Annotated in this window: 69 protein-coding genes (1 of these 69 only partly in view); 14 read left to right on the top strand and 55 right to left on the bottom strand. The window is 60.8% G+C overall.

The features are described 5' to 3' along the window. The 3 genes from B7O88_RS15925 to B7O88_RS15915 all read left to right on the top strand — a co-directional run. Positions 1–2581: the 3' portion of an ATP-binding protein gene (locus tag B7O88_RS15925; RefSeq protein ID WP_088277455.1), read on the top strand. Its footprint begins 1055 nt before the window's first position; only the last 2581 of its 3636 coding nucleotides appear in the window; its start codon lies off the left edge, out of view; it ends in the stop codon at positions 2579–2581. Positions 2582–2726: 145 nt separating this feature from the next. Beyond that, complete coding sequence (locus B7O88_RS15920; RefSeq protein ID WP_160003204.1) at positions 2727–4613, top strand: PAAR domain-containing protein; 1887 nt, start codon at positions 2727–2729, stop codon at positions 4611–4613. Continuing rightward, entirely contained in the window at positions 4610–5284 is a 675-nt protein-coding gene (locus B7O88_RS15915; protein ID WP_088277451.1) for a DUF2931 family protein, read from the top strand. Before B7O88_RS15920 ends, B7O88_RS15915 begins: the two co-directional genes overlap by 4 nt. Positions 5285–5293: 9 nt before the next feature. Here the strand turns inward: B7O88_RS15915 and B7O88_RS15910 are convergent, their stop codons facing one another. After that, on the bottom strand, positions 5294–6031 hold the full coding sequence (locus B7O88_RS15910) for an NYN domain-containing protein (protein ID WP_088277449.1): 738 nt from the start codon (positions 6029–6031) through the stop codon (positions 5294–5296). Between the two features lie 184 nt (positions 6032–6215). Between B7O88_RS15910 and B7O88_RS18015 the strand changes: the two genes are divergently transcribed. Then, positions 6216–6449 (top strand): hypothetical protein, encoded by a 234-nt coding sequence (locus B7O88_RS18015; RefSeq protein WP_216359016.1) that lies wholly within the window; start codon positions 6216–6218, stop codon positions 6447–6449. Between the two features lie 32 nt (positions 6450–6481). Continuing rightward, positions 6482–7486 carry an Abi family protein gene (locus tag B7O88_RS15905; protein WP_172409679.1) on the top strand — a complete coding sequence of 335 codons (1005 nt, stop codon included), beginning with the start codon at positions 6482–6484 and terminating at the stop codon, positions 7484–7486. A gap of 149 nt (positions 7487–7635) precedes the next feature. Here the strand turns inward: B7O88_RS15905 and B7O88_RS15900 are convergent, their stop codons facing one another. From B7O88_RS15900 to B7O88_RS15830, 15 genes are all read right to left on the bottom strand, one after another. After that, positions 7636–8454: a cobalamin-binding protein gene (locus B7O88_RS15900; protein WP_088277447.1), complete on the bottom strand. Its 819-nt coding sequence runs from the start codon at positions 8452–8454 to the stop codon at positions 7636–7638. Next, the gene (locus tag B7O88_RS15895) at positions 8455–8883 is read right to left on the bottom strand and encodes an MFS transporter (protein WP_088277445.1); all 429 of its coding nucleotides are present in this window, start codon (positions 8881–8883) and stop codon (positions 8455–8457) included. Further along, positions 8873–9502: a GTP cyclohydrolase II gene (ribA, locus tag B7O88_RS15890; RefSeq protein ID WP_088277443.1), complete on the bottom strand. Its 630-nt coding sequence runs from the start codon at positions 9500–9502 to the stop codon at positions 8873–8875. Before ribA ends, B7O88_RS15895 begins: the two co-directional genes overlap by 11 nt. A gap of 122 nt (positions 9503–9624) precedes the next feature. Beyond that, positions 9625–10281 carry a retropepsin-like aspartic protease family protein gene (locus B7O88_RS15885; protein ID WP_088277441.1) on the bottom strand — a complete coding sequence of 219 codons (657 nt, stop codon included), beginning with the start codon at positions 10279–10281 and terminating at the stop codon, positions 9625–9627. A 33-nt stretch (positions 10282–10314) separates the two neighbouring features. Continuing rightward, positions 10315–10809 (bottom strand): phosphatidylglycerophosphatase A family protein, encoded by a 495-nt coding sequence (locus B7O88_RS15880; RefSeq protein WP_088277439.1) that lies wholly within the window; start codon positions 10807–10809, stop codon positions 10315–10317. After that, positions 10802–11791, bottom strand: a complete 990-nt coding sequence (gene thiL, locus B7O88_RS15875; RefSeq protein WP_328587513.1) for a thiamine-phosphate kinase — start codon at positions 11789–11791, stop codon at positions 10802–10804. Before thiL ends, B7O88_RS15880 begins: the two co-directional genes overlap by 8 nt. 16 nt (positions 11792–11807) lie before the next feature. Beyond that, complete coding sequence (gene nusB / locus B7O88_RS15870) at positions 11808–12284, bottom strand: transcription antitermination factor NusB (protein ID WP_088277435.1); 477 nt, start codon at positions 12282–12284, stop codon at positions 11808–11810. Continuing rightward, entirely contained in the window at positions 12284–12760 is a 477-nt protein-coding gene (gene ribH, locus B7O88_RS15865; protein ID WP_088277433.1) for a 6,7-dimethyl-8-ribityllumazine synthase, read from the bottom strand. Before ribH ends, nusB begins: the two co-directional genes overlap by 1 nt. 94 nt (positions 12761–12854) lie before the next feature. After that, complete coding sequence (gene ribBA, locus B7O88_RS15860) at positions 12855–13949, bottom strand: bifunctional 3,4-dihydroxy-2-butanone-4-phosphate synthase/GTP cyclohydrolase II (RefSeq protein WP_088277431.1); 1095 nt, start codon at positions 13947–13949, stop codon at positions 12855–12857. A gap of 24 nt (positions 13950–13973) precedes the next feature. After that, a complete protein-coding gene (locus tag B7O88_RS15855; protein ID WP_088277429.1) occupies positions 13974–14636 on the bottom strand; it encodes a riboflavin synthase in 663 nt (220 codons plus the stop codon). A gap of 27 nt (positions 14637–14663) precedes the next feature. Then, positions 14664–15920, bottom strand: coding sequence for a sodium:proton antiporter NhaD (gene nhaD / locus B7O88_RS15850; RefSeq protein ID WP_088277428.1), 1257 nt, complete (start codon positions 15918–15920; stop codon positions 14664–14666). 12 nt (positions 15921–15932) lie between these two features. Next, entirely contained in the window at positions 15933–17063 is a 1131-nt protein-coding gene (ribD, locus tag B7O88_RS15845; RefSeq protein WP_235005815.1) for a bifunctional diaminohydroxyphosphoribosylaminopyrimidine deaminase/5-amino-6-(5-phosphoribosylamino)uracil reductase RibD, read from the bottom strand. After that, a complete protein-coding gene (gene nrdR, locus B7O88_RS15840; protein WP_088277424.1) occupies positions 17056–17529 on the bottom strand; it encodes a transcriptional regulator NrdR in 474 nt (157 codons plus the stop codon). Before nrdR ends, ribD begins: the two co-directional genes overlap by 8 nt. A gap of 102 nt (positions 17530–17631) precedes the next feature. Beyond that, positions 17632–19116, bottom strand: a complete 1485-nt coding sequence (locus B7O88_RS15835) for an AMP-binding protein (RefSeq protein WP_088277422.1) — start codon at positions 19114–19116, stop codon at positions 17632–17634. After that, entirely contained in the window at positions 19113–20102 is a 990-nt protein-coding gene (locus B7O88_RS15830; protein ID WP_088277420.1) for an NAD(P)H-dependent flavin oxidoreductase, read from the bottom strand. Before B7O88_RS15830 ends, B7O88_RS15835 begins: the two co-directional genes overlap by 4 nt. 103 nt (positions 20103–20205) lie before the next feature. Between B7O88_RS15830 and B7O88_RS15825 the strand changes: the two genes are divergently transcribed. From B7O88_RS15825 to B7O88_RS15795, 7 genes are all read left to right on the top strand, one after another. Continuing rightward, complete coding sequence (locus B7O88_RS15825) at positions 20206–21153, top strand: LysR family transcriptional regulator (RefSeq protein ID WP_088277418.1); 948 nt, start codon at positions 20206–20208, stop codon at positions 21151–21153. Positions 21154–21169: 16 nt separating this feature from the next. Further along, the gene (locus B7O88_RS15820; protein WP_088277416.1) at positions 21170–21823 is read left to right on the top strand and encodes a class I SAM-dependent methyltransferase; all 654 of its coding nucleotides are present in this window, start codon (positions 21170–21172) and stop codon (positions 21821–21823) included. 58 nt (positions 21824–21881) lie between these two features. Continuing rightward, the gene (gene trxA, locus B7O88_RS15815; RefSeq protein ID WP_088277414.1) at positions 21882–22760 is read left to right on the top strand and encodes a thioredoxin; all 879 of its coding nucleotides are present in this window, start codon (positions 21882–21884) and stop codon (positions 22758–22760) included. Positions 22761–22873: 113 nt separating this feature from the next. Continuing rightward, on the top strand, positions 22874–23512 hold the full coding sequence (locus B7O88_RS15810) for a DUF2796 domain-containing protein (protein WP_088277413.1): 639 nt from the start codon (positions 22874–22876) through the stop codon (positions 23510–23512). Positions 23513–23519: 7 nt separating this feature from the next. Continuing rightward, entirely contained in the window at positions 23520–24230 is a 711-nt protein-coding gene (locus B7O88_RS15805) for an ABC transporter ATP-binding protein (protein ID WP_088277411.1), read from the top strand. Beyond that, entirely contained in the window at positions 24230–25492 is a 1263-nt protein-coding gene (locus tag B7O88_RS15800; protein WP_088277409.1) for an ABC transporter permease, read from the top strand. The genes B7O88_RS15805 and B7O88_RS15800 overlap by 1 nt, the downstream gene beginning before the upstream one ends. A 17-nt stretch (positions 25493–25509) precedes the next feature. After that, positions 25510–26013: a DUF3299 domain-containing protein gene (locus B7O88_RS15795; protein ID WP_088277407.1), complete on the top strand. Its 504-nt coding sequence runs from the start codon at positions 25510–25512 to the stop codon at positions 26011–26013. On the opposite strand, the gene B7O88_RS15790 is transcribed toward B7O88_RS15795, so the two are convergent. Genes B7O88_RS15790 through B7O88_RS15765 form a run of 6 tightly spaced genes read right to left on the bottom strand, consistent with a single transcriptional unit; the run spans position 26007 to position 30791 of the window. After that, positions 26007–27074, bottom strand: a complete 1068-nt coding sequence (locus B7O88_RS15790; protein ID WP_088277405.1) for a tetratricopeptide repeat protein — start codon at positions 27072–27074, stop codon at positions 26007–26009. The two genes, B7O88_RS15795 and B7O88_RS15790, sit on opposite strands and share 7 nt — an antisense overlap. After that, positions 27074–27760, bottom strand: coding sequence for an energy transducer TonB (locus B7O88_RS15785; protein ID WP_088277403.1), 687 nt, complete (start codon positions 27758–27760; stop codon positions 27074–27076). The genes B7O88_RS15790 and B7O88_RS15785 overlap by 1 nt, the downstream gene beginning before the upstream one ends. Beyond that, positions 27760–28170: an ExbD/TolR family protein gene (locus tag B7O88_RS15780; RefSeq protein ID WP_088277401.1), complete on the bottom strand. Its 411-nt coding sequence runs from the start codon at positions 28168–28170 to the stop codon at positions 27760–27762. Before B7O88_RS15780 ends, B7O88_RS15785 begins: the two co-directional genes overlap by 1 nt. An 11-nt stretch (positions 28171–28181) precedes the next feature. Further along, a complete protein-coding gene (locus B7O88_RS15775) occupies positions 28182–28697 on the bottom strand; it encodes a MotA/TolQ/ExbB proton channel family protein (RefSeq protein ID WP_235005814.1) in 516 nt (171 codons plus the stop codon). Further along, the gene (locus B7O88_RS15770; protein ID WP_088277399.1) at positions 28690–30030 is read right to left on the bottom strand and encodes a MotA/TolQ/ExbB proton channel family protein; all 1341 of its coding nucleotides are present in this window, start codon (positions 30028–30030) and stop codon (positions 28690–28692) included. Before B7O88_RS15770 ends, B7O88_RS15775 begins: the two co-directional genes overlap by 8 nt. Further along, positions 30027–30791: a DUF3450 domain-containing protein gene (locus B7O88_RS15765; RefSeq protein ID WP_160003202.1), complete on the bottom strand. Its 765-nt coding sequence runs from the start codon at positions 30789–30791 to the stop codon at positions 30027–30029. Before B7O88_RS15765 ends, B7O88_RS15770 begins: the two co-directional genes overlap by 4 nt. Before the next feature lie 206 nt (positions 30792–30997). Here B7O88_RS15765 and B7O88_RS15760 point away from each other — a divergent pair, with 206 nt between their 5' ends. Then, positions 30998–31666 carry an OmpW/AlkL family protein gene (locus tag B7O88_RS15760; protein WP_088277395.1) on the top strand — a complete coding sequence of 223 codons (669 nt, stop codon included), beginning with the start codon at positions 30998–31000 and terminating at the stop codon, positions 31664–31666. Positions 31667–31716: 50 nt separating this feature from the next. Here the strand turns inward: B7O88_RS15760 and B7O88_RS15755 are convergent, their stop codons facing one another. The 4 genes from B7O88_RS15755 to B7O88_RS15740 form a co-directional block, all read right to left on the bottom strand. Further along, the gene (locus B7O88_RS15755; RefSeq protein ID WP_088277393.1) at positions 31717–32598 is read right to left on the bottom strand and encodes a sugar nucleotide-binding protein; all 882 of its coding nucleotides are present in this window, start codon (positions 32596–32598) and stop codon (positions 31717–31719) included. Positions 32599–32678: 80 nt separating this feature from the next. Next, positions 32679–33356, bottom strand: a complete 678-nt coding sequence (locus B7O88_RS15750; RefSeq protein ID WP_088277391.1) for a histidine phosphatase family protein — start codon at positions 33354–33356, stop codon at positions 32679–32681. A 144-nt stretch (positions 33357–33500) separates the two neighbouring features. Beyond that, on the bottom strand, positions 33501–33986 hold the full coding sequence (gene ssb, locus B7O88_RS15745; protein WP_088277389.1) for a single-stranded DNA-binding protein: 486 nt from the start codon (positions 33984–33986) through the stop codon (positions 33501–33503). Positions 33987–34012: 26 nt separating this feature from the next. Next, complete coding sequence (locus tag B7O88_RS15740) at positions 34013–35383, bottom strand: MFS transporter (RefSeq protein ID WP_088277387.1); 1371 nt, start codon at positions 35381–35383, stop codon at positions 34013–34015. Between the two features lie 151 nt (positions 35384–35534). Between B7O88_RS15740 and uvrA the strand changes: the two genes are divergently transcribed. Next, a complete protein-coding gene (gene uvrA / locus B7O88_RS15735) occupies positions 35535–38366 on the top strand; it encodes an excinuclease ABC subunit UvrA (protein ID WP_088277385.1) in 2832 nt (943 codons plus the stop codon). A gap of 2 nt (positions 38367–38368) precedes the next feature. On the opposite strand, the gene B7O88_RS15730 is transcribed toward uvrA, so the two are convergent. The 29 genes from B7O88_RS15730 to rpsJ all read right to left on the bottom strand — a co-directional run bounded on the left by B7O88_RS15730 (position 38369) and on the right by rpsJ (position 54098). After that, complete coding sequence (locus B7O88_RS15730; protein WP_088277383.1) at positions 38369–40315, bottom strand: methyl-accepting chemotaxis protein; 1947 nt, start codon at positions 40313–40315, stop codon at positions 38369–38371. A 229-nt stretch (positions 40316–40544) separates the two neighbouring features. Next, the gene (rplQ, locus tag B7O88_RS15725; RefSeq protein WP_088277381.1) at positions 40545–40925 is read right to left on the bottom strand and encodes a 50S ribosomal protein L17; all 381 of its coding nucleotides are present in this window, start codon (positions 40923–40925) and stop codon (positions 40545–40547) included. Positions 40926–40951: 26 nt separating this feature from the next. Next, positions 40952–41953 carry a DNA-directed RNA polymerase subunit alpha gene (locus tag B7O88_RS15720; RefSeq protein WP_088277379.1) on the bottom strand — a complete coding sequence of 334 codons (1002 nt, stop codon included), beginning with the start codon at positions 41951–41953 and terminating at the stop codon, positions 40952–40954. Positions 41954–41980: 27 nt separating this feature from the next. Beyond that, positions 41981–42601, bottom strand: a complete 621-nt coding sequence (gene rpsD / locus B7O88_RS15715) for a 30S ribosomal protein S4 (protein ID WP_088277377.1) — start codon at positions 42599–42601, stop codon at positions 41981–41983. A 15-nt stretch (positions 42602–42616) separates the two neighbouring features. Beyond that, the gene (gene rpsK, locus B7O88_RS15710) at positions 42617–43006 is read right to left on the bottom strand and encodes a 30S ribosomal protein S11 (protein ID WP_083728622.1); all 390 of its coding nucleotides are present in this window, start codon (positions 43004–43006) and stop codon (positions 42617–42619) included. 20 nt (positions 43007–43026) lie between these two features. After that, complete coding sequence (gene rpsM, locus B7O88_RS15705) at positions 43027–43383, bottom strand: 30S ribosomal protein S13 (protein ID WP_088277375.1); 357 nt, start codon at positions 43381–43383, stop codon at positions 43027–43029. 160 nt (positions 43384–43543) lie between these two features. Further along, the gene (gene rpmJ, locus B7O88_RS15700; protein ID WP_088277373.1) at positions 43544–43660 is read right to left on the bottom strand and encodes a 50S ribosomal protein L36; all 117 of its coding nucleotides are present in this window, start codon (positions 43658–43660) and stop codon (positions 43544–43546) included. A 24-nt stretch (positions 43661–43684) separates the two neighbouring features. Beyond that, on the bottom strand, positions 43685–45013 hold the full coding sequence (gene secY, locus B7O88_RS15695) for a preprotein translocase subunit SecY (protein WP_088277371.1): 1329 nt from the start codon (positions 45011–45013) through the stop codon (positions 43685–43687). Beyond that, positions 45014–45448 carry a 50S ribosomal protein L15 gene (rplO, locus tag B7O88_RS15690; protein ID WP_088277369.1) on the bottom strand — a complete coding sequence of 145 codons (435 nt, stop codon included), beginning with the start codon at positions 45446–45448 and terminating at the stop codon, positions 45014–45016. A 3-nt stretch (positions 45449–45451) separates the two neighbouring features. Then, positions 45452–45634, bottom strand: coding sequence for a 50S ribosomal protein L30 (gene rpmD / locus B7O88_RS15685; protein ID WP_088277367.1), 183 nt, complete (start codon positions 45632–45634; stop codon positions 45452–45454). A 6-nt stretch (positions 45635–45640) separates the two neighbouring features. Beyond that, positions 45641–46144, bottom strand: a complete 504-nt coding sequence (gene rpsE / locus B7O88_RS15680) for a 30S ribosomal protein S5 (RefSeq protein ID WP_083728626.1) — start codon at positions 46142–46144, stop codon at positions 45641–45643. 10 nt (positions 46145–46154) lie between these two features. Then, a complete protein-coding gene (gene rplR, locus B7O88_RS15675; RefSeq protein ID WP_088277365.1) occupies positions 46155–46505 on the bottom strand; it encodes a 50S ribosomal protein L18 in 351 nt (116 codons plus the stop codon). 10 nt (positions 46506–46515) lie between these two features. After that, positions 46516–47046: a 50S ribosomal protein L6 gene (rplF, locus tag B7O88_RS15670; protein WP_088277363.1), complete on the bottom strand. Its 531-nt coding sequence runs from the start codon at positions 47044–47046 to the stop codon at positions 46516–46518. Positions 47047–47058: 12 nt separating this feature from the next. Beyond that, a complete protein-coding gene (rpsH, locus tag B7O88_RS15665; protein WP_088277361.1) occupies positions 47059–47451 on the bottom strand; it encodes a 30S ribosomal protein S8 in 393 nt (130 codons plus the stop codon). A 39-nt stretch (positions 47452–47490) separates the two neighbouring features. After that, positions 47491–47796, bottom strand: coding sequence for a 30S ribosomal protein S14 (gene rpsN / locus B7O88_RS15660; protein ID WP_088277359.1), 306 nt, complete (start codon positions 47794–47796; stop codon positions 47491–47493). 11 nt (positions 47797–47807) lie between these two features. After that, positions 47808–48344, bottom strand: a complete 537-nt coding sequence (gene rplE, locus B7O88_RS15655; RefSeq protein WP_088277357.1) for a 50S ribosomal protein L5 — start codon at positions 48342–48344, stop codon at positions 47808–47810. Between the two features lie 17 nt (positions 48345–48361). Next, positions 48362–48676 carry a 50S ribosomal protein L24 gene (rplX, locus tag B7O88_RS15650; RefSeq protein ID WP_088277355.1) on the bottom strand — a complete coding sequence of 105 codons (315 nt, stop codon included), beginning with the start codon at positions 48674–48676 and terminating at the stop codon, positions 48362–48364. Positions 48677–48687: 11 nt separating this feature from the next. Further along, positions 48688–49056 (bottom strand): 50S ribosomal protein L14, encoded by a 369-nt coding sequence (rplN, locus tag B7O88_RS15645; RefSeq protein ID WP_088277353.1) that lies wholly within the window; start codon positions 49054–49056, stop codon positions 48688–48690. Positions 49057–49098: 42 nt separating this feature from the next. Next, positions 49099–49362, bottom strand: a complete 264-nt coding sequence (gene rpsQ, locus B7O88_RS15640) for a 30S ribosomal protein S17 (protein ID WP_088277351.1) — start codon at positions 49360–49362, stop codon at positions 49099–49101. Positions 49363–49364: 2 nt separating this feature from the next. Next, positions 49365–49556 carry a 50S ribosomal protein L29 gene (gene rpmC / locus B7O88_RS15635; RefSeq protein ID WP_083728635.1) on the bottom strand — a complete coding sequence of 64 codons (192 nt, stop codon included), beginning with the start codon at positions 49554–49556 and terminating at the stop codon, positions 49365–49367. Further along, the gene (rplP, locus tag B7O88_RS15630) at positions 49556–49969 is read right to left on the bottom strand and encodes a 50S ribosomal protein L16 (RefSeq protein WP_088277349.1); all 414 of its coding nucleotides are present in this window, start codon (positions 49967–49969) and stop codon (positions 49556–49558) included. Before rplP ends, rpmC begins: the two co-directional genes overlap by 1 nt. A gap of 11 nt (positions 49970–49980) precedes the next feature. After that, positions 49981–50661, bottom strand: coding sequence for a 30S ribosomal protein S3 (gene rpsC / locus B7O88_RS15625; protein WP_088277347.1), 681 nt, complete (start codon positions 50659–50661; stop codon positions 49981–49983). An 11-nt stretch (positions 50662–50672) separates the two neighbouring features. After that, on the bottom strand, positions 50673–51005 hold the full coding sequence (rplV, locus tag B7O88_RS15620) for a 50S ribosomal protein L22 (protein WP_088277345.1): 333 nt from the start codon (positions 51003–51005) through the stop codon (positions 50673–50675). A gap of 11 nt (positions 51006–51016) precedes the next feature. Then, positions 51017–51292, bottom strand: a complete 276-nt coding sequence (gene rpsS, locus B7O88_RS15615) for a 30S ribosomal protein S19 (protein ID WP_088277343.1) — start codon at positions 51290–51292, stop codon at positions 51017–51019. A gap of 17 nt (positions 51293–51309) precedes the next feature. Continuing rightward, the gene (rplB, locus tag B7O88_RS15610; protein ID WP_088277341.1) at positions 51310–52134 is read right to left on the bottom strand and encodes a 50S ribosomal protein L2; all 825 of its coding nucleotides are present in this window, start codon (positions 52132–52134) and stop codon (positions 51310–51312) included. Between the two features lie 14 nt (positions 52135–52148). Beyond that, entirely contained in the window at positions 52149–52445 is a 297-nt protein-coding gene (gene rplW / locus B7O88_RS15605) for a 50S ribosomal protein L23 (protein WP_088277339.1), read from the bottom strand. Further along, complete coding sequence (gene rplD / locus B7O88_RS15600; RefSeq protein WP_088277337.1) at positions 52442–53044, bottom strand: 50S ribosomal protein L4; 603 nt, start codon at positions 53042–53044, stop codon at positions 52442–52444. Before rplD ends, rplW begins: the two co-directional genes overlap by 4 nt. A 12-nt stretch (positions 53045–53056) precedes the next feature. Further along, positions 53057–53695, bottom strand: coding sequence for a 50S ribosomal protein L3 (rplC, locus tag B7O88_RS15595; protein ID WP_088277336.1), 639 nt, complete (start codon positions 53693–53695; stop codon positions 53057–53059). Positions 53696–53786: 91 nt separating this feature from the next. Then, positions 53787–54098, bottom strand: coding sequence for a 30S ribosomal protein S10 (gene rpsJ, locus B7O88_RS15590; RefSeq protein WP_044501102.1), 312 nt, complete (start codon positions 54096–54098; stop codon positions 53787–53789). Between the last annotated feature and the right edge of the window lie 157 nt (positions 54099–54255).

The raw sequence follows: 54255 nt of genomic DNA, 5'->3' as shown, positions 1-54255 counted from the left end.
CCAGGGCATTCCGGCGCTGCAGAACAAGGATCAGCTCGAACAGCGCCAGCGCCAGCTCAGCGAGCAGCTGCGCAGCGCCGTGCCCGGTCTGCTGACCCAGGCCCATCAGCGCGACCGCAACCTGGTTGCGCTGCAATCCGCCGGCGCCCTGCTCGCCCAGCACAGCCTGAGCCAAGCGCTTCCGCAGCTGGCCAGCCGCGGCTGGCGCGAGGCCAGTGCCGCAGTGCTGGCCGCCGAGCGCGAACCGGTCGCCGACCTGAATCAACTGCTGGCCCGCGACTGGATCGACCTGACCCCGCTGGATGCCGGCCTGGATGCCATTCGCAGCCAGCAGCGTGCGCACAACCAGCTGGCTGAGCGCCTGCGCGAGCAAGACAGCGAAGGCGCCAGCCTGCTGCAGCGGGTCGACCGGCTGGTGCAGGAGCGCAGCAGCGCACTGAATACGCTGGATCGTCAGGTCAGCCAGATTCGCCACCAGATCAGCACCCTGCAGAGCAGCCGCGTGACCTACCCCGCGTATGTCGAGGAAGCGCTACTGGCGATCCGCAAGCAATGTCCACAGGCCGACCCGCGCGTACTCTGCGACCACGTCGAAGTACTCGACCCGGATTGGCAGATGGCGATCGAGGGCTACATCGGCGGCAGCCGCTACGCCATTCTGGTCGAGCCAGAATATGAAGCCGACGCCATCCGCATCGTGCGCCAGATGAACAGCCGCGAACGCAACCGTGCCCGGGTGATTCAGGGCAGCAAGGCCAAACAGGACGCCGAACGCATCAGCCTGCCAAACGACTCGATCCTGCAGGTCATGCGCTTCAGCCATCGCGTCGCCGAATACTACCTGCAGGCGTCCTACGCCACCGTGGCACGAGTGGAAGACGCCGGTGCCCTGCGCCAGACCCGCCGCGGCATCACCCGCGACGGCATGGGCTCGGGTAACTACGCGCTGTTCCGCTGCGACATCGACGACAGCCAGCTGGTATTCGGCGCCGCCGCCCGCGAACGCAACCTGCGCGCGCAGGAGCAGCGCCTGCACGATCTGGATCTGCAGCAGCATCAGCTGCGCCGCGAACTGGAAGCCCTGCGCGAGCTGGCCCGCCAGCTCGGTCAAATTGCGCCGCTGGAATACGCTGCCCGCGCCAGCGAGCTGCTCGATAGCCAGCGCCAGCTGCGCGAAGTCGAACAGCAACTGGAAGCGCTTGATCTGGGCGCGCACCACGATCTGGAATCCGAACAACAGCGCGTGACCCTGCGCCACCGCGAGCTGGAACTGCACGGCAAGGAACTGGACGTGCAGCTTGGCCGCCTGCAGGAGAAGCAGGTCAGCATCGGCCAGCGCATTACCCACTTCGCCGACCAGAGCGATGCCCTGCTCGACGCCCGCGACAAGGCCGAGCAGTATCTTCTGGATGCTGCCGCCAAGGTCCCGGGGCTCGACCCGCAGGCACGGCTGGAACAGCTCGACGCCATGCTGGAGCAGCGTGGTGGCCAGTTCGACTTTATCGCCGACGCCCAGGCGCTGACCAGCAGCCTGCACCGCCAGGTCGCCGACCTGCAGCGCGCCATCGAGTACTACAACGAGCAGGCCCAGCCCGCCGATCAGGTGCTCGCCGACACTCCGGCGGAGCTGCACAGCCTGGCGTTCTTCCGCCATGTCGGCGCGCTGCACCAGCAACTCGACAACCTGCACAACCGCCTGCGCAACAACGTGCTGCTGGCCAAGCAGGAGCAGCTCGCCAGCCTGCGCGACAGTTTCAACACCACCTTCGTCAGCGACCTGTGTCACGAGATTCATCAGGCCATCAATGACGGTCGCCGCACGCTGGAGCAGCTGAACAAGGAGCTGGAGCACCACCGCTTCGGCGCCGACCGCGAGCGCTTCCAGTTCGACTGGGACTGGCTACCCGAGTACAAGGCCTACTGGGAGTTCTTCCGCGAACTGATCCAGATGCCGAACCTGGGCGATGGCACCAGTCTGTTCGACGACACCCTTTCCGAGCGCTCGGCCGCGGTGCGCGATCAACTGCTCGCACTGCTGCTCGATGGCGACGAACAGCAGGCCCTGCGCGAGCTGGAGCGCATCAGCGACTACCGTCGCTACCGCCGCTACGACATTCTCAAGCACCCGGAAGGCAAGTCGCCGATCCGCCTGAGCGAATACGGCACCGGCTCCGGCGGCCAGCTGGAAACCCCGGCCTACATCATCCGCGCCGCGGCGGTAACCAGCGCCTTCCGCTTCAACGAGGGCGACAGCCACCTGCGCATGGTGATCGTCGACGAAGCCTTTATGCACATGGATGAAATCCGTTCGCGTGAAGTCATCGCCTACCTGACCGAAACCCTCGGCCTGCAGCTGATCTTCATCATGCCGACCAGCAAGGCCGGCCCCTTCCTGGAACTGGTCAGCAACCAGTTTGTGTTCAGCAAGGTGCCCAGCAGCCAGCCGGTCGGCGAGCTGAACACCCGCGTGCTGCTCGACCGACAGCAGCTCAACCGCGAACGCGTGGCCGAACTCTGGGCCCAACACCGCCGGGTGATCCGCCAGCAGGGCGCGCTGGAGTTTATGGAAGACGTGATCTGACCCGTGAATGCGTTGCCGGCCAGCCCGGCAACGCATTGCGCCGGCAGATGCCAAGCACCGCACATTCCCCCGCATCCTCAATTGTCCGACCCGCCAGCGCCCCGCAGGATCAGCGCAGGAACACCTGCAGCCAGAGGGAATTGGCATGTCCGGCAAACCCGCCGCCCGCCTCGGCGACCCCACACAATGCCCGCAGACCGGCCACGGCAGCCAGCGCCTCGTCAGCGGCGCCACGGACGTACTGTTTGACGGCAAGCCCGCAGCCCGCTTGGGCGACACCAGTAGCTGCGGCAGCCCGCTCAGCAGCCAGCTCATCAGCAACGTCCTGATCAACGGCCGCCCCGCCGCCGTACTCGGCAGCGTTGGCGCCCACGGCGACCGCATCACCTCCGGCTCCCCGACCGTTCTTATTGACAATCAATCTGGCAGCGCCGAGAGCCGTGCGGCTCAAGCCATGATCATCACCGGCCTGGTGCGCACCCTGCAGGCGCTGTTTGACGTTCCAGTGCAGCCCGGCGCCAGCAACGCCGTGCCGCTTGAGCGTGAGGAAGAAGAGGAGGAAGAGGAAACCGAGCTGCCGCAGAAACAGCGCATCACCCTGCGTGTCGGCATGTTCTTCGACGGTACCCTCAACAACCTGCCCAACGCCGCCCTCACCGCCCAATGCCGCCGCGAAGACCTCGCCCAACTCGGCCCCGACGGGCTCGAAGCCGTCACCCGCTTCTGCGAAAGCCAAGGCTATAACGACAGCGATAGCGATGCTTTTTTTGATCAGCGGCCGGATAACAGCTATGGAAACGAGTTGAGCAATGTGGCGTTGTTGTTTCGTTTGTACCGTGACGACTCACAGAGACAGATAGAACCAGCCACCACGCAAGCCTGCGTAAAGGTCTATGTCGAAGGTGCCGGCAGCAAGGCTGGCGAAGAGGACGCCACCATGGGCATGGCGTTTGGGCAAGGTGAGACTGGCGTTGTTGAGCGGGTTGAGCAGAGCCCTGTTCTCCTAAAAAGAATGATCGACAACCTGCGCTATCGGAATCCGGAACTTGTGATTGAAAACATCGAGTTCGATATCTTCGGCTTCAGCCGGGGAGCTGCATCAGCTCGCCACTTCGCCAACGAGGTGCTGAAAACGGATAACGGAATTCTCGCCACCAACCTGGATACCCAGCCCCCCGCGTTCGCTCCAGACTTCTCCATCAAAGACAGCATAAGCATCAATTTTATCGGCCTGTTCGATACCGTAGCGGCAATAGGCGCCCCTACTCAAGGCCACCTCAGCGTGGGCGACGACTACAACCCGGGCGTCAATCTGCACCTGCCGCCCCGCTGCGCCCGCAAGGTAGTGCACCTGACCGCTGCCGATGAACACCGGCACAACTTCAGCCTGAACCGGGTAGACAAAGCCCATGAAGAACTGGTGCTACCCGGCGTCCATTCAAACCTGGGTGGCGGCTATCCAACGCTTACCTATGAGCGACTGCTGCTGGGTAGCCCGGTATTTTTCCTTAGTGATGACTACCCCCTAGACGGCCTGGCACGACAAAAGCTAGTTCGCTCCAGAGCGTGGCTGACCAGACAGCACGAAGAAGCCCTTTTCCGCGAGCGAGGGCTGCCAGGCGACGGACGCCTTATCCTTCACGAACGGGCTTTACGGCGTATGCCAAAAGCCCGTATTTTGCTCGGCCTTTCAATCGAACGTACCGTCAGGGGTGAGCTGTCCCGCGTATCACTGAAAGTGATGCACGCCAAAGGCCTCGCCTACGGAGTGCCGTTCGACACAATTAACGAGCATGACGCCCGCTTCACCATACCCGCAGACTTAAAGCCTATCGCAGACAAGGTGTATGCCGCCGCTATGATCGGCATCAGCCCTGCTCTGAGTAGAGACGAACAGAGGTTCCTGCACAGTCGCTATATTCACTGCTCGGCCAACTGGAACCCTGTGAAAACCTTTATGGCCAACAAGCCACGCGATGGCTTCACTCGAGCTATTTATCCCGACAAGAAACAAAAGGGATACCCCGTATGATCAAGCATCTCGCGGCGTGGCTGACTGTCCTGTGGCTGAGCGGCTGCTCCAGCCACACAAGCTTGGCGCCTTTCCCACCCAAACCGGATCTCCCATACCGCGCCTGGTACGTGGGCTTGCAGGCCCCCGACTATATGGAAGCCTGGGTCGAGCAGATCGACCTGACCGATGTAAACGACTTGATGTATGAAGATGTGTTTGGCGGAGTCGCCTCAACAAGAACACCTGCCGACAATCGAGGTGACGCACGCGGCTGGCCTGAGAACCCAGGGCCGGGCTCAAGCTTCCCCATGACCGGAATCGACCTACCCGCAAAGGTCACCGTTCGTTGGCAATCTCTGGCAGAGCCCCAGGTGTATCGCGCTAGTTTTAACCTGTCCCAGGCCACGAGAGCAGAAATGGTCAAACCGCGAAACGCCTACTGCGCATGGCGAGACGAACATGAAATCCAATACTTGGATACCATCGCTATAGGCGTTGCCCCTGGCGGAGTAGTGAAGGCCTGGCTGGTGGGCCCCTGTCTGGACGCAGTGGAAATCGCCCACGTCCAAGGCGAAATAAACCCCGTCGGCCCCTACAACGGCAAATCCAACGGCGAGTTCTACCGCCCACCCAGCCCCAACGCCCAGCACTATATCGACACCCACGGTATTCCGTTTGGCAGCTGGTAACCGCCTGCGTCAGCCCTTCTTGCCCGGGCGCTGGTCCTTGACCAACAGCAGGTTGTTTTCCCGTCGCAGGGTGAACAGGCCAATACCTTCCACCAGCCCACTGAACTTGCTGTAGCCATAGTTGCGCGGGTCAAACTCCGGCATCTGTTTGGCCAACTGGCTGCCAACCGGGCCGAGATTGGCCCAGCCGTCATCGTCGGAGGCCGCTTCAATTGCCTGACGCAACAAAGTGCAGAGCTTGGCGTCCTGTCGCAGCTCCTGAGCAGAGCGGCGCTGAATAACCGTTTCGGCATTCTCCGGATGCTGGGTAAAGATCTCGGTGTAGATAAAACGGTCGCAGGCGGCGACGAAGGGCTTGGGCGTTTTCTGCTCGCCAAACCCATACACCACCTTGCCCGACTCACGCAGGCGCGCGGCCAGACGGGTGAAATCACTGTCGCTGGAAACAATACAGAAGCCGCCAAGGTCTGCCGAATACAGCAAGTCCATGGCGTCGATGATCATCGCGCTGTCGGTCGCGTTCTTGCCGGAGGTGTAGGCAAACTGCTGAATCGGCTGAATAGAGTGCTCCAGCAGCGAGGCCTTCCACTTGCCCAGACTCGGCGTAGTCCAGTCGCCATAAATGCGCTTTACGCTCGCCACACCCAACTTGGCCACCTCGGCCAGCAGCCCTTCAACAATCGCCGGATTGGCGTTGTCGGCATCAATCAACACGGCCAACCGTGTCGGTTCCATCTGTGCTGCCATGCGCTTCCCCTATCACGTCCCTGCGAAATCGCAGAGCCCCATCATGCTGGTGCCAACAACCATTAAGCAACCGCACACCAGCAACCGGCCTGCGCTTTGCGCTTTACCCTGGCTATCGTTGAGCCTTCGCTCTACCCGGCACCGCAGCGCCGTGTAGCCACAACAAGTACATCAGTACATGGACATGAAGTCGCTCAGCGAGCGGGTTTCAACCCTGTATAGCGCGTGGAATGACCTGTTGATCGGAGGCAAACCATGCAGCGATGACAACATCCTGCATGAAGTCACCCACAACTGGCACGACAGCAAGTCTGAATGGTGTTCCGAGCTTCCATCAATGAAGCAGCACGCAATCCTGACACCTACCGGTTTTGGCAAACGCACCAACGGAGGCACACTCCGGTTACCGAACATCTGAACGCCACATCATAAGCACAGGGAGTGCGCCTGATGGCTGCATACAGCAAACCCTGGATGAGTTACCAGGAGCAGCTTGATCTATTGGTTAATCGAGGGATGAAGGCAACCGACCCAGAAAAGGCGCTGGATTACCTTGAACGGATCGGCTGCTACCGGCTGAGCGGGTACTGGTTCGCTTTCCGTGAACGCACAGAAGTCTGCTGCCCACTCGACCCGCAAAACGGCAGAAAACCCAGAAAGGTAAAGGAAGACCGGTTGCCGCTCGATGAATTCAAATCCGGGACAACCTTTCAGAACGCAGTCGACCTGTATGTGTTCGATAAAAAGCTGCGACTCTTGGTGCTGGACGCGCTGGAGCGCATCGAGATTGCCCTACGCGTTGACCTCTCCCATCGGCTGGGCAAGTACCACCGATTCGCCTACCTGCAACCCGAGCGGTTTCACGAAAGTTTTTCCTGCAAGCTAGACAGCAAAACCGGGCTTAGCCGACACCATAGCTGGTTGAACAAACATGCAACACTCATCAACCGCTCCAAAGAAGACTTTATTCGGCATAACAGGGACAGATACGGCCTGCCTCTCGCCGTTTGGGTTGCCTGTGAAGTATGGGATTTTGGGACGCTATCGACGCTGTTTGGAGGCATGACAGAAACGGACCAAGACGCTATCTCATCAGAATACGGCGTCAGCAACGGTCGCATCTTCGCCAGCTGGCTCCGTAGCCTGAACTATCTGCGGAGCGTATGCGCCCACCATAGTCGCCTGTGGAATCGCAACATTATCGACCAGCCCAAATTACCTGCCAAAGGCGAAGTCGCTGCGCTAGACAGCTTCATCGGCAATCCCCACGCAATCGCAAGACCCTTCTTGCTACTGTGCATCACACATCACCTGATGACGGTCATAAATCCTGCATCGAGCTGGGGAGCAAGGCTGAAAGCATTATTGGAGAATGACTTCCCAAACCTGACGCATCTGGACCTTGGGCTGGAGCATATGGGCGCGGACGCCGGTTGGCAGTCGCGGAATTGGTAAATGTCAGGCAATAAAAAACCCCTGAGCAATATCAGCGCTGAAGCGCATCAACCGACAGGGGCCGTGTTGCAGACGATTATAGGCATCAGCTCTGAAGCGTCAACCCAAGAGACAGTGCCGCTGGTCGCCCGATAAAGGGCGTTAACCCCTCATGGGATTAAGCGCACCAACCCGCACAACTGCTCTACTCCACCAATAATCGCGGGCGTCGGGCGGACCAGCAGGTCGCTGTCGAGTACATGGAGGCGGTTGTGCTGCACGGCGGCCAGCTTGGGGAAACGGCGCCAGTCGTCCAGCCAAGCTTCTGCAGTAACGCCCTGATCCGCGAGCGCGATGATGACGTCGGGATTAGCGGCCAGCACGCCTTCGCGGCCCACTTGCGGGGCGAGGCCGGCAAGGTCGGCGAAGACGTTGTCAGCACCACAAAGCGTCAATGCATCGGACAACAACTGATCGCCAGCGGCCGTGTAGAGCGGGTTATCCCAGAGCTGCAGGAAGACCTTGGGCCGGGTTGACGACGGCGGCGCACGGAGCCGGTCGAGCTGGGCGCGGAAGTCGGCCTCCAGCGCCTGCGCTTCGGCTGGCTGGTCGAGCAGTTCACCGAGCTGCAGGGTCATGCTGGCGATGTCGTCGAGCCGTTGCGGGTCGAACTGTTCGACGCGAATGCCCCAGCCACGCAGGCGCTCCAGCAGGTCGGGGGGATTGCCGGAGGTCCAGGCGAGGATCAGATCAGGCTGGACGGACACGATCCGTTCGGCAGAGAGTGTCTGATAGCTGCCGACAGTTTGCCGATCGCTCAGTTCGGCGGGCAGTTGACCGTCGTCCAGAACACCGACCAGCCGGGCACCAGCGCCCAGCTGAAGGGCCATGTCGGTCAGAAAGGGAGCCAGGCTGACGATGCGCTCGGCAGCCTGAACAGAAAGTGTGTTGAGGGTCAGCGCCAGCAGCAGCGCCAGCAGCTGACGCACTCAGTTGACCCAGGCAGCCGGCGGACGGTAAAGCAGCATGGCGCCGAGGCTGACGATCACCAGCAGCACCAGCGGGATGGCTTCACCCACGCAGAAGTAATGCACCAGAGCAATCAGCGCCGGCAGCGCGGCGGCGGCCAGCCCCAGACTCTGATTACGGTGCAATACGGCCCATGCACTGGCGGCTTCTGCGCTGTCACCCAGGCCTTCGGCGCGAATCAGCGTGCGCTTGTACAGCCGGAAGCGCCAGAGGGTCAGCATCAGGCTGGCCATACCGACGGTGAACAGCGGCACCGCGGCCTGATCGAACAGGCCGGTCCAGTCACCCAGCACCACCACCAGCAGGATCGGCAACAGCAGGACAGTCAGGCTGAGCATGCGCCAGACGCTGCGCAATGCTCGCCAGTGGGGTTTGGGATCAAAGGTCATCGGACTCAGCCTCGGCTTCGGCCTGGTGCAGCTGGCCCAGCATGTGGCCCAGCTTGCCTGCCTTGGTTTCCAGATACTTGGTGTTGTGCGGGTTCTTACCGAATTGCAGGGGCAGGCGCTCGGCTACCAGCACGCCAAAACCCTGCATGGCCTTGACCTTGCGCGGGTTGTTGGTCAGCAGCTTGAGGCTCTTGATGCCCAGGTGATCAAGCATCGGCTTGCAGATGCCGTAATCGCGCTGGTCGGCGCCAAAGCCGAGCAGTTCGTTGGCTTCTACGGTATCGGCACCGCCGTCCTGCAGGTGATAGGCGCGGATCTTGTTCATCAGACCGATGCCGCGACCTTCCTGACGCAGGTACAGCAGTGCGCCGCGGCCTTCCTCAGCGATGGCCTTGAGCGCGGCTTCGAGCTGAAAGCCGCAGTCGCAACGCAGACTGAACAGGGCATCGCCGGTCAGACATTCGGAGTGCAGACGGCCTAGTACGGGCGCGCCATCGGACACATCGCCCATCGTCAGCACCACATGCTCCTTGCCGGTCGCTTCTTCCAGGAAGCCGTGCATAGTGAATGTGCCCCACTTGGTGGGCAGCTGGGATGACGCAATAAAGGTGACTGTCACGCCGGTCTCCTGTACGACCTTTGCAAAAAAGGGGCGCTTATATTAGCAGGTGACGGACGCTCGGGCGATCTGCAAGACGCCTGGATAGGTCTGCTGAATGCGCCGGCCTGTGGTGCAGAGGGTCAGTACTTGCGCTCGAGCAGCAGCAGGTTGTCCTGTTCGTCCATCCGCACCCGGCTAAGCCAGCTCATGCCGAGCAGCACTTCGAGCGGAAAACGGCCTTCCAGCACCAGCGCCTGCACGTTGGACAGCTCGATGTCGCCAACCTTTACCCGCGCCAGCGTCACCTGGTAACCATCCACGGCACTGGAAGCTGTGGCGGCGCGAACCGGTGTGCCGCTGAGCGCGTAATCGATACCGAGACGACGCGCCTGCACCGAACTCATCGAGACACTGGTTGCGCCGGTATCGACCATAAAACTGACGGTCTGACCATTGATTGAACCGGTAACCCGGAAATGACCACCTTCGCCGCGCGGGATACTGACCTGCTGGCGCTCAGACTGGGCAAAGCCTTCGGTGTATTCACGCTGCAGACCAAACTGGCGAGTCTGGCCGTCCACTCTAAGGGTTGCCGTCTGGCTGTCGGCGGCGATCAGCTCGACTCCGTTCACTGGCGGCTTGCCAACCCGCAGCATGTGGCGCTGGCCATCGATATTGACCACTGCCGCATTGGCGAACAGCCCGACCACTCGTACGTCGGTAGCCGCTGAAACCAGCGAGGCAGCAGCCAGCCCGGCGCCGAGCAGCAGAGCAGAGAGAGAAGCGATACGAGCCATGCGGTGTTTCCCTTGCGCGATGACGGACGAGGCTTACACCATAGCCAACAGGGTCTCGGCCAGCAACAGCACCAGCAGCGCCATGAACCCGGCGATAATGTCATCCAGCATGATGCCGAAGCCGCCGCCAACCTGACGATCAATCCAGCGGATTGGCCAGGGCTTCCAGATATCGAACAGCCGGAACAGGGCGAAGCCGGCCAGCAACCAGAGCCAGCCGGTCGGTGCCAGCCAGAGCGCAATCCACAGCCCAACGAATTCGTCCCAGACGATGCCACCGTGATCGTGCACGCCCAGATCCGCAGCGGTGCGGTGACACAGCCAGATGCCGAGCAGGGTCGACAGCACGATCACCAGGCCGTAGCCGGCAACCGGCAGTTGCTGCCAGACCAGCACAAAGGGCAGCGCCGCCAGCGTGCCCCAGGTCCCCGGCGCCGGGCGGATCGCACCACTGCCAAAGCCAAAGGCCAGAAAGTGGATCGGGTTGCGCCATACCGAGGCTGGCGTCGTTTCGTGCGCGTCAGTCATCCGTGCTCCTGAAATGTTGATAGCCGGCCGGGCCATCGATGGGTTTCGGCCCCAGCCCGAGGTCCAGCTGAACCCCCTGCCCGCCCTGTACCTCGCCAATAACGCAGACCGCATGACCCGCCGCACGCCAGCGCTCCAGCTGCGACCGGGCGGCACGCGGCAGGGTAAACAGCAGCACGTAGTCGTCGCCACCACGCAGCATCCAGTCGAGCTGCTGACGCTCGGACCAGCTGCGCAGGGCATCGGACATCGGCAGTTGCGGACCGTTGATCAGTAAACGCACACCACTGGCACTGGCGATATGCCCGGCATCGGCCAGCAGGCCATCGGAAATATCCAGACCGGCAGTAGCGACCCCGCGCAGCAGCTGCCCCAACGCAAGCTGCGGCAGAGGCCGCCAGAACCGGCGATGCAAGTAATCCTGAGCAGCCATCGGCAAGCCCGCGGGCAGCGGCTTGCCAAGCACGATCTCCAGCCCGGCAGCGCCATCACCCAGACTGCCGCCGACGCAAAGCAGATCGCCGGGGCGAGCGCCGGAGCGAGTCAGCGCCTGCCCGGCAGGCACCTGACCAAGCACGGTGACGCCAATATTGAGTGGGCCGCGGGTGGTGTCACCACCAATCAGATTGATGCCGGCATCGCGGGCGGCGTCGGCCAGACCACTGGAAAACGCCTGCAGCCAGCCGGGCGTCGCCTGCGGCAGGCTCAGCGCGAGGGTAAACCCAAGAGGAGACGCGGCCATCGCCGCCAGGTCACTGACCGCTACCGCCAGGGCGCGATAGCCCAGTTCGGCGGCGGGACAGTCTTTGGGGAAATGCACACCCTCAACCAGGGTGTCGGTAGAAATGACCAGTTGCTGCCCGGCAGCGGCCTGCAGCACTGCGGCATCGTCGCCGATGCCGAGGACAGTAGCGCTGGCATCGACAGCCCGTTCCAGACGCGCAGTGCGAAAGTAACGGGCGATCAGATCAAACTCGTCCAGCGCCATGGCCGGTCGATCAGCGTCCCTTGCGGGCGGCACCGACTTCGGCCTTGCGCAGGCGCGGAGCCAGCTTGTCGAGGATGCCGTTGACGTACTTGTGACCGTCGGTAGCACCGAACGACTTGGCCATCTCGATGGCTTCGTTGATGACCACGCGATACGGCACATCGATGCGCTTGAGCAGCTCGTAGACGCCGATGCGCAGTACGCTCAGCTCAACCGGATCAACATCCTTGATGTCCCGATCCAGCACACGACTCAGCTCATCGTCGATGTCACCGAGGTTGCGCGGCACACCGGTCAGCAGCTCGTGGAAATACGCACTATCCACCTTGCTGAAATCGTTGTCGGTGCGAAACTGCGCCTCGATATCAAACACCGGCAAATCAGCCATGTGCCAGGAGTACAGCGCCTGCATCGCCAGACTGCGTGCCTTGCGACGGGCCGACGCCTTGGGTCGGCCAGCTGCGGGGGAACTCTGCTGATCGTCCATCAGGCCTCCAGCTGCTTGATGACGCTGACCATTTCATACGCAGACATGGCCGCTTCAGCGCCTTTGTTACCAGCCTTGGTGCCGGAACGCTCGATGGCCTGCTCAATGCTGTCGACTGTCAGCACGCCGAAGGCAACCGGAATTCCGTACTCCAGAGATACCGCACCCACGCCCTTGACGCATTCGCCGGCAACGTATTCGAAGTGCGGGGTACCGCCACGAATAACGGCGCCCAGAGTGACAATGGCGTCGTACTGCTTGAGGTCAGCGATTTTCTTGACCATCAGCGGAATTTCAAAGGCGCCGGGAACACGCACGATGGTGATGTCTGACTCCTTGACACCGTGGCGCTTGAGCGCGTCTACCGCGCCCTCTACCAGGCTTTCCACCACAAAGCTGTTGAACCGGCCAACGACCAGTGCATAGCGGCCTTGGCCAGTTACAAAATCACCTTCGATGGTACGGATAGCAGTCATGAACAATCTCTCTGTATAAAGAACCGGCAGGGCTCTGGGCGCTGCCGTGAATCAAATGGGTGACGAAACCTACCTGCGTTTTCTCGCCAATGGGTCAGTCGCAGGGCAGGTATTCTACTACTTCCAGGTCAAAGCCGGATATGGCGTTGAACTTCATCGGGCTGGAAAGCAGGCGCATCTTGCGCACACCCAGATCGCGCAGGATCTGCGAACCGGCCCCGACGGTATTATAGGTCGACGGACGGCGTGCCGCCGCGTTGCCGGTCCCCAGGTTGCTGACGTGCTCCAGCAGCGCAGCCGAATCGACCTGATTACCCAGCATGAGCACCACACCACGGCCTTCAGCCGCCACCCGGCGCATCGCTTCCTGCAGGCTCCAGCGCCCGGCCTCGGGCACCAGGAACAGATCGCGCAGCGGATCCACGTTGTGCACGCGAACCAGCGTCGGCTCTTCCGGCTCAATGGTGCCGAGCGTCAGCGCAAGGTGTACCAGATCTTCGGTGCGATCACGATAGGCGACCAGGTTGAACTGGCCCAGCTCGCTGCTCAGCAGCTGCTCGTCGACACGTTCAACCGTGCGCTCGTTGAGCAGACGGTAGTGAATCAGATCTGCGATGGTGCCGATCTTGATGTCATGCTGCTTGGCAAACTCTTCCAGCTCCGGGCGACGCGACATGCTGCCGTCGTCGTTCATGATCTCGCAGATCACCGCCGACTCGCCAAACCCGGCCATGCGGGCCAGATCGCAGGACGCCTCGGTATGCCCGGCACGCGCCAGTACGCCGCCCGGCTGCGCCATCAGCGGAAAGATGTGGCCAGGGCTGACGATGTCATCGGCGGTCGCATCCGGCGCGGCAGCAGCCTGGACGGTGCGCGCGCGGTCAGCGGCGGAAATACCGGTGCTGACGCCAACGGCAGCCTCGATGGAAACGGTAAACTTGGTGCCAAAACCGGAGCCGTTGCGCTGCACCATCAATGGCAGCTTCAACCGCTCGCAGCGCTCCAGACTCATCGGCATGCAGATCAGGCCACGGCCGTAGCGGGCCATGAAGTTGATGTGCTCGGCCTGGCAGGCCTCGGCGGCCATGATCAGGTCGCCCTCGTTCTCGCGGTCTTCGTCATCCATCAGGATGACCATCTTGCCGGCGCGAATATCTTCGATCAGTTCTTCGATGCTGTTCAGTTTCATCCGGCCCTCCGGGGGCTGGTTATATCAGGACTTGAGGAAACCGTTTTCGGCCAGAAACGCCATGCTGATGCCGGTAGAGGTCGGCTCGGCGGCTTTTTCGCCCAGCAGCAGACGCTCCAGATAACGGGCGATCAGATCCACTTCCAGGTTGACGATGGTGCCGGGCTGGTAATCGCCCATGACGGTTTCCTGCAGGGTGTGCGGAACGATGTTCAGGTGGAAGACCGCACCTTCCACCGCGTTGACGGTCAGGCTGGTGCCGTCGACGGTAATAGAGCCTTTATGGGCAATATATTTGGCCAGCTCGGCTGGCGCCTCAACCCGGAAGTGCCAGGAGCGGGCGTCCTGATGAAGGGACAATACCTTGCCCACCCCGTCAACATGGCCACTGACCAGATGACCGCCCAGACGTGTGGTCGGCGTCAGCGCCTTTTCCAGGTTGACCCGGCTGCCCGGCTTCAGGGTAGAGAGCGCGGTACGGCGGATAGTTTCCTGGCTGACGTCAGCCCAGAAACCATCACCGGGCAATTCAACGGCGGTCAGGCAAACGCCGTTGACCGCGATGCTGTCGCCCAGTTTGACGTCCCCGAGATCCAGCTTGCCGGTGCGCACATACAGACGCACATCGCCGCCCTTGGGCTGCATGCTCTGAATCTGACCAACCGCTTCGATAATGCCGGTAAACATGAATTGCCTCGCTTTCGCCGTTGCCGGTCAGGAGACCAGCAGACCCAGACCGTAGACAGCAATGAAACCGAAGGCAAAGGCCATCAGCAACAGTCCAAAGCTGCGCAGGTAGGTAATGAATGTCAGGCCGGGCATCTTGCTCATGGCAACGATGCCGGCAGCGGAGCCAATTATAAGCAGGGAACCGCCCACACCGACAGCGTAGGTCAGGCCCATCCAGTCGGCGACGCTCATCTGCAGGTCGGCTTTGAGCAGTGCAGCGGTCAGCGGCACGTTATCGATCAGAGCCGACAGCATGCCCATCAGGAAGTTGGCCAGCAGGGTCGGCATAACGTCGTAAAGGGCGGTCAGGTTCTGCAGCGTACCGATGTACTGGAGCATGCCAACCAGCAGCAGCACGCCGAGGAAGAACAGCAGCGTCTCAAACTCGATAACGCGGATGTACTCCAGAATCGGATCTGCATCAATGTCTTCATTGAAAAACCGTGCAATCAAGAACATCAGCGCCAGACCGGTCAGAAACGTCAGCACCGGCGGGATCGCAAAGAACAGGCTGAGCAGGATGGTTGCGAGGATGGTCAGCAGGAACAGCGCACCGATTACCTGATCGACACCGCGCAGTTCGTGCAGCTGGCTCTTTTCGATAATGACCTCGTTGCCCATGCCGATCGACAGCAAAGCGGCCAGCAGCAGCACGGCCAGCAGCGCCGGGGCACTGAGCAGCAGCAGGTTGGTTATCTCGACCTTGTCGGCCATAAAGATCATCAGCGTGGTGACGTCACCGGTGATCATCGCGACACCGCCGGAGTTCACCGCGAACACCACCAGCGTGGCGAAGCGCAGCATCTTGCGCAGCTCCAGATTGAGACTCAGCACCAGCGCCACCGACACCAGGGTGGCAGTGATATTGTCGGCGATGGAGGAAAAGACAAAACAGAATACGCCGGTCAGAAACAGCAGCTTGCGCTCGGTAATGCGTCCGGGGAGGATGCGATAGATGACGTTTTCGATCAGCCCCTTCTTGTTGAGATAGGCGACGAAGGTCATGGTTGCCAGCAGGAACAGCCAGAGGCTGGCGATATCGGTGATGTTCTCGTTGAGAGCCTCCTGCACATGCTCCCGTACCGCATCGCTTGGCGCCGCGATAAACAGCACCAGCCAGGACAGCGCCCCGAACAGCAGCACCACCTTGGCCTTGTTGACGTGGATGACTTCTTCCAGCACGACCCCCAAAAAGGCCACTACCGCCATGATCCACAGCAGTATCTGCACACTACTTTGCATTGTCTTACACTCTCAGGAAGGGAAAATCGGTCGTGCCGTGATGCGCCAGTCTTGGCCAATTGCGCGCATGTCGACGATGGCAACATCCATCGCCTCACTCATGCTTTCGAAGGGCAACTGCATCAACGGCCGCGCCTGACTTCCGAGCAGGCGCGGCGCCATATACACAATCAGTTCATCCACCAGCCCGGCACGCCAGAAGGCACCAGACAGGCCGGCGCCGGCTTCCACCAGCACCTCATTGCAGCCTCGCCCGGCGAGGGTCTGCAGCACCGCGTGCAGATCGACCTTGCCATCTGCACCGGGGACCGCCAGCAGTTCGCTGCCGGCAGCTCGATAATCGTCGGCAGCCTGTTCTGCACTGGTGCTGATAACCAGCGTTGACCCCGTTTCACGGAAAAAGCGCTGATCGAGCGGAACCCGGCGCAGGCTGTCGATCAGCACGCGCAGCGGCTGGCGCTCGGCGGCAGCGGCCGCCTCTGCGGCCGGCAAGCCGAGTTCAGCGGCCCGCACGGTCAGAGCAGAATCGTCGAGCAGCACGCTGTCGGCACCGCTGACCACCGCCCCGCTGCGCGCCCGCAGGCGCTGCACATCGGCGCGCGCCGCCGGGCCGGTAATCCATTTGCTTTCACCGCTGGCCATGGCGGTACGGCCATCGAGGCTCATCGCCAGCTTGACCCGCACCCAGGGCAGCCCCTGCTGCATGCGTTTGATAAAACCGGGATTGAGTGCCTGCGCCTGCGCTTCGAGCAGCCCGCAGCTGACCTCGATGCCGGCTTCGCGCAGCCGGTTCAGGCCATTGCCGGCAACCTGCGGATTGGGGTCCTGCATGGCGGCCACCACGCGGCTGACGCCAGCCTTGACCAGCGCATCGGCGCACGGCGGCGTGCGACCGAAATGGCTGCAGGGTTCAAGGGTAACGTAGGCGGTTGCGCCGCGCGCCAGATCGCCGGCCTGCGCCAGCGCGTTTACTTCGGCATGGCCTTCACCGGCCCGAACATGCCAGCCTTCGCCGACGATCCGGCCGTCAGCAACCAGCACGCAGCCGACCCGCGGGTTGGGTTCGGTGGTGTAGACACCCCGCTCGGCGAGCATCAATGCCCGGCTCATCCACTCCCGGTCTGCCGCGCTCCACTCAGGCATCGGATTCGTCCTGATCGCGCCGAGCCAGACGCTCGATCTCTTCACGGAACTGATTGAGGTCCTGGAAACGGCGATAAACGGACGCGAAGCGGATATAGGCGACTTCGTCGAGCTGTTTCAGCTCGCGCATGACCATCTCGCCGACAGCCAGCGCCTTGACCTCGCGCTCACCGGTCGCCCGCAAACGGTGCTTGATATGACCAATGGCCGCTTCGATCTGCTCGACGCTGACCGGGCGTTTCTCCAGCGCACGCTGAAGACCGGCGCGCAGCTTGTCCTCGTCGAAGGGCTGACGCCGCCCGTCCTGTTTGATGACCCGTGGCAACACCAGCTCGGCGGTCTCGAAGGTGGTAAAACGCTCCTGACAGGCCAAACATTCGCGTCGCCGGCGCACCTGATCGCCCTCGGCCACAAGGCGGGAGTCGATCACCTTGGTGTCATGGGCGCCACAGAATGGACAATGCATGCAGGTTTTCCCAGGTGAATAAAAAACGGCCTACATCTTACCTCTTTGTAGGCCGCGGATGAAATGTGTCATTACATTTCAACTACCAGATTGTCGCACCCGTCAAGGCACGGGAGCCGTCAGGTAACTGTCACGCAGCCTGCGCTTGGCGACCTTGCCGTTGTCATCCCGGGGCAGCACATCGACCAGCTCGACCCGCCCGGGCACCTTGTACCCGGCCATGTTGCTGCGGATAAACGCCTGAATCGCAGCTTCATTCAGCGCCGGGTCAGAAACAGCCACCACGGCCATCAGAGACTCACCGTACTCCGCGTCCGGGATACCGAATACCGCACAGTCGCGCACCCCGGGCAGGGTGATCAGCACATGCTCGATTTCCGCCGGATAGATGTTCACGCCACCGGAGATCACCATGTCGGACTGGCGGTCACAGACATACAGGTACCCGTCGGCATCGAGGTAGCCGATATCACCGACGGTTGCCAGATCGTCCAATCCGGCCTTGGCGCGAGCCGCTTCGTTGTTCAGATAGGTGAAGTCCGGCACCATCGGCTGACGCACATAGATCACGCCCGGCTCACCCACGCCGCACTCGCGACCGTCTTCGCTGACGATGCGAATCCGCGTGTCACCGATGGGCCGACCGACGCTGCCCGGCTTGCGCCGCGCCGACTGGGGGTCTTGCAGGGTGATCATGCCGGTCTCACTGGAGGCGTAGGTTTCAAAAATCACGTCGCCCCACCAGTCGAGCATCGCCTGTTTAACGTCCGGAGCGCAGGGCGCGCCGGTCGAGGCAACAAAGCGCACAGACGAAATATCGTACTTGGCCCGCACCTCGGCCGGCAGACGCAGCAGGCGGACGTACATGATCGGCACCAGATAGACGGTCTCGATCCGGTACTGTTCGATCAGCGCCAGCGTCTGTTCGGCATCGAAGCGCGGCATGACCACCAGCGTCTCAGCCTGCTGGATCGCCTGCTGGGCATAGGACGTTGGCGCGCTGTGATACAGCGGCGCGGTCACCAGCGCGCGGGTGCCGGGGGTAATGCCCCAGGCAATCCGGCACAGCTCACGCATATGCTCGGCCATCTGAGCGCGCGCCTCCGGCGGTGGCGCCAGCCGCACTACCCCCTTCGGGCGCCCGGTGGTACCCGAGGTGTAGGCCATGTGCGCCCGCGGCGTGCGCTCGGGACCGTCGTATGGCGCTTGCTGCGCCAGCCAGCCTTCGTAGTCACGCGCATCCTCAGCACCGGCACCAACCACCAGCACCTGCACGCCCACCGGAATCGCGCCATCCAGCGTGGCCAGCAGATCAGCCTCGACAATCAGCACCTTGGCCGCCGAGTCGTTCAGCAGGTAGGCCACCTCATCGCCCTTGAAGTGCCAGTTGATCGGGCAGTAGAAGCAGCCCGCGGTCTGACAGCTCAGGATCGCATCAATAAACGCCGGGCCGTTACGCAGCATCACGGCGATGACATCGCCATCCTCGATACCCATTCGGGCCAGCCCACCGGCCAGCCGCAGCCCCCGCTGCGCAACCTCCTCCCCGTCGCGGCGCAGCTCGCCGCAAACCAGTGCAGCAGTCATGCCTTGCTGCCAAACGGCTGGGTAATACGCGCCAGGCGCGCCTGCGCATCGTGATATTCACGCTCCAGCTGGCTGACGGCCTCGGCGGTCGAGGTCACCGCAGCGATGCTGCCGACACCCTGCCCTGCGCCCCAGATATCGCGCCAGGCCTTGCTCTTGCTGCTGCCACCGGAGCCGAACTTCATGCTGCTCTTGTCGCCTTCGGGCAGGTTGTCCGGGTCCATGCCGGCATTGACGATACTGGGCTTCAGATAGTTGCCGTGCACGCCGGTAAACAGGTTGCTGTAAACGATATCGTCAGCCGTGGTATCGACCAGCATCTGCTTGTAGGCCGCATCGGCATTGGCTTCATGGGTGGCGATAAAGCGGGTGCCCATATAGGCCAGGTCCGCGCCCATCGCCTGCGCCGCGAGAATCTGCTCACCCTTGGTAATCGAGCCGGACAGAATGATCGGGCCATCGTAGAAGGCACGGATTTCCGACACCAGCGCGAACGGGCTGAGCTGACCGGCATGGCCACCGGCGCCGGCACACACCAGAATCAGACCATCCACACCCGCTTCAATCGCCTTTTTGGCGTGCTTGACGTTGATGACATCGTGGAACACCAGACCGCCGTAGCTGTGAATCGGGCCAACCACGTCATTGGGTGCGCGCAGGCTGGTGATGATGATCGGCACCTTGTACTTCACGCACAGCTCGACGTCGTGCTGCAGGCGGTCGTTGCTGCCGTGCACGATCTGGTTGACCGCAAAGGGCGCTACCACCGCATCCGGGTTCGCCGCCTTGTAGTCCGCCAGCTCGCTGGTAATGCGCTGCAGCCATTCGTCCAGCACTTCGGCCGGGCGCGCGTTGAGGGCCGGAAACGAGCCGACAACACCGGCCTTGCACTGGGCAATGACCAGGTCGGGGTTGGAGATGATAAACAGCGGCGAGCAGATGACCGGCAAGCTCAGATTGCCTTGCAGCACGGGGGGCAGACTCATGGTTCGATTCCTTGTAGTTGTGATTGGACGACTATAGAAGCCTCTACTTTGATCTACAATGCGCACACACAATGCCCAAACTGTTTACCAATCGGCAACAATCATGGATATCAAAACCCTGCAGTACTTCAGCGCCATCGTCGAAGCCGGCGGCATGAGCGGTGCCGCCCGCCGGCTTGGTACCTCGCGCTCGCATATCAGCCGGCGTCTGAAGGCACTGGAGCAGGATCTGCAGGTGCAGTTGCTGCGCCGCACCACCCGGCGGGTAGAGCCGACCCAGATTGGCTGGGCACTTTACGAGCACGCCGCCCGCATCAGCCAGGAACTGAGCGCCCTGCAATCAACGGTCGACAACCTCGGCCGCAACCTGCGCGGCCACCTGCGTCTGAGCGTACCCTCCGCGCTGGGCCAGCAGATCATCGGCCCGCTGCTGCTGGAATTCGCCGACACCTATCCGGATGTGACCCTGCAACTGACCTTCAGCAACCGCATCTTCGATCTGGTCGCCGAGGAAATTGACGTTGCCATTCGCGTCACCAACACCCCGCCGGATACGCTGGTGGCTCGTGATCTGGGTCCCATCGACTGGGTCCTGTGCGCCAGCCCCGGCTACCTGCAACGTGTCGGCAGGCCACAGAACCCGGAAGACCTGCTGCGCTGTGACGTGGTGAGCGTCAAGGTGCCGGATCTGCGCCTGCCGCTGGAGCTGCACGATGGCAGGCACAGCCAGCAGCTGACCCTGCGTCCACGCCTGCAGACCGAAGACATGCTGTTCCTGCGCCGCGCCGCGCTGCAGGGGCTGGGTTGCGCGCTGCTGCCCTACTACGCAGTGCGCGAGGAGCTGAATGCCGGCAGCCTGACAGCCGTGCTGCCCGACTACCGCGCCCGGGTCGATGCCTGGGGCGATCACCTGTATCTGCTGACCGCGCCCAACCTCTATCCGACCCTGGCCACCCGGGCGCTGATCGAGTTCCTGCGCACCCGGCTGGCCGACATTCCGCTGACGCCGCAGCATCCGGCAGCGGGTGAAGTCGCTACAATACCCGTCTGATCTCAGGAACCCGACCATGACCCTCGAAGCACTTACCGCCGAACTGCACAAGGTTCTGCCCGACGCCGCGCTTGTGCCGAGCCGCCTGCCGGGTCTGCCGGAACTGGAGTTGTGGCTGCTCGATCCGAGTAATCTGGACCGCGCCTTCGCCACTGACGAAACCCGCCGGCTGCTGGAGCATCCGCCCTACTGGGGCTTCTGCTGGGGTAGCGGCCTGGCCCTGGCGCGCTGGGTGCTGGACAACCCCGAACAGGTACGCGGCAAGCGGGTACTGGACTTCGGCGCCGGCTCCGGCGTGGTTGCGCTGGCCTGCCGCATGGCCGGTGCCGAACAGGCCATCGCCTGTGACCTGGACCGGCCCGCACTGCTGGCCTGCGCCCTCAACGCCCGACTCAACGACATGCAGATCGTGCTGTCGGATGACTACTTCGCCGTCGAAGGCGAGATCGATCTGCTGATCGCCGCCGACGTGCTCTACGACGTCGACAACCGGCCACTGCTCGACCACTTCGCCGAGCGTGCCAACAAGGTGCTGATCGCCGACTCCCGGGTACGCAACCTGACCCACCCGCGTTACCGCCGCAGCGCCATTCTGCCGGGCCGAACCTGGCCGGATCTGGGTGAGCCGCTTGAGTTTCGCGACGTCAGCCTGTATCAGCTCAGTCCTTGACCTTGGCGCCAGCGCCACCATATAAGCCAGACTCGATATCACCGCAGCGGAATAGCCCATGTCATCGCCCTACCTGTTCGACGCCACCACCGATACCTTCGATCGCTATGTACTCGAAAACTCCTTCCACAAACCCGTGCTGGTCGACTTCTGGGCCGACTGGTGTGCGCCCTGCAAGGCGCTGTTTCCGGTACTGGAAAAGATTGTCGACAGCTACGAGGGCGAACTGCTGCTGGCCAAGGTCAACTGCGATGCCGAGCCCGGTCTGACCGAACGCTTCGGCATTCGCAGCCTGCCGACCGTGGTGCTGTTCAAGGACGGTCAGCCGGTCGAAGGCTTCGCCGGTGTGCAGCCCGAGGGCGCGATTCGCGACTTGCTCGCGCCGCACGTCAACGAGCCCGCTGCCGCTGCCGAAGCGCCGGAAGAGGATCTGGCCGCTCAGGCGCAGGCGCTGATCGATGCCGGTCAGCCGCAACAGGCCATTGCCCTGCTGCAACCGGCGCTGCAGGCGGAAACCGACGATGCGCTGCTGCTGGTCCTGACCCGCGCGCTGCTGGCCGACGGCCAACTGGATGACGCCGACAAGGTGATCAACGCCGTCCAGAACAAGGACAGCCACAAACAAACCCTCAGTGCGCTCAAGGCCCAGCTCAGTTTCGCCCGCCAGAGCACCGGCTTCGCACCCCGCGCAGCGCTGCAGGCCCGCCTTGACGCCGATGCCGCCGACAGCGAAGCACGCTACCAGCTAGCCCTGCTCGATCTCACCGCGGGCCACAGCGATAACGCGCTGACTGCCCTGCTTGAGCTGTTGCAGCGTGACCGCAGCTGGAACGACGGCGCCGCGCAGAAGACTCTGTTGCAGGTGTTTGATCTGCTGGGTGGCGATCATCCGCTCACCGTGCAGTACCGCCGCAAGCTCTATCAGGCCCTGTACTGATCGACCGCAGGCTCCCGCTTCGTCACAGCCGCGCGGCCGGGAGCCTCAATTCAGGGTTGTTTTGGTGAAAAAATGAAATAAGATAACGTTTTATTTCAAACCGGAGCCCAACCATGCGCCGCACCCTGCTTGCCCTCAGCATCGCCCTGTTTTCCAGCCAAGGCGCCTTTGCCGAAGACCACCAGCACGCCAGCCTCGGCGCCCACGAGCACGGCGTTGCCAGTCTCAATCTGGTGGTGGACGGCAATCTGGTGAGCTTGGAGCTCGACAGCCCCGCGGCCAATCTGGTTGGCTTCGAACACACGCCAGGCACTGACGAGGATCGCGCCACCGTCGCCCGCGTCAAAGCGGCTCTCGAGCAGGCCGACACGCTGTTCAGTTTCACCCCGGCTGCCGGCTGCACACTTCAGCAGATCGAGCTGGAAAGTCCGCTGTTTGCCGCCGACGAGCATGAGCATGAGCATGAGCATGAGCATGAGCATGAGCATGAGCGGCATGATGATCACGCACATGGCGAACATGAACAGCATGATGACCACGACGATCATCACGACCACGAACACAGCGCACATGCCGATATCGAGGGCCGCTTTGGCTTCAACTGCTCGTCCCCCGAGCGACTTGAAGCGCTGACCCTGCCGTTGTTCAATAGCTTCCCGGCGATGCAGCGCATTCAGGTGCAGGCCATCACCACCAGCGGCCAGCATGGCGCCGTGCTGACCGCCGACCAACCCACGCTGTCACTGGACTGAAGCCGACATGACCAAACCTCTACTGCAGGTCACTGACCTGCAGTTTGCCTGGCCGGGCCAGCCAACCTTGCTGGACATCCCGGCGTTCAGCCTGCAAGCAGGCGAGCGGCTGTTTCTCAAGGGCCCGTCCGGCAGCGGCAAGACCACGCTGCTCGGACTGCTCGGCGGAGTGCACCAGCCGCAGAGGGGCGAGATCAATCTGCTTGGCCAGTCACTGGGTCAACTATCCGCCCTGCGCAGAGACCGCTTTCGCGCCGACCACACCGGCTACCTGTTCCAGCAATTCAACCTGCTGCCGTATCTCTCGGTACTCGACAACGTCACCCTGCCCTGTCGCTTCTCCAGCCTGCGCCGTGAACGCGCGCTGCGTCAGCAGCCCGATTTGAATACCGCTGCCGGGCACCTGTTGCGCGAGCTCGGCTTGAGTGACATCACTCTGCAGCAACGCAGTGCCAATGCCCTGTCGATCGGCCAGCAGCAGCGCGTGGCCGCCGCCCGCGCCCTGATCGGCAGCCCCGAGCTGGTGATCGCCGACGAGCCAACCTCGGCGTTGGATGCCGACAGCCGCGATGCTTTTCTCAAGCTGCTGTTCGACGAATGCGCACAGATGGGCAGCAGCCTGCTGTTCGTCAGCCACGACACCAGCCTCGCCAGCCGCTTTGATCGCGCCCTGTCACTGGCCGAGCTGAACCGCGCCAGCCAGCCGGAGACCTTCTGATGTATCTGCTGCGCCTGTCCATCCAGAGCCTGGCTAACCGCCGCTTTTCCGCCCTGCTTACCGTCATTGCCATCGCCCTGAGCGTCACCCTGCTGCTGGCGGTAGAGCGGGTGCGCACCGAGGCCCGCAGCAGCTTTGCCAGCACCGTCAGCGGCACCGATCTGATCGTCGGCGCACGCTCCGGCTCGGTACAACTGTTGCTGTATTCGGTATTTCGCATCGGCAACGCCACCAACAACATCCGCTGGGACAGCTTTCAGCAGATCAGCACTCAGCCGCAGGTCAAATGGGCGATTCCGCTGTCGCTCGGAGACTCGCACCGCGGCTTTCGCGTGCTGGGCACCAGTCAGGCCTACTTCGACCATTACCAGTTTGGTCGCGACCGCAGCCTGAGTTTCAGTCAGGGGCAGCCATTTGCCGATCTCTACGACGCCGTGCTCGGCGCGGACGTGGCACGCGAACTGGGATACCAGCTGGGTACCGAGATGGTGCTGGCCCACGGCGCCGGCGCCGTCAGCTTCGTCAACCATGCCGACAAGCCCTTCAAGGTCGTCGGCATTCTGGCCAAAACCGGAACACCGGTCGACCGCACAATCCACGTCAGTCTGCAGGGTATCGAGGCCCTGCACGTCGACTGGCAGCAGGGCATGCCGGCCCGCGGAGCCGGTCAGATCAGTGCCGAGCAGGCGCGCGCGCTGGACCTGACACCGCACGCCATCACCGCCTTCATGCTCGGGCTAAACCGCCGCATCGACACCTTTGCGCTGCAACGCCAGATCAACGAGTTCAGCGGCGAGCCGCTGCTGGCTATTCTGCCGGGCGTTGCCCTGCAGGAGCTCTGGAGCCTGCTCAGCGTGGCCGAAAAGGCGCTGCTGCTGGTCTCGGTGTTCGTCGTGCTGACCGGGCTGGTCGGTATGCTCACCGCCATCCTCAGCGGCCTGAACGAGCGCCGCCGCGAGATGGCCGTGCTGCGCTCGGTCGGCGCCAGACCGCTGCACATTTTCAGCCTGCTATTACTGGAGGCGGTGAGCCTTACCCTTGCCGGCATCGCCCTCGGGCTGGGACTGCTGTACGCTGGCATCGCCATTACCGCCCCCTGGCTGGAACAACAATACGGACTGTTTATGCCCCTGAGCTGGCCGACCCGCAGCGAACTGACGTTACTGGCCTGCATCGTCGCTGCCAGCGTGCTGATGGGCTGCATTCCGGCCTGGCGCGCCTACCGTCAGGCACTGCTCGATGGCCTGTCCATTCGTCTTTGATTTCTGCAGGAAGCCTGATGCGCCTGACACACTTGTTTGCCCTGACCCTCAGTCTGCTGATCCTGCCGGCCGAAGCCGCCCGAGAGCTCAGCTGGGATGACCTGGTACCCGCCGGTACCGGCCACCTGTACGGCATGCCGCCGGCACAGCACAACGGTTTGCAGTCGGAAGATCAGGCTCCAGCCAATCCGCTGACTCAAAGCATGGCGAACGCACCGACCGTCGCCGAGCTGGACGGCCAGGAGGTCAAGCTGCCGGGCTATGTGGTGCCATTGAATGTAGACCCCAACCAGCGCGTTACCGAGTTTCTGCTGGTACCCTACTTCGGTGCCTGCATCCACGTGCCGCCTCCGCCGTCGAACCAGATCGTGCTGGTCCACAGCGAAATCGGTATTGCGCTGGACGCCACCTGGGTACCGTACTGGATTACCGGCAAGCTGCGGGTTGAGCAGAGCGAAAGCAAACTGGCCAGCGCCGGTTACCGGCTGGAGGCCAGTGCGATCGAAGAGTTTGCCTACTGATCCATATCCAGCGCCTGCTGCGCCGCTGCCCTCAGGCTGGCAAGCTGACGACGCTGGGCGGCACTGGCGGGCTGAATCCCCTGAACCATAGCAAGCACGTCCTGCCACTGCGCCTGCTGGTAGTGCAACCAGGCCACCTGCAGCCGATCCGCTGTTTGCCCGGAAGCGCCAGCTACCTGTTGCCAGATCGTCAGCGCCTGCGGGTAATCCCGCGCTGCCTGCCACAACTGCGCCAACTGGCGCTGTCGCTCCAGCGTCGTTTGCAGAAGGCGCTCACGCAGTAGCTGTTCGAGTAATCGCGCTGCCTGCCATGGCGCGCCCGCACGGGCGTGCAGGGCAATCAGGCTCTCCATGTCAGACGCCTGCAGACCGACGCCGGCCAGCTGCGCGAGCCGCATGGTCGCCGCCGCCTTGCCCTGTTCACCGGCCAGACTCTGCAGACTCGCCAGTTGGCGCCAGCTGGCGGCGTTTCCGGGGGCACGCTGCAGGAGCACCTGTTGCCAGCGCGCCGCCGCTGCGTAGCGCTTGAGTTCGTAATTCATGCCAACCAGCAACTGATACCAGCTGTCGTCCGCCGCCGGGCGCTCGCGTACCACCTGCTCAGCCAGCGGCAGTGCCTTGTCGAACTGCCCAAGCTGTCGATACGCCTGCACCTGCAACTGACGGGTAGCATCACTCGGTGGCAACAGCGCCAGCTCAACCGCCGCCTGCTGATAGCGCCCCTGCTGCAGCAACAGCCGCGCCAGATTGGCACGATCCTGCGCCTGCACTTCAGCGCCCAGAGCATCCTGCCTGAGGGTCTCGGTCAGCCACTGAATCGCGTGCTCGGCATCGTTAGCGTCAATCGCCAGGTAAGCCAGCCGCTGCTGCAGCAACGCCCGCTCAAGACTTCCCTCCGCGCTCGCTGGCAGAGCAGCCTGCAACTGCCGCCGGGCGCCGGTCGTATCGCCGCGCTGCTCGGCAGCCCGCGCATCGTCCAGCGCCTTGTAGACGGCAGGATCAATCTGCGCAGCCGAAAGCGGCGTTGCCAGCAGCAACCAGCCAAACAGCCAGCCACGCATCAGGGCTTGCCCTCAAGGACAAAGTTGAACACCTTGGTAGCCTCCCGTGCGACCGGTACGCCGTTCTCCTGCCGGGGTACAAAGCGACTGCGACTGATTGCTCGCCTAGCCGCACGATCAAAGACACCAGGCGGCTCCGAGGCGATCACCTCGATATCCTCCACCCGGCCTTCGGCACTGACCGTGAACCGCAGGGTCACAGAACCCTCGATTCCGGCCGCCGCCGCCCGCATCGGGTAGTCCGGAGGCACTTCACTGAGCGGCACCAGTTCCTCGGAACTGCCCGCCACAGCGCCATGGGCAGGCGACGCCACGGCTGGTGCACTGACCGCAGCCGAGGGCCCGACGGCAGCCGCCTCCAGCGGAGGTGACACCGGGGCAGCGCTGAGGCGCAGGTCCGCCTGCAACTGTGGAATTTCAATTTTCAGTTCAGGGGCTGGCAATGGCGGCGCCTCAACGGCAGGCAGCTGCAATGGTGGACGCTGGGGTGGCGTTGGGCGTTCCGGCACGGCCTGCTGCGGCTGATGTTCATTGCGGCTGTCGGCAACGCTGCGGGTGACACCGATGCGCACCAGTTCGCGCTCCGGCATCTGCGCCCGTTCAGGTGGCGTCACCAGCGCCAGCATCAGGCCAAACAGCGCCAGGGCAACCAGCAGCGCCAGCAAAAAGCTGCCGATCAGCCGCATCACTGTCCCGCCGTAGCGGCGAGCGCCACGTCACTGACGCCTGCCAGCCTGATCTGATCCATCACCCGCACCACAAGGCCGGTACGGGCATCGCGATCAGCCTGAACGACCACCGTGCTGTCCGGCTGATCGACGCGCATGCGCTCAACCCCGGCACGCACCGCACGAATATCGACCGGCTTGCCGTCCATCCAGATCTCGCCATCGGCGCTCACCGCGACCAGGATGCTGGCGCGCGGTTTGCTCACCGCGCTGTCTGCACTCGGGCGCAACACATCAATGCCCGCTTCGCGCACAAAGGAGCTGGTGACAATAAAGAAAATCAGCATGATAAAAACAATGTCGAGCATCGGTGTCAGGTCGATACCCGCTTCGTCTTCGCTACCGGCGTGATGTCTGCGCATGCGCATCAGTTGCTCTCCTAATCCTGCTGCAGGCGGTCGGACAGACGCTGCAGCGCACGCCGCGACTGCTGGTCCAGCCGTGCCAGACAAAACAGACCGCTGATCGCGATCACCATTCCGGCCATGGTCGGCACCGTCGCGCGCGACACACCGGCGGCCATCGCCCGGGGGTTACCATTGCCACTGAGCGCCATCACGTCAAATACCTGAATCATGCCGCTGACCGTGCCCAGCAGCCCGAGCAGCGGACACAGCGCGATCAGCACCCGCACCAGCGGCAGAAACCGGATCAGTTGTGCCTGCGCCTGCGCCAGCCAGGCGGTGCGAATATGCCGCGCCGCCGCGCTGCGCCGCTCACCGCGCGCCAGCCAGCGTTGCTGCAACGCCCGCGCCTGCTGCGGAAACACCCGCGCCAGATACCACAGCCGCTCCAGCATCAGCGTCCACAGCATTACGGTGGCAACCAAAATGGTCCACAGCACCCAGCCACCGCTGTCGAGGAACGCCAGCAGGCGCCAGAGCAGATCAGTCACGCGACTCTCCGCCACCCAGATGCAGCGCGATCAGACCGGCACTCTGCTGCTCCAGCAACTGAATCAGTGCCTTGCTGCGCGCCGCTACCAGGGTATGCAGAAACAGCAGCGGGATGGCCGCCAGCAAGCCCAGAACGGTGGTTACCAGCGCCTGAGAAATGCCGTCTGCCATGAGTTTCGGGTCGCCACTGCCGTACTGGGTAATAGCCTGGAAGGTGACGATCATACCGGTCACGGTACCCAGCAGACCAAGCAACGGTGCCACCGCAGCGAGCAGTTTGATCAGACCCTGCCAGCGTTCCAGCGCCGGCGTCTCGCGCAGAATGGCCTCATCCAGCTTGAGCTCAAGGGTGTCCAGCTCCTCCAGTCGCGGCTTGCTGCCGATCACGCTCAGCACCCGCCCCAGCGGATTGTCCCTGCGCAGCGCGTCTAGGTCATCAATCTGCCGATCCACGCCGCGCTGCACCCGCTGCAGCCAGATCAGCCGCGCCAGCGCCAGCAGCACGCCCAGCACCCCCAGCGTCACAATCACATACCCCACGATGCCACCCTGCGACACGCGCGTCAGCAGGTCCGGCGTGCGTTGCAGCTGGGCGATGACCTGACCTCGGGCAGGATCGATCAGGATATCGGCAGGCACCTCACGGGGCGCGAGAAAGTCGGCAACCAGCCCGCTGCTACCCGGCTGACGGGCGGCCAGCTGCAAGCTGTCGGAGTCTGACTGATACAGCAGATAACCCGGTTCGGAGAGGGCAACAAAGGGGCCGACCAGCACCACCGGGGTCGCCGCGCTGCGGCCCTGGCGATCAACCACAGATGCGCTGATCCGGGCGACCTCGCCACTGGCGGTCATATCCTGCTGCAACCGATACCAGAACTGCTCGAGCGCCTCGACACTGGGGATTCTGCTGCTTTGCGCCAGCGCCTCCAGTTCGTCGCGCCGTTCGGGAAAACGGCTGTTGAGCTGCGAATCCTGCCACTGCCCGAGGGTATCCCCGGCGCCCTGGCGTACAACCCCGAACAGCTCGCCGAGATTGCCGCTGCGCTGGGTCAGCTGTTCTCTCAGTGCAGCCAGATGGTCACCCTGGGCCTTGAACTGCGCATCCAGCTGATCGGCCCGGGCCTGGGCCTGAGCCAGCCGCGCACGCGCCTGCGCCAGCCGCTGTTGCTGCTGATCACGCTCGCGCAGAAACTGCTGCTCCCGCGCCTGCATCGCTGCCTGCTCGGCGCTACGGGTATCACGAATGCTTTGCAGCAGGGCGTCCTTGTCCAGTGTTTGTGCCTGCCCCAGCGGCGCGAGTAAACAGACAAACAGGAAAGCAAGCCACTTCATGGAGCCACCTCCACACTGACCTGCGGCATCGGCAGACGCAACATCTGCGGCGTCTGCTCGTTGCGGGCAATCGCCATCCCCTGGTCCAGCGCACGCCGATAGCTGGACGGCAGCGCCTGCCATTGCCCATGGGCGGCGTCCCAGTAGCCCTGATGCTGACCATCCAGGCTCTGGAAGAACAGCATCAGCCGACCAACCCGCAAAAACTCGACAACCCGCTGCTGATCCCCATCCTTGAGCGCGCCACGCCAGGCCTCCAGCGTGCGGCCGTATTCACTCTCGATCTGATAGGCCTCCAGCACCCGACGGTACAATTCCGCGACGCTGACATCGGGGTCAACCAGCAGGGCCTGCAAACGGGCGACCCGCTCCTCCCGTTCGTCCAGCAGGAAGGGCAGATCCAGAGCAATAAAGGCATCCAGCGATTCGATCATGCGCCGGATCAGCGGCAGCATTTCCCGCTGGGTGTCGGCGACGCTGTCGATCTGCTGTTGCAGGCTCGCGATCTCGTCTGCCTGGCTCGCGACCAACTGTTGCATTCGCTCGCTGTAATCGGTCAGGGCATCGGCCTGGGTCACGGCGTGGCGATAAGCCTCCAGCGCGGCGCGGGTTGCCTGATCCAGCTCATTGATACGCTGCTGCGCCGCGACCGCGTCATCAACAAGCGCCTGACTCTGCTGCTGCGCCTGCTCAAGAGACTGCTGTGCCTGCAGCGTCAACGGCAATGTCAGCAGCACCACCGCCAGCCATAATGGTTTCATCCAGCGTTCCTCGAACTCACCGGCCACCTGAAGACGGCCAAAGACAGCCATTGTCAGTTTTGTTGGCAATGCGGGCAACCGTGACCTCAGTCACAGCCTGCGGCAGCCTGCCGCACTCAACTCTGCCAGCAACTTGCTCCAGATCAATAGTCGTTACTGCGCTTGCTCGTACAGTTGCACCTGTCCAACACACTAGGAGACAGAACATGTCAGCTTTCGCATCCCGCCTCGGCCTTGCAGCCCTTTTCGCCCCTGCACTGCTGGCCGTTTCGGTTACCGCTCAGGCCTACCAGGCAGGCGACGCCATCGTTCGCGTTGGCGCGGTTGCCGTCGACCCGCAGGAAGACAGCAGCAACGTGACTCTCAATGGCGCTGATATCGGCACCGATGTAGGCGTCGACAGCAACGTCCAGCTGGGTATCACCGGCACATACATGCTGACCGAGCACGTGGGCATCGGCATCCTGGGCGCTACTCCGTTCGAACACAGCATCAACCTGAACGGCGTGGGCAAACTGGCTGACATCAAGCACCTGCCACCGACCGTCACCCTGCAGTACTTCCCGATGCACAGTGCTTCCAAGCTGCAGCCCTACGTCGGTGCCGGCCTGAACTACACCACCTTCTTCAGTGAAGAGTTTACCAGCGCCAACAAGGCCGCCGGTTTCAGCAACCTGGACCTGGATGACTCCATCGGTCTTGCCCTGGAAGCCGGCGTTGACTATCAGATTGGCGAACGCCTGATTCTGAACGGCGCCATCTGGTACGCCGACATCGATACCGAAGCCTCTTTCGAGCTGAACGGCAATAAAGGCAAGGTTGACGTCGAAATCGATCCGATGGTCTACATGGTGAGCCTGGGCTACAAGTTCTAAGCCCTCCTCCCGCACTCACGGCTGCACTTTCCCCTGGGATCCTTGTGATCTCAGGGGATTTTTTTATCCAGCAATTCGGGCAGGCCGATGCGCCAGGTGCGCGGCTTGATACCAAAGACATGCAGCAGGCGACGTCCGCTGAGCACCGCGTTGCGCGGTTCGACTGCCGCGGCGGGCTGGGTCTCGAAGGCAACCGGCTCAATGCCCGGCTCGCGCTCGATTCGCCCGCAGGACACCAGTTCCTGAGCCAGTGTCCGGGCGAAGCTGATCCAGCTGGCCATTTCTCCACTTGCATAGTGATAACACCCGTACAGCTGGGCGTTGCAGTCCAATTGCTTGAGCGCACTCAACACCACCCGCGCCATATCCGCCACGGGAGTCGGGTTCCCCCGCCACTCCTCGGCCAGTACGACGGTCTCACCGCTGCACAACTGACTGATAAGACGCTGCAGCAGGCCGCCTTCGGACGAATCCAGAACCCAGCTGAAACGCAGCAGCAAATGACGGGGGCAGCACTGCTCCAGCAAGCTGTCCAGCGCAGCCTGCTGCGCCCCGTGCAGACCAATTGGCTGCAACGGATCCTTCTCGGTGTAGGGCTGCCCCTTGCTGCCGTCAAACACACGCGTATTGGAGAGCATGCACAACAGCAGATCACGCTGCTGGCATTCCGCAATCAGTTGCCGGGCGAATGCCGTATGCTGATCCAGCGCTTCGGCAGTGGGTGCCAGCACCTGAAACTGCTGGTGGTAGAAGGCCAGATCAACAACCGCATCCGGCTGCAAAGTGTCCAGCCACCCGGCGATAGCAGACGGTTGCCAATCGGCGGGCTCCTCTTCCAGCGTAAGAAACTCAATGTCTTCCGCTGCCGCCTGCACCGTCAGTGCGCGCCCGAGGAGTGACGACTTGCCCAGCAGCAACACCCGCATCCGCATGCTTTGTTGACCCTTGATCCTGATAACCCGAGACAGCCTGTATTGTGCAGTCTCAGGTCCACTACGTCACCTGTGGAAATTCAGGTGTAGGTAATCAGGTCACGGTGCTGGAGGCTATCGAGGTGCGGAACGCTGTTGAAGCTGCTCAAGCGCATGTTGTGCTGGTTGAACACGCACTGAATGATCGCGGTGTTGCGGGTCTGCAGATTCAGCTCGACCATGGTCCGGCTGGGCGCCTCAAGCAACTGACGCACCAGCATGGCAATGGCGCCGCCAGAGCTCACAGCCAGCACTTTGCTGCCCTTGTAGCTGGTCATGATGTGTTCGCGCACCGAAAGGATACGATCCTCGAAGCTGGCCCAGGTTTCCGGCAGATCGCCCTGCAATTCACCTTCGGACCAGAGCACGATGCCCTGTTTCAGGCGTTTGAAAAAGTCGGCAACAGCCGGCTTTTCGGGCAAGGCCTGCTCCGGATGCTGGGCAAGAAAGGCGTGCAGAATCGAGTGAAAGTCGAACTCGTTCAACTCCGGAAAGACCTGAAAGCCGCTGGCCTCAACCCCCATGCCGGCGCAGATGCCCTCGGCCGTTTCGCGGTGGCGCACCATGTCACCCGTCAGGATGTGATCAAACTGCAGCTGCTGGGTCGCGAAGTATTCGCCCAGCATCCGCGCCTGCTGATGCCCCTTTGGTGACAGCTGATCGTAGTTGTCGCTGCCGAACGACGCCTGACCGTGACGAACGAAATACACCTCTGACATGTTGCTCTCTCTGTGCTGGAGTGATTGGGCAACCCGCTGCCCGGCATCATCTGCGACACAGGAGCTTTCACGAGCCATAAAAAAACCCGGCAGACCGGGGATACAGGATCCTAGGTCATGCCGGGTTACGGCGACAGCTACATTCTAGAACGGAATGTCATCATCAAAGCTGTCGTAATCCGGTGCCGACTGCTGCGGCGCGGCCTGCTGCGGCTGCGCGGCGGCCTGCGGCTGGGCTGCGGGACGCTGCGGGCGGGCCTGGCCCATGCCCTGTTCGCCACCGCCCTGACGGCTGTCGAGCAGCTGCATCTGACCGCCCATGTCGACCACAACCTCGGTGGTATAGCGTTTGACGCCGTCCTTCTCCCACTCGCGGGTCTGCAGACGACCTTCGACGTACAGCTTGGAGCCCTTGCGCGCGTACTCGCCAACCACCTCGGCGATACGGCCAAAGAACACCACACGGTGCCACTCGGTGCGTTCCTGCATCTGGCCAGTCTGCTTGTCTTTCCAGCTGTCAGTGGTTGCCAGGGTGACGTTGGCGACTGCATTACCATTGGGCAGGTAGCGCACTTCCGGATCACCACCGACATTACCGATCAAAATTACCTTGTTGACGCCTCTGGCCATTCTACTCTCCTGATATGCCTGGGTGATCAAACGGGTGCTGCGACCCGGTCCAACGCTTCACGATCCAGCAGTTTGCTGTCGACTTTCAAGTAGGCAGCCGATTCGTCGGCAACAATCACGACGTCGGTCACACCTGCGACAGCAAGCAGGCTGGCGGCCAGGCCTGCGTCTCTGATGCGGTCAGAGGACACGGCCAACCGGTAACTGGTTACGTAAGGCGGTTCACGCATGGTAACACCAATAGCCAGCCACGACAGTGCCAGCAGCGCGCATCCGACGAATACCCCGCCCAGACCAAAATGGGCGAACAACCAGCCGCCGAACATGCCACCCAGTGCCGCCCCGGCAAACTGACTGGTGGAATACACGCCCATAGCAGTGCCCTTGCCGCCTGCCGGGGCAATCTTGCTGAGCAACGACGGCAAGGTCGCCTCCAGCAGGTTGAAACCGACAAAGAACAGGATGATGCAGGCGACCAGCCAGGGCAGCGAAGCCTGGGTCAGCCAGAACAGCGGCTGGACCAACACCAGCAAGGCCACCGCACCCAGCAGCACTCTCTTCATCTGACGCTGCCTTTCGGCGTAAATAATGAACGGCACCATACCGAAGAACGACAACAGCAAGGCCGCCAGATAGACCCACCAGTGCTCTTCCTTTGGCAGGCCGGCCTGCTGCTGAAGCGCCAGCGGAATCGCCAGAAAGGTCGCCATCAGAATGGCGTGAAGGCAGGCGATGCCGTAATTCAGCCGCAACAGTTCAGGATTAGCGAGCGCCGGTCGCAGGGCACCGCGAACAATCCCGGCATCGCGGTGGTGAAGCACCAGCTGCGGCGTCGGCACGACCAGCAGTACCAGGCCAATACCAACGATCGCCAACATCGAGGTCGACAGAAAGACGCCGCCCAGCCCGGCGATGCCGGCAACGACCGGCCCGGCCACCATCGCGACGGCAAAGGCCAGGCCGATACTCATGCCGATCATCGCCATGGCCTTGGTACGGTGCTGTTCACGGGTCGAGTCGGCAACCAGCGCCATGACTGCGGCTGCGATGGCGCCCGCCCCTTGCAGAATCCGCCCGGCTATCACCTGTTGAATGCTGTCCGCCCCTGCCGCCAGCAGGCCCCCAGCCGCAAACAGCACGAGACCGAAGACAATGACCGGTTTGCGCCCGATCCGATCGGACAGCATGCCGAAGGGAATTTGCAGCACAGCCTGGGTCAGCCCGTAGGCACCGATTGCCATGCCAATCAGCAGCGGCGTGGCCCCCTGAAGTTGCTGGCCATAGGTCGCCAGCACCGGCAACACCATAAACAGACCCAGCATGCGAAAGGCAAAAACCAGCGCCAGCGAGATCGAGGCGCGGCGTTCCTGCGGACTCATCGAGTCAACCTGATGCATGACAGCTCCGGGTAAAAGCGCGGATTTTATCACGCCTTTCCCGTCACCGGGATGGCCATCCGGACAGAGTCCGTTCACCTCTCCAACTTTGCCGCCGGACCAGCGCAGGCCGTATACTTGTGCGCTTTGCCGGCCACGAGGTGAGAGTACTGTGGATACGATTCAGATACGGGGTGCACGCACACACAACCTGAAGAACGTCGACCTCGATTTGCCGCGCGACAAATTGATCGTGATTACCGGCCTGTCAGGCTCAGGCAAGTCATCGCTGGCGTTCGACACGCTTTACGCAGAGGGCCAGCGCCGTTACGTCGAGTCTCTGTCGGCCTATGCCAGACAGTTCCTGTCGATGATGGAGAAGCCGGACGTCGACCACATCGAAGGCCTCTCGCCAGCCATCTCGATCGAGCAGAAGTCAACATCGCACAACCCCCGCTCCACCGTCGGCACCATCACCGAGATATACGACTACCTGCGCCTGCTGTTTGCCCGCGTCGGCACCCCGATGTGCCCGGACCACAACCTGCCGCTGGCCGCCCAGACCATCAGCCAGATGGTCGATCAGGTGCTGGCCATGCCGGAAGGCAGCAAATTGATGCTGCTGGCACCAGTCATGCGTGAACGCAAGGGTGAACACCTGGCCCTGATTGAAGAGCTGCGTGCGCAGGGCTTCGTCCGCGCCCGCATCGATGGCCGCATCCACGAACTGGATGAGGCGCCGACGCTGGACAAGAAGCGCAAGCACACCATTGAGGTCGTAGTTGACCGCTTCAAGGTCCGCGCAGACTTGCAACAGCGCCTGGCCGAGTCATTCGAAACCGCCATCAGCCTGGCTGACGGCATTGCCATCATCGCCCCGATGGATGGCGAAGAAGGCGAGGAAGTTACCTTCAGCGCACGCTTTGCCTGCCCGGAATGCGGCCACTCGATCAGCGAGCTCGAACCGCGCCTGTTCTCCTTCAACAATCCGGCCGGCGCCTGCCCCGGCTGCGATGGTCTGGGCGTAAAGCAGTTCTTCGACGCCCGCCGCCTGGTCAATGGCGAGCTGACGCTGGCCGAGGGCGCCATTCGCGGCTGGGACCGCCGCAACGTCTATTACTTCCAGATGCTCAGCTCACTGGCGGAGCACTACGGCATTGATCTGGACCAGCCGTTTGAAAAGCTGCAGGAGCCGCACCGCAAGCTGATCCTCAGCGGCACCGGCAAGGACAACGTACCCTTCCGCTACCTCAACGATCGTGGCGACGTGGTGCGCCGCGAGCATCCGTTCGAGGGCATCCTGCCGAACCTGGAACGCCGCTACCGGGAGACCGAGTCCCAGAGCGTGCGCGAGGAACTGACCAAGTACCTGAGCACCCAGCCCTGCCCCGATTGCCACGGCACCCGTCTGCGCCGCGAGGCCCGCCACGTGATGATCGACGGCCGCAACCTGCCGGGCGTCACCACCCTGCCGGTCGGCAGCGCCGCCGAGTACTTCGAGCAACTGACGCTGGAGGGCAGCCGCGGCGAAATTGCCGAAAAGATTCTCAAGGAAATCCGTGCCCGTCTGATGTTTCTGGTCAACGTCGGCCTCGACTATCTGACCCTCGACCGCAGCGCCGACACCCTCTCCGGCGGCGAGGCCCAGCGTATCCGTCTGGCCAGCCAGATTGGCGCCGGCCTGGTCGGCGTGATGTACATCCTCGACGAGCCCTCGATCGGGCTGCACCAGCGCGACAACGAGCGCCTGCTCGCCACCCTGGTGCACCTGCGCGATCTGGGCAACACGGTGATTGTGGTCGAGCACGATGAAGACGCCATTCGGCTGGCCGACTATGTGGTCGATATCGGCCCTGGCGCCGGTGTACACGGAGGTCAGGTGGTATCAAAAGGCACGCCGCAGCAAGTGATGGACGACCCCGCCTCGCTGACCGGCAAGTACCTGTCCGGCAAGGTCAAAATTGCCGTGCCGGCTGAACGCACGCCGCTGCGCAAGGACTGGCTGCGCCTCAAGGGCGCGTGCGGCAATAACCTGCAGAAGGTCACCCTGGAGATCCCGGTCGGCCTGCTGACCTGCGTGACCGGGGTATCCGGATCGGGCAAATCGACACTGATCAACAATACCCTGTTCCCGATTACCGCAACCGCACTAAACGGCGCGACCACGCTGGAGACTGCCCCCTACGACAGCTTCGACGGTCTGCAGCACCTGGACAAGGTGGTCGACATCGACCAGAGCCCTATCGGCCGCACGCCGCGTTCAAATCCGGCAACCTACACCGGGCTGTTTACGCCGATTCGCGACCTGTTCGCCGGCACCCAGGAAGCCCGCTCGCGCGGCTACAAGGCTGGGCGGTTCTCATTCAACGTCAAGGGCGGACGCTGCGAGGCCTGCCAGGGCGACGGTCTGATCAAGGTCGAAATGCACTTTCTGCCGGACATCTACGTCCCCTGCGACGTGTGCAAGAGCAAGCGCTATAACCGCGAAACCCTTGAGATCAAGTACAAGGGCAAGAGTATCCACGAGGTACTGGAAATGACCATCGAGGAAGCCCGCGAGTTCTTCGATGCCGTACCCGCGATTGCCCGCAAGCTGCAAACGCTGATTGATGTAGGCCTGTCCTATATCCGCCTTGGCCAGTCCGCTACCACGCTGTCAGGTGGTGAAGCGCAACGGGTCAAACTGGCCCGCGAACTGTCCAAGCGCGACACCGGCAAGACGCTCTACATCCTCGACGAGCCGACCACGGGCCTGCACTTCGCCGATATCCAGCAACTGCTAGACGTGCTGCACCGACTGCGTGACCACGGCAATACCGTGGTGGTTATCGAGCACAACCTGGATGTGATCAAGACCGCCGACTGGATCGTCGACCTTGGTCCGGAAGGGGGTTCTCGGGGTGGTCAGATCATTGCCGCCGGTACGCCGGAACAGGTGGCAGCCGAGCCGGCATCCCATACCGGCCGGTTCCTCGGCCCGCTACTGGAGCGTGACCGGGCCTGATCCTACAGTTGAAAATGTGCGACCAGCTGCAGCTGACTGCCCGCCAGCTGCTGCAGCCGCTCGCCGCTGACGCGGGTATGCAGTGCAGTGTCCCGACTTTCAGCTGTCATGTCCTGTAACTGATGCATGTGTCGGTTTACGTCCGCGGTCGTTGCGGCCTGCTGCTCCGCAGCCGTGGCGATCTGAAACGCCAGGCTCTGAACAGAATGCAGCGCACCGTCCAGATCTCCGAGACGGCCCAGCACCAGCTGGGTTTCCTGCTCCAGCGACTGTGCCTGCGATGACGCGGCCTGCATGCGATCAAGCGCTTGCAACGAGGACTGATCCAGGGCGCCGACTATAGTGACCACCTCCTCGGTAGCAGTGCGGGTACGCAGCGCGAGCTGACGCACTTCATCGGCAACCACCGCAAATCCCCTCCCCTGCTCCCCGGCGCGGGCAGCCTCAATTGCTGCGTTGAGTGCGAGCAGGTTGGTCTGCTCCGCAATACCGTTGATCACCTGCAGCACAACGCCAATCTGCCGACTATCATCGGCGAGGGTTTGAACCACAGCGTCCGCGCTACGCAGACCGCCGAGTAGCTGATCCTGACGACTGATCATCTCTTCCAGCGTGTTCTGCATCGCCCCGAACGCCTTGCGTGCACCAGCAGTCCGCTCGGCACTAGCTGATGCGGAGCTCGCGATTTCCTGTACGGTTGCCGCCATCTCGTCCACAGCAGAGACGACCATCTCTACGGCGTCTTGCTGCTGCTCCAGCCTGGCACTGGTACGCCCCGCCGCATCAAGAATGTCATCACTGGCACCACCAACCGCCTCGCTGGAAGCACGCAACTGTTGAACCACACCGCGCCAGGCGGCCGCCATTTCCTGTAGCGCCTGCAGCAGCCCTCCGGAGCGCGCCTGCTTACCCGCAGAGCGAAGTTCACCTCTGGCCAGGCTCTTTGCGAAGCTGACCATGTTGAGCGGCTCATCACCGAGCGGGCGCATCACACTGCGACTGACCAGCAACGTCGCCAGCAATACTGCAACGACGGTAAAAACCCCAAGCAACAATACCTGCCACATCAGCGCACGCACCGGCGCGAAAGCCTGCTCGGAATCCACTTCGGCGATCAGCGCCCAGTGCTGATCGCCGAACTCCACCGGCGCAAAGGCTTTCAACGCCACAGCCCCATCAAGACCGGATTCGCTCAGGCGTCCGCTCTGCCCGGCCATGGCCTGTTCGATCGCAAGGCCACCAAGCGTCTGCCCCTGCCCGGCGCGCCGGTCCGCATAGCGCACCGAATCGGAACGCAAACGTCGATCATTGCCCACCAGATAGGTCTCACCCTTGTCACCCAGCCCCTGGCGTTCGTGCATCAGTTCATTGAGCGGACCGATTGGCAACTCAAGTACCAACAGCGCCTGTATCAGCCCGTCAGCTCCAATTGGCGCGACCAGATACTGTACCGAGTCTGCACTCAAGGAGTCAGAAACCTGGTCGCCAATGTGAATTCGTGGGTCTGACAGCCCCTGCGCGACGGCACCACCCAGCGGTGTATCTGCCCATTCGGAATCAGTCAGCAAAGCCTGATAGGCAGGACCGCGGTTAACACTGAAGAACACCAGCCCATCGGGGCTGACCAGCTTCAGATCGCGATACCCGTAGGCTTCGATGAAATGCTCAAAGGTAGGCTTGTCATAACTGCTGGCGCTGACCAGCGCGACTGCATCCAGACCAAGATAGCTGTTGCTCAGCGTACGACTCAGGGTGTCGAGCTGATTGCGCCGCTGCGCCCATCCATCCTGCAGCTGACGCTGCTTGATACTGGCAACCGCCTGAAGCGTGTTGAGGGTCTGGTCTCGCAGCGCGTTACTCGCCTGCGAATACACCGTAGCGGCCATTACGGCCACCGGTACCAGACCAACGAGCAGGTAGGTTATTGCCAACTTGAAACGCAAGGACATGGGGCACCGCTCCGGATAGATGAATTCCACGGAACGGCAAGCAAGAATCGTGCAACTTAATTTACATAGCGTAAAACATAGCAAACCGACGGCCTGAGAAAGCGCCTATGGTTGACCCCGCCCTGCGCAGAGCACCAGCGCCGTGCATTCGAGGCCGCTCATAGTGCAGCAGGCGGATCTGCAGGCACAAAAAAACCGGCCTGAGCCGGTTTTTTTGTAGCGCTGATACTTACTCTTCAGCTGCAACCGCTTCTGGGCGGTCAACCAGCTCAACGTAAGCCATCGGGGCAGCATCACCAGCGCGGAAACCGCACTTGAGGATGCGAACGTAGCCACCCGGACGGGTTGCATAGCGCTTGCCCAGGTCGTTGAACAGTTTGCCAACTGCAGACTTGCTGCGAGTACGGTCAAACGCCAGACGACGATTGGCAACGGTGTCTTCCTTGGCCAGGGTGATCAGCGGCTCGGCAACGCGACGCAGCTCCTTGGCTTTCGGCAGAGTAGTTTTGATCAGTTCATTCTCGAACAGCGACACAGCCATGTTCTGGAACATAGCCTTGCGGTGTGCGCTGGTTCGACTCAGGTGACGACCACTTTTACGATGACGCATCTCTCAATTCCTCGGTGTCGAGACGATCAGGCCGAAACCTTATCGTCCTTCTTCAAGCTTGCAGGCGGCCAGTTGTCCAGACGCATACCCAGAGACAGACCACGAGAGGCCAGAACGTCTTTGATCTCGGTCAGAGACTTCTTGCCCAGGTTCGGGGTCTTCAGCAGCTCTACTTCGGTACGCTGGATCAGATCGCCAATGTAATAGATATTTTCGGCCTTCAGGCAGTTGGCCGAACGGACAGTCAGCTCAAGATCGTCCACCGGGCGCAGCAGGATCGGGTCAATCTCGTCTTCCTGCTGCTCCACCACCGGCTCCTGGTCACCCTTCAGGTCCACGAAGGCAGCCAGTTGCTGCTGGAGGATGGTTGCAGCGCGACGAATCGCCTCTTCCGGGTCCAGAGTGCCGTTGGTCTCGAGATCGATGACCAGCTTGTCCAAGTTAGTACGCTGCTCGACACGCGCACTCTCCACCACATACGCAACGCGGCGTACGGGAGTGTAGGTGGCGTCCAGCTGCAGACGACCGATAGAGCGGGTCTCGTCCTCATCGGACTGACGCGCATCGGCCGGCTCGTAACCACGACCACGAGCTACAGTGAGCTTCATGTTCAGTTCGCCATTGTCGGACAGCGTGGCAATCACGTGATCCGGGTTGACGATTTCGACTTCGTGGTCCAGCTGAATGTCAGCGGCAGTAACAACGCCCGGGCCTTTCTTGGAAAGGTTCAGGGTTACCTGGTCGCGACCGTGCATGATGATCGCCAACCCTTTCAGGTTGAGCAGGATCTCGATGACGTCTTCCTGAACGCCTTCGATGGCGCTGTACTCGTGCAACACGCCGTCGATTTCGGCCTCTACCACGGCGCAGCCGGGCATGGACGAGAGCAGAATGCGACGAAGCGCATTGCCCAGGGTGTGACCGAAACCACGCTCCAGCGGCTCAAGAGTAATCTTGGCACGTGTGGGCGAAGTTTCCTGAACGTCAATGTGACGCGGTGTTAGAAACTCGGTAACCGAACTCTGCATGTGGGGCACCTTTATGCTGTCTGTCGCTTACTTGGAGTACAGCTCGACGATCAGGTTTTCGTTGATGTCGGCGTACAGGTCGCTGCGTGCAGGCAGGGCTTTGAAAACGCCTTCTTTCTTGCCAGCGTCTACTTCAACCCACTCCGCACCACCGCGCTGAGCAGCCTGCTCCAGAGCGCTGTTGATGCGCAGCTGGTTTTTGGCCTTTTCACGGACAGCAACTACGTCACCCGGGGAAACCAGGTAAGACGCGATATTGACAGTCTTGCCGTTGACACTGATGGACTTGTGGGATACCAGCTGGCGTGCTTCAGCGCGAGTAGCACCGAAACCCATGCGGTAAACGACGTTGTCCAGACGACGCTCGAGCAGTTGCAGCAGGTTCTCACCGGTAGCGCCCTTCAGACGGGCTGCTTCCTTGTAATAGTTGCGGAACTGACGCTCAAGAACGCCATACATACGACGGACTTTCTGCTTCTCGCGCAGCTGAGTACCATATTCCGAAAGACGACCGCGGCGCTGACCGTGAACACCCGGAGGGGTTTCCAGTTTGCACTTGGAGTCGAGAGCGCGCACGCCGCTTTTCAGGAACAGGTCAGTACCTTCGCGACGAGACAGCTTGCACTTGGGACCAATATAACGAGCCATTTTACCGTCTCCTGATTAAACGCGACGCTTCTTGGGCGGGCGGCAGCCGTTGTGGGGAATAGGGGTGACATCGGTGATGCTGCTGATCTTGTAACCACAAGAATTCAGTGCACGAACTGCCGACTCACGACCTGGGCCGGGGCCTTTAACGCAAACGTCGAGGTTCTTCAGGCCATACTCAAGAGCAGCCTGACCGGCGCGCTCGGCAGCTACCTGGGCAGCAAACGGAGTGCTCTTACGGGAACCACGGAAGCCGGAGCCGCCGGAAGTTGCCCAGCTCAGGGCGTTACCCTGACGGTCAGTGATGGTGATGATGGTGTTATTGAAAGACGCGTGGATGTGGGCGACCCCATCAACGACCGTCTTTTTTACTTTTTTACGTACACGAGCAGCTGGCTTAGCCATATCTGTAGATTCCCTCGCAATTACTTACGGATCGGCTTGCGCGGACCCTTACGGGTACGGGCATTGGTCTTGGTGCGCTGACCGCGGACCGGCAGGCCACGACGGTGACGCAGGCCACGATAGCAGCCGAGATCCATGAGGCGCTTGACGTTCATGTTGATCGCGCGGCGCAGATCGCCTTCGGTGTTGCTCTTGGCGACTTCATTGCGCAGGGTATCAATCTGCTCTTCGCTCAGATCCTTGATTTTGACACTGGGCTCAATGCCAGTGGCGGCACAGATCTGTTGTGCCTTGGTCTGACCAATACCAAAGATATAGGTCAGAGAGATAACAGTGTGCTTGTTATCCGGGATGTTGACGCCTGCAATACGGGCCATCCAATTTACTCCGTCTGACAGCTACCTGACTCAACCCAAAGAGGTTGCTCGAAAAAGGGTGCAGTAGGGTAGCGCTAACAAAAATAAAATTCAACCACCTGGCCAAAATTTGGCCAGGTGGCGGTTATCCTGAGACGTAGTCTTAATTCAGAACCGGGAATTAACCCTGGCGCTGCTTATGACGGGGCTCAGCACTGCAGATTACACGTACGCAACCGTTGCGACGGATAACCTTGCAGTTACGGCAAAGCTTCTTGACTGATGCTGCAACTTTCATAGCCGACTCCTATAACCCGAAGACTCAGCGGAGCATGCCGCTGCCGTAACCTTTCAGGTTAGATTTCTTCAAAAGAGACTCGTACTGCTGAGAAACGAGGTGCGATTGTACTTGGGACATGAAGTCCATAACAACCACAACAACGATCAGCAGCGATGTCCCACCCAGATAGAAGGGCACATTCGCCGACACCACCAGGAACTGCGGCAACAAGCAGACAGCGGTCATATACAGGGCCCCGAACAGGGTGAGGCGAGTCAGAACGCTATCGATGTAGCGAGCGGACTGCTCACCGGGACGAATACCCGGAATGAACGCGCCGGACTTCTTGAGGTTTTCCGCAACATCCTTCGGATTGAACATCAAGGCTGTGTAGAAGAAGCAGAAGAAAATAATCCCTGCACTAAACAGAATGATATTCAGCGGCTTACCCGGTCCAATGGCCTGAGCCAGGGTTTGCAGCCATTCCATGTTGTCACCCTGGGCGAACCAGGTACCCAGCGAGGCCGGGAACAACAGGATACTGCTGGCAAAGATCGCCGGGATCACACCTGCCATGTTGACCTTGAGAGGCAAATGGCTGGTCTGCGCGGCGAATACCTTGCGACCTTGCTGACGCTTGGCGTAGTTGACCGTAATTCTGCGCTGGCCACGCTCGACGAAGACGACGAACGCAATCATGGCGATAGCCACCAGGCCAACACCAATCAGCGCGAATATGTTGATGGTACCCAGACGGGCACCTTCGAAGGACTGTCCAATGGCTGCCGGCAAACCGGCAACAATGCCGGCGAAAATCAGCATCGAGATACCGTTACCGATACCTCGCTCGGTGATCTGCTCACCGAGCCACATCATGAACATTGCGCCAGCAACAAAGGTAGTAACAGCCACAAAATAGAAGCTGAACCCTGTGTCAAACGCAACGCCCTGACTGGCCAGACCAACGGACATACCGATGGCTTGTATAAAAGCCAGCACCAGCGTCAGATAACGCGTGTACTGACTGATCTTCCGGCGTCCGGACTCCCCTTCCTTCTTCAACTGCTCAAGCGACGGGGTCACCGCCGTCATCAGCTGCATGATGATGGATGCAGAGATGTACGGCATGATGCCCAGAGCGAAGATACTCATTCGCTCCAGGGCACCGCCGGAGAACATGTTGAACAGGCTAAGGATCGTCTCTGAATTCTGATTGAACAGATCGGCCAGACGATCAGGGTTTATCCCGGGAACCGGAATATGCGCCCCGATACGGTAAACGATGATCGCGAGGAACAGGAAGCGCAGGCGCCCCCAGAGTTCACTCAAGCCACCTTGATTCATTCCAGAAAGAGCGCCTTGCTTAGCCATTTAGTCCTCGATCTTGCCACCAGCTGCTTCGATCGCTGCACGAGCACCTTTAGTGACGGCCAGACCTTTGACGGTAACCGCTTTGGTTACGTCGCCGGACAGGACGATCTTGGCTCGTACAAACTTGTTGCCAATTACGTTGGCATCTTTCAGCGCCTGCAGGTCAATGACCTCAGCGTCAACAGCGTTCAGTTCGCTGGTGCGAATTTCAGCAGTGACCATAGCCAGTTTGGAAGTAAAACCAAACTTCGGCAGACGACGGTGCAGCGGCTGCTGACCACCCTCGAAACCGGGGGCAACGGTGCCACCGGAACGCGAGGTCAGACCCTTGTGACCGCGGCCAGCGGTCTTACCCAGACCGCTACCGATACCACGACCGACGCGCAGCTTTTCACGGCGTGCACCCGGCGCGGAACGCAGATCATTCAGTTTCATGTCTTATTCCTCTACCCGAACCATGTAGGAGACCTTGTTGATCATCCCACGAACCGACGGAGTGTCTTCGACTTCGACGGTGTGGCCGATGCGGCGCAGACCCAGACCCTTAACGCAGGCCTGGTGCTTCGGCAGACGACCAGCGACGCTCTTGAACAGAGTCACCTTGATTTTTGCGTTTGCCATGTCCGCTTACCCCGTGATGTCTTCAACGGTCTTGCCGCGCTTGGCCGCTACAGACTCGGGAGACTGCATCGACTTCAGACCCTTGTAGGTAGCCTGAACGACGTTAACCGGGTTGGTGGAACCGTAACACTTGGCCAGTACGTTGTGTACACCAGCCGCTTCCAGGACGGCGCGCATTGCACCACCGGCGATAACACCGGTACCTTCGGACGCCGGCTGCATGAACACCTTGGAGGCGCCGTGAGCTGCACGAACGGGGTACTGCAGGGTGGTACCATCCAGATCAACCTGGATCATGTTACGACGTGCCGCTTCCATCGCCTTCTGGATGGCGGCAGGCACTTCACGTGCCTTGCCGCGACCGAAACCAACGCGACCCTTGCCGTCACCGACAACAGTCAGCGCTGTGAAAGCGAAGATACGGCCGCCTTTTACTACTTTGGCGACGCGGTTCACCTGAACCAGCTTCTCGATGTAACCTTCGTCGCGCTTTTGATCGAAATTAGCCATAACTCTACCCTTAGAATTCCAGCCCGCCTTCACGAGCGGCGTCGGCCAGCGCTTTTACGCGACCATGGTACTTGAAGCCGGAACGGTCGAAGGCGACCTGAGTTACACCGGCGGCCTTGGCTCGCTCAGCAACCAGCAGACCTACCTTCTTGGCCGCTTCAATGTTACCGGTAGAACCGGCACGCAATTCAGCATCCAGAGTGGAGGCGCTGGCCAGCACTTGGCTGCCATCTGCCGAGATAACCTGTGCGTACATGTGCTGCGAAGAGCGGTACACGCAGAGACGAACGGCTTCCAGTTCGCGCAACTTCAGGCGCGTACGGCGAGCGCGACGGAGACGAATAACTTTTTTATCGCTCATTTGCTATGCCCTACTTCTTCTTGGCTTCTTTACGACGCACTACCTCATCGGAGTAGCGTACACCCTTGCCCTTATAGGGCTCCGGACGACGGAAATCACGAATTTCCGCTGCTACTTGACCAACCAGCTGCTTGTCGATGCCTTTGATGATAATGTCAGTCTGGCTGGGGGTTTCAACAGAAACACCCTCAGGCAGCTGGTAGTCGATCGGGTGCGAGTAACCCAGTGCCAGGTTGAGAACCTGACCCTTGGCCTGCGCCTTGTAACCAACACCAACCAGCTGGAGCTTGCGCTCAAAGCCCTGGCTGACGCCAATGACCATATTGTTGACCAGGGCGCGGGTAGTACCGGCCATGGCCATGTTCAGGCTGCCGGCGCGCGCTGCGAAACGCAGCTCACCGTCTTCCTGAACAACTTCAACAGTCGGATGCAGGTTCAGACTAAGAGCGCCCTTGGCACCCTTGATCGACAGTTCCTGACCGTTCAGTTTTGCTTCTACACCCTGCGGCAGTTTGACAGGGTTCTTAGCGACGCGAGACATCGTGACCCCCTATCAGAATACGGTGCAGAGAACTTCGCCGCCGATACCGGCAGCGCGAGCAGCGCGATCAGTCATCACACCTTTATTGGTGGAGACGATGGAAACGCCCAGACCACCCTTGACCTTCGGAAGCTGGTCAACGGCTTTGTACTGGCGCAGGCCGGGACGGCTTACGCGCTTGAGCTCTTCAATTACCGGCTTGCCTTCGAAGTACTTGAGTTCGATAGACAGAGTGGGCTTGACGTCGCCAACTACTTCGTAGCTAGCAACGTAGCCTTCTTCCTTAAGTACCTTGGCGACAGCCACCTTCAGCTTTGCCGAAGGCATGCTGACGCTGGACTTCTCAGCCATCTGGGCATTACGGATACGGGTCAGCATATCTGCCAACGGGTCCTGCATACTCATGGGCTATGTGCTCCTGAAACTGAGTAATAAAAGTCTGGTTTACCAGCTGGCCTTGACCAGGCCGGGCACATCGCCGCGCATTGCTGCTTCACGCAGCTTGATGCGGCTCAGTCCAAACTTGCGGTATACGCCGTGCGGACGACCGGTAACGCGGCAGCGGTTACGCTGACGGACCGGGCTGGAGTCGCGCGGCAGCTTCTGCAGGGCAACTTGAGCTGCCCAGCGATCTTCAACGGAAGCGTTTACGTTACCGATGGTGTCCTTGAGAGCTGCGCGTTTTGCAGCAAACTTGGCAACCAGGCGGGCGCGCTTGGCTTCACGGTTCTTCATACTGACTTTTGCCATTGTCCTGACTCCTAGTTACGGAACGGGAAGTTGAACGCGCGCAGCAGCGCACGACCTTCGTCGTCGGTTCGCGCAGTAGTAGTCAAGGTGATGTCCAGACCACGCAGGGCATCGATCTTGTCGTAATCGATTTCCGGGAAAATGATCTGTTCCTTGACGCCCATGCTGTAGTTGCCACGACCGTCAAAGGACTTGGCATTCAGGCCACGGAAGTCACGAACGCGCGGCAGGGAAATCGACAGCAGACGATCCAGGAATTCGTACATCTGCTCGCGGCGCAGGGTAACCTTTACGCCGATCGGCCAGCCGTCACGAATCTTGAAGCCTGCAATGGATTTGCGAGCATAGGTCACGATGCCCTTACGGCCGGTGATCTTCTCGAGGTCAGCCAGTGCGTTTTCGATGACTTTTTTGTCACCAACAGCTTCGCCAAGACCCATGTTCAGGGTGATCTTGGTGATTTTCGGCACTTCCATCGCATTCAGACCCAGTTCGGCCTGGAGTTTCGGAGCGATGGTAGTGCGATAGGTTTCTTTCAATCTCGCCATGGTAAGCACCTAGATTCTCAAGCGTCGACAGCTTTTTGGGTCGACTTGAAAATACGAACCTTCTTACCGTCTTCGACCTTGAAGCCGACGCGATCGGCCTTGTTGGTCTCGGGGTTGAAGATTGCCACGTTGGAGACGTGGATCGGCGCCTCCTTCTCAACAATACCGCCCTGCGCACCAGCCATCGGGTTCGGCTTGGTGTGGCGCTTGATAATGTTGACACCGGAAACCAGCAGGCGGGCATCGTCACCAACTTTCAGGACTTTGCCGCGCTTGCCCTTGTCTTTACCGGCAATGACGATTACGTCGTCGTCGCGTTTGATCTTTTGCATGACCGGGCTCCTTACAGCACTTCGGGCGCGAGGGAAACGATCTTCATGAACTGCTCGTTACGCAGCTCACGAGTCACCGGCCCAAAGATGCGGGTACCGATCGGCTCATTCTTGTTGTTGAGCAGAACGGCAGCGTTGCCATCGAAACGGATCAGCGAACCGTCTGTACGGCGTACACCGTGACGGGTACGCACGATGACCGCGTTGAGCACCTGGCCTTTCTTTACTTTGCCGCGCGGAATCGCTTCCTTCACGGTCACTTTGATGATATCGCCAATGCCGGCGTAGCGACGGTGAGAACCGCCCAGAACCTTGATACACATAACACGACGTGCACCACTGTTGTCAGCCACATCCAGCATGGATTGAGTCTGAATCATAACTTTCTCCGACCCTTAAATAATCCGCTAAGTTGCGCGGGCTTAAACTTGCGCCGCGCGCTCGTCGATCTGAACCAGGGACCAGCTCTTGGTTTTGGCCAAGGGACGGGTCTCACGAATGGTCACCAGATCGCCGATGCGGCATTCGTTGTTCTCGTCGTGCGCCTTGAGCTTGGTAGAGCGCGTCACGTACTTGCCGTACAGTGGGTGCTTTTCCTGACGCTCGATGAGCACAGTGATGGTTTTATCCATCTTGTTACTGACAACACGGCCAGTAACGGTACGAACTGTTTTGTTCTCGGCCATGATCAGTTACCACCTTTCTGATTGAGCACGGTCTTGACGCGAGCGATGTCGCGCTTTACCTGGTTCAGCAGATGCGTTTGACCGAGCTGACCGGTTGCTTTCTGCATGCGCAGGTTGAACTGATCGCGCAGCAGGGTGAGCAGCTGTTCATTCAGCTGCTCAGCAGATTTTTCACGAAGTTCTGTCGCTTTCATTACATCACCGTCCGCTTAACAAAGGTGGTAGCGAGAGGCAGCTTGGCTGCGGCCAGTGCGAATGCTTCGCGAGCCAGCTCTTCGGAAACACCTTCAATCTCGTAAAGGACCTTACCCGGACGAATCTGGGCCACCCAGTACTCGACGTTACCCTTACCTTTACCCATACGTACTTCAAGAGGCTTCTTGGAGATGGGCTTGTCCGGGAAAACCCGGATCCAGATTTTACCGCCACGCTTAACGTGACGAGTCAGGGCGCGACGAGCCGCTTCGATCTGACGTGCAGTCAGACGACCACGACTTACGGCTTTGAGAGCGAACTCACCGAAGCTCACCTTGCTACCACGATGCGCCAGACCACGGTTGTGGCCGGTCATCTGCTTGCGGAACTTCGTACGCTTAGGTTGTAACATGTGCGTACCCCTTACTTAGCAGCTTTTTTCTTGGCCGCGACGGCTTTGGTTTCTTCCTGGAGACCACCAATGATCTCACCTTTGAAGATCCAAACCTTCACACCGATCACACCGTAGGTGGTGTGGGCTTCAGCCGTCGCGTAGTCAATGTCGGCACGCAGGGTGTGCAGCGGCACACGACCTTCGCGATACCATTCGGTACGGGCGATCTCGGCGCCGCCAAGACGGCCGCTAACCTGGATCTTGATACCCTTTGCACCAATTCGCATGGCGTTCTGTACGGCGCGCTTCATGGCGCGACGGAACATCACACGACGCTCGAGCTGCTGAGCAACGCTTTGTGCAACCAGGGCACCGTCAAGTTCCGGCTTGCGGATCTCTTCGATGTTGATGTGCACCGGCACGCCCATTTGGCTGGTCAGTTCCTGACGCAGCTTCTCAACGTCCTCACCCTTTTTGCCAATCACGATGCCCGGACGAGCAGTGTGAATGGTGATGCGGGCAGTCTGAGCCGGACGCTGGATATCAACGCGGCTGACAGAGGCACTTTTCAGTTTGTCCTGAATGTACGCACGTACCTTCAGGTCAGTGTTCAGATAGTCTGCGTAGTTGCGACCGTCTGCGTACCACACCGAAGTGTGTTCTTTAACGATACCGAGGCGAATGCCTACCGGATGTACTTTCTGACCCATTTGATCGACTCCTACTTGTCAGCAACCTTGACCGTGATGTGGCAAGACCGCTTGACGATGCGATCAGCGCGGCCTTTGGCACGCGGCATGATGCGCTTCAGAGAGCGACCTTCGTTAACAAACACGGTGGAGACCTTGAGGTCATCCACGTCTGCGCCATCGTTATGCTCTGCGTTGGCAATCGCCGACTCGAGCACTTTCTTGATGACGGCAGCGGCCTTCTTGTTGCTGAATGCCAGCAGGTTCAGGGCCTCATCCACCTTCTTTCCGCGGATCTGGTCGGCGACCAAACGCGCTTTCTGGGCAGAGAGTCGGGCGCCCTTATGAGTAGCGGCTACTTCCATCTTCTAACCCCTTAGCGCTTGGCTTTCTTGTCTGCTGCGTGACCACGGTAGGTACGCGTAGCAGAGAATTCGCCCAACTTGTGACCGACCATGTCTTCGGTAACGATAACCGGCACATGCTGACGACCGTTGTGTACAGCGATGGTCAGACCGACCATCTGCGGCAGAATCATCGAACGGCGCGACCAGGTCTTGATCGGCTTACGGTCGTTCTTTTCAACTGCCACTTCGACCTTCTTCAACAGGTGAAGATCGATAAAAGGACCTTTCTTCAGAGAACGCGGCACTGTCGTATCCCCTCTAATTACTTGCTGCGGCGACGGACAATCATCTTGTCAGTGCGCTTGTTGGACCGAGTCTTGGCACCCTTGGTCGGGAAGCCCCACGGGGAAACCGGATGACGACCACCGGAGGTACGACCTTCACCACCACCATGCGGGTGATCTACCGGGTTCATGGCAACACCACGAACAGTCGGACGAACACCGCGCCAGCGCTTGGCACCAGCCTTACCCAGCGAGCGCAGACTGTGCTCACCGTTGGACACTTCACCCAGAGTCGCACGGCATTCGCCAAGGACTTTGCGCATTTCGCCAGAGCGCAGACGAACGGTGACATAGGCACCTTCGCGAGCAACCAGCTGGACAGCGGCACCAGCACTGCGAGCTACCTGAGCGCCTTTACCCGGCTTCAGTTCGATCGCGTGGATGGTGCTACCTACCGGGATATTGCGCAGCGGCAGAGTGTTACCGGCCTTGATCGGCGCATCGGCACCGGAGACCAGTTGATCGCCAGCAACAACGCCTTTCGGGGCGATGATGTAGCGACGCTCACCGTCGGCATACTTCAGCAGAGCAATATGAGCGGTACGATTCGGATCGTACTCGACGCGCTCTACTACAGCGGGGATACCGTCCTTGTTACGACGGAAGTCCACGATGCGGTAGTGCTGCTTGTGACCGCCCCCACGATGACGCGTGGTGATGCGGCCGTTGTTGTTACGACCACCAGACTTGCCTTGCTTCTCTACCAGAGGCGCGTAAGGAGCACCTTTGTGCAGGTCAGCGTTAACGACCTTGACGACGAAGCGGCGGCCAGCGGAAGTAGGTTTACATTTAACAATAGCCATGATGTACCCCTGTCTTATTCAGCGCTGGCGAAGTCGATGTCTTGACCGGGCTGCAGGCTGACATACGCCTTTTTCCAGTCATTACGCTTGCCCAGGCCGCGAACGGTTCGCTTGGTCTTGCCTTTTACATTCAAGGTCGATACAGCCTTGACCTTGACGTTGAACAGTTGCTCAACGGCTTTCTTGATTTCCAGCTTGGTCGCAGTAGTGTCTACTTTGAACACGAACTGGTTGCGGCTGTCAGCCAGCACAGTTGCCTTCTCGGAAACATGCGGGCCAAGCAGTACTTTGAAAATGCGCTCTTGGTTCATCCCAGCATCTCCTCGAACTTCTTAACAGCAGGTACGGTAATCAGCACCTTGTCGTAAGCGATCAGGCTAACCGGGTCAGAACCCTGAACGTCGCGAACGTCGACGTGCGGCAGATTGCGCGCTGCCAGGTACAGGTTCTCATCAACGCCGTCGGTAACGATCAGCACATTCTGCAGATCGAGATCCTTCAGCTTGCCGGCCAGAGCCTTGGTCTTCGGTGCATCAACAGAGAAGCTCTCGACGACAACCAGACGATCCAGGCGTACCAGCTCGGACAGGATGGAGCGCATTGCACCGCGATACATCTTGCGGTTCAGCTTCTGCTCGTGATTTTGCGGACGGGCAGCAAAGGTAGTACCACCGGAGCGCCAGATCGGGCTACGGATAGTACCGGCACGGGCGCGACCGGTGCCCTTCTGACGCCAGGGCTTCTTGCCGCCACCGGAAACGTCGGAACGGTTCTTCTGCTGCTTGGTACCCTGACGAGCACCAGCCATGTAAGCAACAACGGCCTGGTGAACGAGGGTCTCGTTAAACTCGGTAGCAAAGGTCAGATCGGAAACTTCGATCGCATTTGCACCAGCTACATTCAGATTCATGGTAACTCCCCCTTAACCCTTGGCCTTGACCGCCGGGCGAACAACGACGTCGCTGCCGGTAGCGCCAGGCACGGAGCCCTTGATGAGCAGCAGATTGCGCTCAGCGTCTACGCGAACGACCTCGAGAGTCTGGACGGTTACCTGTTCGGCACCCATGTGACCAGACATCTTCTTGCCCTTGAATACACGGCCCGGGGTCTGACACTGACCGATGGAACCGGGTACACGGTGGGATACCGAGTTACCGTGAGTAGCGTCCTGGCCGCGGAAATTCCAGCGCTTGATGGTACCGGCGAAGCCTTTACCCTTGGACTGACCAGTTACATCCACCTTCTGACCGGCTTCGAACAGGGCTACAGTGAGCTCTGCCCCAGCTTCATACTGGGAGCCGTCTTCAATGCGGAATTCGCAGACCTGGCGACCAGCCGCAGTGCTGGCTTTGGCAAAGTGCCCAGCCATCGGCTTGGTAACGCGACTGGCGCGACGCTCACCCACAGTGACCTGAATAGCTTGATAGCCATCAGTTTCCAGGGTTTTAACCTGAGTGACGCGGTTCGGTTCAACTTCTACAACCGTAACCGGAATGGAAACACCATCTTCAGTGAAAATGCGGGTCATACCGCATTTCCGGCCGACTAAACCAATAGTCATTTTGTAAACCTCATGAGTGCACGGGGCTATTACCCGCTATGGCCGCCCAACACAGGGCGTTACACGACCTTTAGCCCCCGTTTTGGGGCTATCAGCCGAGGCTGATCTGAACCTCAACGCCAGCGGCAAGGTCCAGCTTCATCAGCGCATCGACAGTCTTGTCGGTGGGCTGAACGATATCCAGAACCCGTTTATGGGTACGGATTTCATACTGATCGCGCGCGTCTTTATTGACGTGCGGAGAAATCAGTACGGTAAAACGCTCTTTGCGCGTCGGCAAAGGGATCGGACCACGCACCTGAGCCCCAGTACGTTTCGCGGTATCCACGATTTCCTGGGTAGACTGATCGATCAGGCGATGGTCAAAAGCCTTCAACCGAATACGAATCTGTTGGTTCTGCATTTGACCAGAAACTCCAAGTAACTGTTTTCAGGCATACCCAACTGCAGGTACGCCTGTCCAAGGGAGGCGCAATTCTACTGATGCGCACCCCCACTGTCAACCAAAAGACAAAAGCCCCCGCTAGGCGGGGGCTTTGCCTTTCACCTCAGATCATTAT

Source organism: Halopseudomonas aestusnigri, assembly GCF_002197985.1.
Lineage (GTDB): Bacteria > Pseudomonadota > Gammaproteobacteria > Pseudomonadales > Pseudomonadaceae > Halopseudomonas > Halopseudomonas aestusnigri.
This window is presented reverse-complemented; position numbering and strand designations above follow the sequence as displayed.

Coding starts and splice junctions, on each gene's coding strand:
- secY (WP_088277371.1), bottom strand. CDS start 45,013: ATGGCTAAGCAAGGCGCTCTTTCTGGAATGAATCAAGGTGGCTTGAGT.
- rplD (WP_088277337.1), bottom strand. CDS start 53,044: ATGAATCTGAATGTAGCTGGTGCAAATGCGATCGAAGTTTCCGATCTG.
- rpsE (WP_083728626.1), bottom strand. CDS start 46,144: ATGGCTAATTTCGATCAAAAGCGCGACGAAGGTTACATCGAGAAGCTG.
- B7O88_RS15855 (WP_088277429.1), bottom strand. CDS start 14,636: ATGTTTACCGGCATTATCGAAGCGGTTGGTCAGATTCAGAGCATGCAG.
- rplP (WP_088277349.1), bottom strand. CDS start 49,969: ATGTTACAACCTAAGCGTACGAAGTTCCGCAAGCAGATGACCGGCCAC.
- rpsC (WP_088277347.1), bottom strand. CDS start 50,661: ATGGGTCAGAAAGTACATCCGGTAGGCATTCGCCTCGGTATCGTTAAA.
- B7O88_RS15825 (WP_088277418.1), top strand. CDS start 20,206: ATGGATATCAAAACCCTGCAGTACTTCAGCGCCATCGTCGAAGCCGGC.
- B7O88_RS15800 (WP_088277409.1), top strand. CDS start 24,230: ATGTATCTGCTGCGCCTGTCCATCCAGAGCCTGGCTAACCGCCGCTTT.
- ssb (WP_088277389.1), bottom strand. CDS start 33,986: ATGGCCAGAGGCGTCAACAAGGTAATTTTGATCGGTAATGTCGGTGGT.
- rplQ (WP_088277381.1), bottom strand. CDS start 40,925: ATGCGTCATCGTAAAAGTGGTCGTCACCTGAGTCGAACCAGCGCACAC.
- B7O88_RS15905 (WP_172409679.1), top strand. CDS start 6,482: ATGGCTGCATACAGCAAACCCTGGATGAGTTACCAGGAGCAGCTTGAT.
- B7O88_RS15915 (WP_088277451.1), top strand. CDS start 4,610: ATGATCAAGCATCTCGCGGCGTGGCTGACTGTCCTGTGGCTGAGCGGC.
- B7O88_RS15750 (WP_088277391.1), bottom strand. CDS start 33,356: ATGTCAGAGGTGTATTTCGTTCGTCACGGTCAGGCGTCGTTCGGCAGC.
- rplV (WP_088277345.1), bottom strand. CDS start 51,005: ATGGAAGTAGCCGCTACTCATAAGGGCGCCCGACTCTCTGCCCAGAAA.
- rplC (WP_088277336.1), bottom strand. CDS start 53,695: ATGACTATTGGTTTAGTCGGCCGGAAATGCGGTATGACCCGCATTTTC.
- B7O88_RS15910 (WP_088277449.1), bottom strand. CDS start 6,031: ATGGCAGCACAGATGGAACCGACACGGTTGGCCGTGTTGATTGATGCC.
- rplW (WP_088277339.1), bottom strand. CDS start 52,445: ATGAACCAAGAGCGCATTTTCAAAGTACTGCTTGGCCCGCATGTTTCC.
- B7O88_RS15790 (WP_088277405.1), bottom strand. CDS start 27,074: ATGCGTGGCTGGCTGTTTGGCTGGTTGCTGCTGGCAACGCCGCTTTCG.
- B7O88_RS15780 (WP_088277401.1), bottom strand. CDS start 28,170: ATGCGCATGCGCAGACATCACGCCGGTAGCGAAGACGAAGCGGGTATC.
- rpsM (WP_088277375.1), bottom strand. CDS start 43,383: ATGGCCCGTATTGCAGGCGTCAACATCCCGGATAACAAGCACACTGTT.
- B7O88_RS15795 (WP_088277407.1), top strand. CDS start 25,510: ATGCGCCTGACACACTTGTTTGCCCTGACCCTCAGTCTGCTGATCCTG.
- B7O88_RS15720 (WP_088277379.1), bottom strand. CDS start 41,953: ATGCAGAGTTCGGTTACCGAGTTTCTAACACCGCGTCACATTGACGTT.
- rpsD (WP_088277377.1), bottom strand. CDS start 42,601: ATGGCTCGTTATATTGGTCCCAAGTGCAAGCTGTCTCGTCGCGAAGGT.
- rpsN (WP_088277359.1), bottom strand. CDS start 47,796: ATGGCAAAAGTCAGTATGAAGAACCGTGAAGCCAAGCGCGCCCGCCTG.
- rplN (WP_088277353.1), bottom strand. CDS start 49,056: ATGATTCAGACTCAATCCATGCTGGATGTGGCTGACAACAGTGGTGCA.
- B7O88_RS15765 (WP_160003202.1), bottom strand. CDS start 30,791: ATGAAACCATTATGGCTGGCGGTGGTGCTGCTGACATTGCCGTTGACG.
- B7O88_RS15755 (WP_088277393.1), bottom strand. CDS start 32,598: ATGCGGATGCGGGTGTTGCTGCTGGGCAAGTCGTCACTCCTCGGGCGC.
- rplX (WP_088277355.1), bottom strand. CDS start 48,676: ATGCAAAAGATCAAACGCGACGACGACGTAATCGTCATTGCCGGTAAA.
- rplR (WP_088277365.1), bottom strand. CDS start 46,505: ATGAGCGATAAAAAAGTTATTCGTCTCCGTCGCGCTCGCCGTACGCGC.
- B7O88_RS15880 (WP_088277439.1), bottom strand. CDS start 10,809: ATGACTGACGCGCACGAAACGACGCCAGCCTCGGTATGGCGCAACCCG.
- B7O88_RS15770 (WP_088277399.1), bottom strand. CDS start 30,030: ATGAAGTGGCTTGCTTTCCTGTTTGTCTGTTTACTCGCGCCGCTGGGG.
- nusB (WP_088277435.1), bottom strand. CDS start 12,284: ATGGACGATCAGCAGAGTTCCCCCGCAGCTGGCCGACCCAAGGCGTCG.
- rplF (WP_088277363.1), bottom strand. CDS start 47,046: ATGTCTCGCGTCGCTAAGAACCCTGTCAAACTGCCGCAGGGTGTAGAA.
- rpsH (WP_088277361.1), bottom strand. CDS start 47,451: ATGAGTATGCAGGACCCGTTGGCAGATATGCTGACCCGTATCCGTAAT.
- B7O88_RS18015 (WP_216359016.1), top strand. CDS start 6,216: ATGAAGTCGCTCAGCGAGCGGGTTTCAACCCTGTATAGCGCGTGGAAT.
- B7O88_RS15885 (WP_088277441.1), bottom strand. CDS start 10,281: ATGGCTCGTATCGCTTCTCTCTCTGCTCTGCTGCTCGGCGCCGGGCTG.
- B7O88_RS15740 (WP_088277387.1), bottom strand. CDS start 35,383: ATGCATCAGGTTGACTCGATGAGTCCGCAGGAACGCCGCGCCTCGATC.
- rpsJ (WP_044501102.1), bottom strand. CDS start 54,098: ATGCAGAACCAACAGATTCGTATTCGGTTGAAGGCTTTTGACCATCGC.
- rplB (WP_088277341.1), bottom strand. CDS start 52,134: ATGGCTATTGTTAAATGTAAACCTACTTCCGCTGGCCGCCGCTTCGTC.
- B7O88_RS15730 (WP_088277383.1), bottom strand. CDS start 40,315: ATGTCCTTGCGTTTCAAGTTGGCAATAACCTACCTGCTCGTTGGTCTG.
- nrdR (WP_088277424.1), bottom strand. CDS start 17,529: ATGCATTGTCCATTCTGTGGCGCCCATGACACCAAGGTGATCGACTCC.
- B7O88_RS15810 (WP_088277413.1), top strand. CDS start 22,874: ATGCGCCGCACCCTGCTTGCCCTCAGCATCGCCCTGTTTTCCAGCCAA.
- B7O88_RS15805 (WP_088277411.1), top strand. CDS start 23,520: ATGACCAAACCTCTACTGCAGGTCACTGACCTGCAGTTTGCCTGGCCG.
- B7O88_RS15835 (WP_088277422.1), bottom strand. CDS start 19,116: ATGACTGCTGCACTGGTTTGCGGCGAGCTGCGCCGCGACGGGGAGGAG.
- rpmC (WP_083728635.1), bottom strand. CDS start 49,556: ATGAAAGCGACAGAACTTCGTGAAAAATCTGCTGAGCAGCTGAATGAA.
- rplO (WP_088277369.1), bottom strand. CDS start 45,448: ATGAAACTGAATGATCTGCGTTCCGCGCCGGGTGCACGCCGTGAAAAG.
- B7O88_RS15830 (WP_088277420.1), bottom strand. CDS start 20,102: ATGAGTCTGCCCCCCGTGCTGCAAGGCAATCTGAGCTTGCCGGTCATC.
- ribD (WP_235005815.1), bottom strand. CDS start 17,063: ATGCCTGAGTGGAGCGCGGCAGACCGGGAGTGGATGAGCCGGGCATTG.
- ribBA (WP_088277431.1), bottom strand. CDS start 13,949: ATGAAACTGAACAGCATCGAAGAACTGATCGAAGATATTCGCGCCGGC.
- trxA (WP_088277414.1), top strand. CDS start 21,882: ATGTCATCGCCCTACCTGTTCGACGCCACCACCGATACCTTCGATCGC.
- B7O88_RS15820 (WP_088277416.1), top strand. CDS start 21,170: ATGACCCTCGAAGCACTTACCGCCGAACTGCACAAGGTTCTGCCCGAC.
- rpsQ (WP_088277351.1), bottom strand. CDS start 49,362: ATGGCCGAGAACAAAACAGTTCGTACCGTTACTGGCCGTGTTGTCAGT.
- rpmD (WP_088277367.1), bottom strand. CDS start 45,634: ATGGCAAACGCAAAAATCAAGGTGACTCTGTTCAAGAGCGTCGCTGGT.
- ribH (WP_088277433.1), bottom strand. CDS start 12,760: ATGACTGCTATCCGTACCATCGAAGGTGATTTTGTAACTGGCCAAGGC.
- rplE (WP_088277357.1), bottom strand. CDS start 48,344: ATGGCGAGATTGAAAGAAACCTATCGCACTACCATCGCTCCGAAACTC.
- B7O88_RS15785 (WP_088277403.1), bottom strand. CDS start 27,760: ATGCGGCTGATCGGCAGCTTTTTGCTGGCGCTGCTGGTTGCCCTGGCG.
- nhaD (WP_088277428.1), bottom strand. CDS start 15,920: ATGCAAAGTAGTGTGCAGATACTGCTGTGGATCATGGCGGTAGTGGCC.
- rpsK (WP_083728622.1), bottom strand. CDS start 43,006: ATGGCTAAGCCAGCTGCTCGTGTACGTAAAAAAGTAAAAAAGACGGTC.
- B7O88_RS15895 (WP_088277445.1), bottom strand. CDS start 8,883: ATGACCTTTGATCCCAAACCCCACTGGCGAGCATTGCGCAGCGTCTGG.
- rpmJ (WP_088277373.1), bottom strand. CDS start 43,660: ATGAAAGTTGCAGCATCAGTCAAGAAGCTTTGCCGTAACTGCAAGGTT.
- B7O88_RS15760 (WP_088277395.1), top strand. CDS start 30,998: ATGTCAGCTTTCGCATCCCGCCTCGGCCTTGCAGCCCTTTTCGCCCCT.
- B7O88_RS15920 (WP_160003204.1), top strand. CDS start 2,727: ATGTCCGGCAAACCCGCCGCCCGCCTCGGCGACCCCACACAATGCCCG.